Genomic DNA, 56,128 nt, shown 5'->3' with positions numbered 1-56,128 from the left:
CTCGTAGCCCACGAGCACCGTGTCCTCGGCGTGCGGGGAGACCGCCACCGTGGTGGGCGCGTACCCGCTGTTGGGGCCCACCACCTCGAGGTCGGCGTCGGCCCCGCCGGCGCCCGTGGTGAGGATGCGGCCCAGGCCGTTGGCGCTGGAGCCGACCGCCCAGACGTCGTGGTCGCCCAGCGGCGACTGCGTCACGGCGGTGACCTGCCGGCCGATGATGCCCTCGTGGCCGATCGAGCCCCAGTCCTGCGTGCCCTCGTCGAGGTCGGCCAGCGAGCGCTGGTGCAGGCCCTCGTAGTCGACGGCGCGCAGCACCGGCTCACCCTCGGCGTCGACGCCCGCGTGCACGTCCGACACGTCGGAGCCGGAGACGCCCGTCTTGGTCCACTCCTCGCCGTCCTGCGTGGTGTAGTACCCGGCGCCCTCCATCGCGACCACGAGGTGGTCGGCCGGGGTGCCCGGCCAGTGGTCCACGTCGGTGGCCAGCGGCCCGTACACGGGCAGCGGGTGCGTCTCCCAGGTGGTGCCGAGGTCGGTGCTCGTGCTGTAGGTCGTCAGGCCCATGGCGTACACGGTGCCCTCCGTCAGCGTGGTGACCGTGACGTAGGACTGGTCCGTGTCGGCGCCCTTGGTCCAGGTGGCCCCCGAGTCGCGCGAGGTCATCGAGACGCCGTCGCCGAGCACCACCACGGCGGCGGAACCGTCGGCCACGACACCCTGCGGGCGGTCGATGTAGTCGGTGGTGGCGTAGGTCTGGATGACCTCGCTGCCCCCGGACAGCACGTCGGCGACGCGGTAGACGCCGTCCAGCGTGGCGATCAGCAGGTCGTCGCCCGCGAAGGCGGCGCCGTTGACGAAGCCGGTCCAGGCCGGTGCGACGCGGCGCCAGCGCTGCCCGCCGTCCCGGCTGAGGTAGAGACCGTCCGGCGTGACGGCGGCCAGCGCGTCACCCTGGGCGACGAGCTCCTCGATCGCGACGTCCGGGAACGGCAGCACGGTCCAGGTGCGCCCGGCGTCCGCGGTGTGCACGATGCGGCCGGAGTACGAGGGGTCGAGCACGACCCGGCCCGCGGTGCCGTTCAGGGCCACGTAGAAGCCGCCGGGCGTCGCGGTGTCGGCCACGGGGATGCCCCAGCCGTCCGCGACGGGCATGCTGCGCACGCGCTCCCAGGTGGCGCCCTGGTCGGTGGTGACGAACGGGTGCACGCCGCTGCCGATCATGGCCAGGCCGGTGCCCGGGGCCGTGGGGGAGGTGGCCAGCTCGCGGGCCGCGCCCGACAGGCCGACCTGCTCCCAGGCGCCGGCCTGGTCGGAGCCCTCGGCCTGCACGCCGCCCGTGCCGGTCACGGTGCGCCCGGCGATGGTGGCGCGCGCGTCGAGCCCGTAGGTGCCGGGCTCGTCCAGCGGCACGGTGCCGCGGAACCAGCCGGGGTTGCCGCTGACGGTGGTCAGCGCGGTGGTGTACTGCGCTCCGGACGGCGCCGTGGCCCGCACGGTGGGCGGTGCCTCCGGGGCCATCGGGGCGTAGACGAACACCTCGCTGCTGCCGGTGGCCAGCGTCGGCGACGACTGGACCTGCAGCGGCCGTACGTACAGCGCGTACGGGACGCGCACGGTGCCGCCGTCGGAGGCCGTGCCGACGAGCACGCCGGACGTCTCGGCGTCGATCACGCCGCCCGCCTGCGGCGTGACGGTGAGCTCGACCGACGCGCTGCGGCCCGCGGCGATCCGCACGGACCGGGCCGACAGCTTCGCGGTGCCCGTGCTGTCGGCCGACGGCTCGGCGGCCAGGCGCACGGTGACGGCCTTCTTCCCGGAGTTGCGCAGCACGACGGTGCTGGTGCGCGTGGGCGTGCTGCCCATGTCGGCCAGGCCGAGCGAGAGCGCGTCGGGCGACGCGGTGACCCGCTGGTCGACGGCGGCCGCGACGTCGAGCCTGCCGGCGCCCTGGGTGGACGGCGACGCGTCGGCGTCGGCGGAGTCGAGCGGCTGCGCGCTGCCGACGAGGGTCGCGCGGAGCTGCTCGCCCGACAGCTCGGGACGGGCCTGCGCGAGCAGGGCCGCGGCGCCCGCGACGTGCGGGGCGGCCATCGACGTGCCGGACAGCCGGTACTGGTTGCCCTCCACCTCGAGGTCGGCCGGGATGTCGGACATGATCTCGAACCCGGGTGCCACGATCTCGGGCTTGAGCGTCATGGCGTCGCTCGGGCCGCGGGAGCTGAAGTCCGTGACCCGGTCGGTCTGGTCCACCGCGCCGATGGTGCCGCGGGCCGTGCCGGCCGCGACCTCGTCCTTGAAGGTCTGGTACAGGGACGAGTCGATGTTCATCATGACCAGGCTCTCGCGGCGCAGGTCGAACCCGCCGCCCGACAGCACGCTGGCGGTGCCCTGCGGGCCGACGCCGCCGTCGCCCCCCGGGTCGGTCGGGCTCGGCGAGTACAGCAGGGCCGCCACGGCGCCGTGCTCCTCGGCGAGCTGCGCCTGCAGCAGGTGCGGGCCGAGCACCTCGCCCAGGGTGCCCACGGTCAGGCTCTGCATGACGACGATCGCGCCGCGCACGTCGCCGGCCTGCTCGTAGTCCTCCTCCTCGAGGCCGTCCCCGACGTCGACCAGGCGGGCCGTGACGCCCTTGGCCGGCGGGTTGGCTGACATCGGGAACCGCGTCACGTCCAGCGGACGCCTCGTGCCGCGGGGGCCCGTGCCGAGCAGCGTCAGCGTCGGGTCGGACACGCCCGTGACCTGCGCGCCCACGGCGATGACGCCCTCGGCGGCGGCGGGGGAGCCGATGCTCTGGCCGTACGGCCCGGAGTTGCCGGCCGCGGCCACGACGACGACACCCTGGCGGGCGGCGGCGGTCGAGGCCCGGCCCAGCGGGTCGGTGCCGTCGCCCGGCGTGCCGAGGCTCATGTTGACCACGTCGGCCGGGTGCTCGCCCAGCGGGTCGGTGGCGGCCTCCAGCGCGAGCAGCAGGTCGTCCGTGGTGCCGGAGCCGCGGTAGTCGAGCGCCTTCCACGGCGTGAGCGTCACGTCGGGCGCCATGCCGGTGAGGTTGTCGCCGCCCGCGCCGACGATGCCGGCCACGTGCGTGCCGTGCATGTGGTCGTCCATGGGGTCGGCGTCGTCGTTGGCGAAGTCGTAGCCGTCCACGACCCGGTGGCCGGGGCCGAAGCCGCCGCCCAGGTCGGCCAGCGTGTAGTCGATGCCGGTGTCGATGATCGCGACGGTGCGGCCCTCGCCCTTGACGGGCACGCCGTCCGCGTCGTCGCGCTCCCAGACGTGCGGTGCCCCGGTGGCGGGGATGTTCGCCTCGTCGCCGAGGATGCGCACGGCTGCCGCCTCGGTGACCCGGGCGACGCCGGGCGCGGAGCGCAGCGCGGCGAGGTCCGCCGGGTCGACGGTGGCCACGACCGCGGACAGCAGGCCGGTGACCGCCTCGGCGTCCTCGAGCTCGACGCCCGCCCGCTCGATCCGGGTCGTGACGGTCTCCTGCGCGTCGGTGACCTCCTCGACGGCCGCGCGGTAGTCGGCCGCGAACGCGCTGCGGGCGCTCGCCGAGACGGAGCCCGCGGCCCGGGCGGCGGCGAGCTCCTCCTGGCCGACGACGTCGGCGGCCGTGGGTGTGTCGAGCTCGATGACGACCCGCACCGGCGCGTCGCCGGGGGCGGTGTCCGGTGGGGTGCCCGGCGCCGCGACGGCGGCTCCGGAGGACAGGACCAGGGAGGCCGAGACCAGGGTGCTCCCGAGGAGGAGACCCCGGCGCGGGCCGGAGAACAGAGGTTGCATGGGGGCTGTCTAGCCGCCGCCCGGGCCGGTGGGCAATGGGCGTAATGGCCGGAATCGGCCACTGGCCGGTACCGGCCGAAGATGTTTACACGCGCGTCACGCAGGACGGTGCTTTTCACCCGGTGTCACAGCCAGCCCCGGCGCACCGCCTGGACGCCCGCCTGGAACCGGTTGGCCGCTCCGAGCCGCCGCAGGAGGTCCGTGGTCCGCCGCCGCAGCGTACGCTCCGACAGTCCCAGCTCGCGCGCGATCGCCTCGTCCTTCGCCCCCGACGCGAGGAGCGCCAGCAGCGCCCGGTCGTCCTTGCCCGGACCCCGGTCCGGGGCGGCGGCCCCCGCCAGGTCGTCGGCCGCCGGGATCTCCACCGCGTCCGCCCACACCGCCTCGAAGGCGGCGCACAGCAGGTCCACCAGCGGCCCGCCCTCGACCACGACGGCGGCCGGCCGGCGCGGGTCCAGGTCCGAGCTCACCAGCGCCGTCCGCCGGTCCGCGATCGCCAGCTTCGTGGGCAGGCTGCGCGCGACCCGCGCCTGCTCGCCCGCCGCGGCCGCGTGCCGGATCTCCGCCCACGCCCCCGGCCGGTCCAGCACCTCGGCCGCGTACACCGCCCGCCACACCACGCCCCGCTCCAGCACCAGCGGCTCCACGGGGTTCTCGCTCGCCAGCACGTACGGCGGCCGGTCGAACGCCATGAACTCGGCCGTGACCTCGTGCTCCAGCCGCGTGTACCAGGCGCCGATCAGCGCCGGGTCGTCGATGACGTGCACCCCGCCGCCCGGGCCCGCCGTGTCCGCCGTCTGCTCGAACAGGCCCGCCAGGTCCGGGATCGTCGCCCGCACCCGGTCGAGCCGCGCCGCGGTCCGGTCGGTCAGCGCCCGCAGCGCCACGCGCGGGTCCACCGCCGTGTACTCGCCCTCGTTGCCCGCCGTCCGGTTGATCAGCCCCGCGGCCCGCAGCCGCGCCAGCATCGCGCCCGCGTCGGTCCCGGCCAGGGGCACGTCCCTCGCCACGTCCGCGACCCGCACCGTGCCCTGCGCCAGCACGTACCGGTACACCAGGCGGGTGTCGTCGTCGATGCCGACCGCCCGGAAGTCGCTGCCCGGCTCCGGCGTCGGCTCAAGCACCGGGTCGAGCTGTGGTTCTGGCGCCATGCGCGTCAGCGTAGTGCGGGTGAAGTCGCCCGGCCCCGCACCGGGCGCGCACTAGCGTGGGCGGGACTACCTTTCACCTCAGCGACCACCCCACCGGCCGCACCCGCACCACAGGAGACCCGATGGCCAACCTCACCGTGATCGAGCGGTCACCCGACCCCGAGACGCACCGGCCGGGACCCGGCTGGCCGTCGATAGCCACCTGGGTGCGAGCCCTGGGCCAGAGCCGCCTCGGCGCCCTCCTCCTGCTCGTCGGCACCCTCGGCGCCATCCTGTGGGCCAACGTCTCCTACGAGTCGTACAGCGAGTTCTGGGAGACCCACCTCACCGTCGGCGTGGGCGAGCTCCAGCTCGAGTTCACCCTGCACGCCCTCGTCAACGACGCCCTGATGGCGCTGTTCTTCTTCACCGTCGGGCTCGAGGTCCGGCGCGAGTTCGCCATCGGCGAGCTCACGAGCTGGTCCCGCGCCATGGTGCCCGTGATCGCCGCCGTCGCCGGGCTCGTCGTGCCCGCCGTCCTCTACGTGCTCATCGCGCGCGGCACCGGCTGGGAGAGCGCCTGGGGCGTCGTGATCTCGACCGACACCGCGTTCGTCGTCGGCGCGCTCGCGCTCATCGGGCCGCGCGCACCCGGACGGCTGCGCGTGTTCCTGCTGGCGCTCGCGGTGGTCGACGACATCGGCGCCCTGAGCATCATCGCCCTGGTGTACACCGAGCGGTTCGACCCGCTGCCGCTGCTCGTGGCCGCCGTCGGGCTGGTGGGCGTGTACCTGACACGCTACGTGCCCACCGGTCGCGGGCCCATCTATGCCACGCTCTCCATCGTCGTGTGGGGCGCGTTCCTCGCCTCGGGCGTGCACCCGACGCTCGCCGGCGTGGCCATCGCGCTGCTCGTGCCGGTGTACCGGCCCAGCCGGCGGGACGTGGAGCACGCGCTGACCCTCGCGCGCACGTTCCGGCAGTCGCCGAACAGCGACTACGCGCGGGCCGCGGCGAACAGCCTGCGCGAGTCCATCTCCATCAACGAGCGGCTGCAGTCCGCGTACGCGCCGTACGTCGCGTACGTGATCCTGCCGCTGTTCGCGCTGGCCAACGCGGGGGTCCGGATCGACGGCGAGATCCTGGCCGCGGCGGCCGGCTCGGCGGTGACCTGGGGCATCGTCGTGGGTCTGGTGGTCGGCAAGCTGGTGGGCGTGCTGGGGTCCGGCGCGGTCATGCGGGCGCTGGGCGTGGGTGAGCTCGGGCCCGGCCTCTCGCTCGACCGGCTGGCGGGCGGCGGCGCGCTGTGCGGCATCGGGTTCACCATCTCGCTGTTCATCGTGGACCTGGCGATCGACGACCCCGGCGTGCAGAACGAGGCCCGCGTGGGCGTGCTGTCGGCGTCGGTGGTGGCCTTCCTGGTCGCCGCGGTGGTGTTCCGGGTCTCCGACCGGCTGCACCCCGCGAAGGAGGCGGGCTCGGTGCTGCTGCGGCCGGTCGACCCGGCACGGGATCACGTCTACGGCAGGCCGGACGCGCGCTTCACGCTCGTCGAGTACGGCGACTTCCAGTGCGGGTTCTGCTCCAAGGCGTCCGGCGCCATCCAGGAGGTGCACCGCGAGCTGGGCGACGACCTGCGGTACGTGTGGCGGCACGCGCCGCTGGACCGCTACCACCCGAACGCGGTGGCGGCGGCCGAGGCGTCCGAGGCCGCGGCGCTGCAGGGCAAGTTCTTCGAGATGGAGCACAGCCTGCTCACCGACCAGGAGAACCAGCTCCCGTCCGACATCGTGCGGCGGGCGGCGGAGCTCGGGCTCGACGTCGACCGGTTCGAGCGGGACCTGGTCTCGCCCGAGGTCGCCGCGCGCGTGCGCGACGACGTGCTCGACGCCGAGGCGATGGACGTCTCGGCGGTGCCCACGTTCTTCGTCAACGGACGCCGGCACAGCGGCCCCTACGACGCGCAGTCCCTGATCCGGGCACTGCACGAGAGCGCGGGGACGTCCGTGCCGGAGTCGCGCTGAGGTTCAGCCGGCCCGTGCGGCGTCGCGCAGGCGCAGGGCGTCCTGGCTCGGCGGCAGCCCGAACTGGCGGCGGTACTCGCGGCTGAACTGCGACGGGCTCTCGTAGCCGACGCGCTGCCCGACCCCCGTCACGTCCCGCGGACGGGCGGCCAGGAGCAGCCGTGCCTGCTGCAGCCGGATGCGCTTCTGGAACTGGATGGGGCTCATCGCGGTCACCGCCTGGAAGCTGCGGTGGAACGCGGACACGCTCATGCCGGACAGGGCGGCCACGTCCTGCACCCGGAACGGCTCGGCGTAGTGCTCCTTGATCCAGCCGACGGCGCGGGACACGTGCGCCAGCCCGCTGTCGACCAGGCCGAGCTGGCGCACGGTGGCGCCCTGCTCGCCCGTGACCAGGTGCCAGAGGATCTCGCGGCGCAGCAAGGGCGCCAGGACGGCGGCGTCGCGCGGCCGGTCGAGCAGGCGCACGAGCCGCACGGCGGCGTCCACCAGCTCGGCGGGCGCGTCGCTGACCGCCAGGCCCGGCGCGGGCCCGCCCAGCGGCGGCAGCGCGCCGGGCGGCGCCTGCAGCAGCAGCTCGGCGATGAGGGCGGGGCGCAGCACCATGCCGACGCCGAGCGCGGGCCGGTCGGGGGAGACCCGCAGGAACTCGCCCGTGACCGGCAGGTCCACGCTCGCCACGAGGTACTGGCCCGCGCCGTACTCGAGCACGCGGTCGCCGACCGCGAGCCGCTTGGTGCCCTGGGCGATCAGTGCCCAGACCACGCCGGACATGCTCGGCGCCTCCGGCTCGGCCCTGCGCACGGCCGAGACGTGGACGTCCTCCAGCGCGGTCTCGACCGTGCGGGGCCGGGCGTGGCGGTCGATCAGAGTGCGCAGCTCCTGGAGGCTCACGGCGCCATCGTGCCACGACGACCCGGTGGAGGGCACGATCCGGGCGGTGCGGAGAGGATCAGGCAAGCCTCTGCGACGATCGATCTGGTCCGCGGAGGGGCCCCGGCGGTGTGATGGAGGGGTCGGGAGGCGCCGGGCCGTCAGGGGTCCGGACGCCGCACCGACCGGACACCGAGGAGAATCGTATGAACGTCGGACACGGCTTCCACGCCACCATGACCACCCGTCCCGGACAGGGGCGGGCGGTGGTCGACCTGCTGCTCGCGGCGCCGGCCATGACCCACCCGGACTGCGTCGTCTTCCTCGTCGGCCGGTCCGCGTCCGACCCCGACACGGTGCACGTGACCGAGGGCTGGACGACCGAGGAGGCGCACGGCGCGTTCGCCGCGACGCCCGAGGCGCAGGCCGTGATCACGGCCCTGCAGCCGCTGCTCGGCGGGGAGTCGGCCTACGTCGACGAGGTGCCCGTCGGCGGGAAGGCGACGTTCTGATGGCGCTCGTGCGCCCGGCCCGACCGCCGTTCGACCCGGAGCTCGCACCCGTGGTCGAGGCCGTCGGGGCCGTCGACCTGACCGCCGCCACCCTGCCGCAGATCCGCGGGTTCGCGGCGACGCCGCCGGACACCGTCGCCGCCGTCCTCGCAGGCCGGGGCGCCGAGCGGCGCGACGTCGGCACCACCGCGCCGGACGGCGGACCCGTGGCGCTGACGGTGCTGCGCCCGGCCCGGCGGGCGCCGGGCGTCCTCGCGCCCGCCGTCCTGTGGCTGCACGGCGGCGGCATGGTGATGGGGGACCGGTTCTCCCAGATCGACGTACCGCTCGACTGGCTGGAGCGGTTCGGCGCGGTGGTCGTGACGGTGGACTACCGGCTGGCCCCCGAGCACCCCGCGCCCGCCGGGGTCGAGGACGGGTACCGGGCGCTGTGCTGGCTGGCCGAGCACGCGGGCGAGCTCGGCGTCGACCCGGCGCGCCTCGTGGTGGCGGGGGTCAGCGCGGGTGGCGGCGTGGCGGCCGGCGTCACGCTGCTGGCCCGCGACCGCGGCGGCCCGCGGGTCGCCGCGCAGGTGCTGTCGTGCCCCATGCTGGACCACCGCGACGACACGACCTCGAGCCACCAGTACGCGGGTGGGCCCGCCACCTGGACGCGGGAGCAGAACGCGTTCGGCTGGGCGGCGCTGCTGGGCGAGGGGCACGAGGGCGGGCGGGACGGCGTGCTGCCGTACGCGTCGCCCGCCGTGGCCGAGGACCTGTCCGGCCTGCCGCCCACGTTCGTCGACGTGGGGTCGGCCGAGGTGTTCCGCGACGAGGACGTGCGGTACGCGTCGCGGATCTGGGCGGCCGGCGGAGACGCCGAGCTGCACGTGTGGCCCGGGGGCTTCCACGGGTTCGACGTGGCCGTGCCGGCCGCCCGGCTGTCCGTGGCGGCGCGCAGCGCCCGCACGGCATGGCTCGCGCGGGCGCTGGGGGTGGCCTGAACGGGGCCCGAGCGGGCCTCAGCCCTTGACCGACCCCGACATCAGGCCGCCGACGAAGTACTTGCCCAGGATGATGTAGACGATCAGGGTGGGCAGCGACGCGAACAGGGCGCCCGCCATGGAGACGCCGTAGTTCTGCAGCAGCGCGCCGTTGGCGAGGTTGTTCAGGGCCACGGTCACCGGGCCGTTCTGCGACGACGAGAAGAACACCGCGAACAGGAAGTCGTTCCAGGCCGAGGTGAACTGCCAGATGAGCACGACCACGAAGCTCGGGACCGACAGGGGCAGCACGATGGACCAGTAGGTGCGCAGCATGCCCGCGCCGTCGACCCGGCCCGCCTCGATGAGCTCGTGCGGCACCGTGGCGTAGTAGTTGCGGAAGATCAGCGTCGTGATCGGGATGCCGTAGACCACGTGCAGCAGGATCAGGGTGGGCACGCCGGTGGGGATGCCCAGGTCCAGCACGAGCTGGGTGAGCGGGATCATCACCGCCTGGTACGGGATGAACATGCCGAACAGGATCACGGTGAACACGATGTCCGCGCCGCGGAAGCTCCACCGGGCCAGCACGAACCCGTTCAGCGAGCCGAGGAACGCCGCGATGACCGCGCTGGGCACCACCACGGCGACGGTGCGCACGATCGAGGGGGACAGCGCGGTCCACGCGGTGGCCCAGTTCTCCAGCGTCCAGATCTGGGGCAGCGCCCAGGCGCGGCTCGGGTCGGCGTCGCCGGTGCCCTTGAAGCTCGTCACGAGCAGCACGTACACCGGGACCAGCACGACCACGAGGAAGAAGATCAGGGCGGCGTAGCGCAGCGTGCGCGCCAGCGAGTAGCGGCTGCGCGCCACGCGGGGGCCGGGCCCGCCCACGGCCTGGCGCGGCGCCGTGAGCTGTTCGGCGGCGGCGGTCATCGCTTCTCCTCGCGGTTCGTGCGGATCAGGTACGGCACGATGACGAGCGCCACGATGATCAGCAGGATGGAGCCGACGGCGGCGGCGTTCGCGTAGTCGAAGCTCGACTTGAACACGAACATGTCCACGGCCGGCACCTTGGTCTGGTAGTTGGCCGGCTTGGAGATCGACATGATGAGGTCGAACGCCTTGAGCGACATGTGGCCGATGATGATCAGGGCGGACAGTGCGACGGGCGAGAGCTGCGGGAACAGCACGTGCCGGTACAGCTTCCACTCGCTGGCGCCGTCCATCCGGGCGGCCTCGCGCAGCTCGTCGGGGATGCCGCGGAACCCGGCCAGGAACAGCGCCATCACATAGCCCGACAGCTGCCAGATCGCGGGGATCGCGATGGCGACGATGCCGAAGGTGATGTTGTTCCACCAGTTGTTCTGCAGCACGTCGAGGCCGACGATCTGGAACAGCCGGTTCAGGCCGGAGGCCTGCTCGTCCTGGTTGGAGTTCAGGAGCCACCGCCACACCACGCCGGAGGCGACGAACGAGACCGCCATCGGGAAGAGGTACACCGAGCGGAACAGGCCTTCGCCCTTGACGGGCTTCTCCAGCATCCAGGCCCACAGGAAGCCCATGACCATCGTGCCGACGAGGAACACCACCGTGTACAGCAGCAGGTTCATCAGCGAGTGCTGGAAGTCCTCGCTGGCCAGGAGGTCGAGGTAGTTCGTGAACCACACGAAGGCGGTGGGCTTCTGCCTCGTGGCCTGCGCGGCGGTGTGGCTGTCCGTGAAGGACGTGGAGAAGTTGGCGGCGATCAGCCCGTAGACGAAGACGCCGACGAGGATCAGGGACGGGGCGAGCAGCAGGAGGGGTGGTCCGACTCGCCGCAGTTTCTTGAGCATGCGGGGCTACCTCGGTGGTGGCTTCGGTGGTGGCTCAGGTGTGGTGGTGGGCGCGGCCACGCGCCGCCGGGCGGGGGCCCGACGGCGCGCGGCGTGTGCGCGGGTGACGGCGCGGGGCGTCAGCCCTGAGCGGCCGCGGCCAGCTCGGACTGGTACCCGGCGAGGTCGGCCGCGCCGGTGGTGAACTTGCTGGTGGCGTCCGAGATCGCGGTCAACGTCGCGACCGGGGCCGCGGCGCCGTGCGCCAGCGAGGACACGATCGTGTCGTTCGCGAACGACTCGATGGCGGTCTGCTGGTACTCGGAGAACTCGGCCGGGTCGGCGTCGGTGCGCGCCGGGATGGAGCCCTTGGCCTTGTTGAACGCGACCTGGCCCTCCAGCGAGCCGACCGTCTCGAGCCACGCCTTCGAGCCGTCCGGGTTGGGGGCGCCCACCGGCAGCGTGAAGGAGTCGGCCAGGAAGTCGAACGTGCCGTCGGTGCCGGGCACCGGGGCCGCGGTGAAGTCCGTGCCGAGCACCTTGTCCTGCTCCTCGAACGCGGCCACCGCCCAGTCGCCCATGACGTTGAACGCGGCGCTGCCGTCGATCACCATCTGGGTCGCCTCGGGCCAGTCGAGGCCGTCGCGGTCGTCGTTGGTCAGGCCCATGATCGTCTCGAAGTCCTCGAGCGCCGCGGTGACCTCCGCACCCTCCCAGTCGGTGCTGCCGTCCCACAGGCCCGAGTACGCCTCGGGGCCGAGGTCGGCCAGGAGCACGGTCTCCAGCAGGTGCACCTGGGTCCAGGTGGTGCCCACCGAGATCGGCGTGACGCCGGCCTCGTCGAGCTTCTCGAGGTCGGCGATCCAGGCGTCCAGGTCCTCGTACTGCGCCTCGGGGTCGATGTCGTTCTCCTCGAGCACCGTCGGGTTGGCCCAGACGACGTTCGCGCGGTGGATGTTCGACGGGATCGAGTAGATCGCGCCGTCCTCCGAGGAGAGCCGGTCGACCAGGTCGGCCGGGAACGCGTCCGCGAGGCCGAACTCGTCGTACAGGTCGGAGACGTCCTCGATCTGCGCGGCGTCGATGTAGTCCTGCAGCTCGGCGCCCGCGTGCGCCTGGAACGTGTCCGGCGGGTCCTGCGCCTGCAGGCGGGTCTGCAGCAGGTCCTTCGCCGCGGAGCCCGCGCCGCCGGCGACGGCGCCGTTGACGAACTCGATGTCGGGGTGCTGCTCGTCGAACACGCCGACGAGCGCGTCGAGACCCGCCTTCTCGGAGCCGGCCGCCCACCAGGTGAACACCTCGACCTCGTTGCCGCCGCCTTCGCCGCCACCGTCGCCGCTGGTGCCACCGCCGCCGCACGCGGCCAGCGTGAGACCGAGCACGGCGGCTGTCGCCACCGTCGCGGTCGTCCTCCGGTTCACTCGCATCTGGGGTCCCTCAACCTTCCTCGGTCGCTGGAGCACCGGCCAGGGAGCCGCCACCTCCGTGGGACGACGTCGTGCCTGGGGCCGGCCGGGCGCGCCTGTACGCCCGTGAACCCGGGTCCTATCGAACGGCGGGGGCGTCTTGGTGTCAAGAAGTGAACGCAAGCGTCGCCCGATCGTGACCTGAACGTTCAGTTCGTGTATCCAAAGCCCTCGGAGCACCCAGGAAGGCGGTTACCCTGGGCGCTGTGCGCGCGGATCGGGTGACCCCGGGTTCGCAGACCTCACTGCGTGAGGCCAACCGAGCCCGGATCGTGAGCGCCGTCCAGCAGCGTGGCTCCCTCACGCAGATCGAGCTGGCCGGCGTCACAGGGCTGTCCCCGGCCACCATCTCGAACATCGTCAAGGAGCTCTCGGCCGCCGGCGTGCTGCACACCGCGCAGTCCATCCGCAACGGGCGGCGCGCGCTCCAGGTCACGCTCGCGCGGAACCTCGGCCTCGTGGCGGGCATCCGGTTCGGCCAGCGGTCCCTGAGCGTCGCGCTGGCCGACGCCTCCATGCGCGTCCTGGCCGAGCAGCGCATGCCGCTCGCGCCCGACCACCGCGCCGACGCCGGCCTGCAGCGCACGGCGATGCTCGTGCGCGAGATGCTGCTGGACGTGGACGCCGACCCGGACGAGCTGCTCGCCGTCGGCGTCGGCGTGCCCGCGCCCGTCGACATCCGCACCGGCGAGGTCGTCACCGTCGGCATGATGCGGGGCTGGGACGGCGTGCGTGTCGACGACGCGCTGGAGGCCGAGCTCGGCGTGCCCGTGACCACCGACAACGACTCCACGCTCGCCGCCATCGCCGAGGCCCGGTTCGGCGCCGGCGCCGGCCACGACTCGGTCGCCTACGTGCGCGTCTCGCACGGCGTGGGCGGCGGGCTGGTGCTGGGCGGCCGGGCGGTGCACGGGCGGTCCGGCGTGGCCGGCGAGATCGGGCACGTGTCCGTGGACGAGAGCGGCCCCGTGTGCCGCTGCGGCAACCGCGGCTGCCTCGAGATGCTGGTGGGCGCGGGCAGCCTGCTGTCCATGCTGCCGCCCGACGCAGGCCACCTCACGCTCGCCGACCTCGTGACCCGCGCGCGGGACGGCGACGCGGGCTGCCGCCGGGTCGTCTTCGACGCCGGCCGGCACCTCGGGGTCGCGCTGGCCAACCTGTGCAACCTGGTGGACCCGGACGTCGTGGTCATCGGCGGGCAGCTCGCCGAGGCCGGCGACCTGCTGCTCGAGCCCCTGCGCACCGCGCTCGGGCAGCGCGTCGTGGCCACCTCGCGCGGGCCCGTCGACGTCGTGCGCTCGCTGCTGGGCGCCGACGCGGGCGTGCGCGGCGCGCTGGCCGCGGCCCTCGACCAGGCGCGCGCGAACGGCTCCCTGGGGGTGACCACATGACCCGCACCCGTCCTCCGGCCCCGCTGAGTGCGGGGTCCTCGCCCACCCACCGGAGGGTGCGGGGGGTCGTGGCCGGGGTCGTGGGGCTCGGCCTGCTGCTCGCCGGGTGCGGGGCCGGGGGCGGCGGCGGACGTGTCGCGACCGGCACGGTCGAGGGGACCATCGGGCTCCTGCTGCCCGAGGCGCAGACCGCGCGCTACGAGGCCTCCGACCGGCCCACCTTCGTCGCCGTGACCGGCCGCCGCTGCCCGGGCTGCACCGTGCTGTACGCCAACGCCGCGCAGGACGCCGCCGCGCAGCTCCAGCAGGCCGAGTCCATGCTCGCCCAGGGCGCCGACGTGCTGGTGCTCGACGCCGTCGACACCGTCGCGGCCGTCGGCATCGTGGCGCAGGCCAACCGCCTCGGCGCCCAGGTCATCGCCTACGATCGGTTCGTGGACGGCGCGGACTACTACGTGTCGTACGACTACGAGTTCATCGGCTTCCTGCTGGGCTCGGCCCTGGCCGGCACCGTCCTGGACCGGGCGGCCGGACGGGACGACGGCGGGCGGCCCGGGGTGCTGCTCGCGCACGGCTCGGCCACCGACCCCAACGCCCTGGCGATCGCCCAGGGCACCCGCCGCGCCCTCGACGGAGAGGACATCGACGTGCTCGCCGAGCACTACACGCCCGACTGGAGCCCCGACAAGGCCACCGAGTGGACCGAGGCCATGCTCAGCCAGTACCCCGGCCGCGTCGACGGCATCCTCGCCGCCAACGACGCCATCGCCGGAGGTGCCGTCGCGGCCGCCAAGGCCGCGGGCCTCGACCCCGTGCCCGTCACCACCGGGCAGGACGGCGAGCTGTCCGCCGTGCAGCGCATCGTCGCGGGCGACCAGTTCATGACCGTCTACAAGGCCACCGACCAGCAGGCAGCCACCGCCGCCGAGCTCGCCGTGCGCGTGCTGCGCGGGCAGGACCCCCGCACCACCGCCGTCACGCAGGGCGTGCCCACGGTGCTGCTCGCCCCCCGGGCGGTGGCCGCGGCCGACGTCGAGCACGTCATCGTCGACGGTCACGTCTACTCGACCGACGAGATCTGCGTCCCGGCCTACGAGGCCGCCTGCGAGCGCGCCGGGCTCGTGGGCGCGACGGGGGAGGCGGACGGATGAGCGAGCCCCAGGTGCCCCTCCTCTCGGTGCGCGGCGTCTCCAAGCGGTTCGGTGGCGTCCGTGCCCTGGTCGACGTCGACGTCGACGTGCGCGAGCACGAGGTGCTCGCCGTCGTCGGCGACAACGGCGCCGGCAAGTCCACCCTCGCCGGCGTGCTCGCCGGCGCCCACCGCCCCGACGCGGGGGAGGTGCTGCTGGAGGGCCGGTCCGTCGTGCTCGACTCGCCCGCCGCCGCCCGCGCCCTCGGCATCGCCGCCGTCTTCCAGGAGCTCGCCCTCGTGGACGACCTCGACGTCGTCGAGAACCTGTTCCTCGGGCACGAGACCCTGCGCGGCCCGCTGCTCGACGAGGTCGCCATGGAGCGCGAGGCCTGGCGCCTGCTCGACCAGCTCGCCGCCAGCGTGCCCTCCGTGCGCGACCCCGTGCGCACCCTGTCCGGCGGGCAGCGCCAGGTCGTCGCCGTCGCACGCGCCCTGCTCGGCTCCCCGCGCGTCGTCGTGCTCGACGAGCCCACCGCCTCCCTCGGCGTCCGCCAGACCGCGCAGGTGCTCAACCTCATCGTCCGGCTGCGCGAGCGCGGCCACGCCGTCGTCCTGGTCAGCCACCAGGCCGGCGACCTGCAGGCCGTCGCCGACCGCATCGTGGTGCTGCGCCTCGGGCGCGTGCACGACGTGTTCGACGGCGACGCCTCCTACGAGGACCTGCTCGCCGCCATGACCGGAGCGGTACGGCCCGGCGCCCGGCGCGAGACCCGGCCCGACATCAGGGGGGTGCGCCGATGAGCGCCACGGGCCAGCCCGGGGCCGGCCTGCCCGGCGCCGTCTGGCAGCGCGTGCGCGGCGGCAGCAGCCTGCTGCCGATCGTGGCGGCCCTCGCCGCGGTCTGGATCGTGCTCGGCGCCGTCAACCCCGCCTTCCTCGCCCCCGAGAACCTCGTCAACCTCACGCTGCAGAGCGCGCCCGTGGGCGTCATCGCCCTCGGCGTCGTGCTCGTGCTGCTCGTGGGCCAGATCGACCTGTCGGTCGGGTCGCTCAGCGGGCTCGCCGCCGCCGTCGTCGCCGTCGGCTCCGTGACCCTCGGGTGGCCCGTGGCGCTCGCGATCCTCGCGGCGCTCGCGTGCGGGGTCGTGGTGGGCCTGGGCTACGGCCTGCTGTCGACCCGGCTGGGGCTGCCGAGCTTCGTGTTCACGCTGGCCGGCCTGCTGTTCCTGGCGGGGGTGCAGCTGCGGGTGCTCGGCCCGCTCGGGTCGATCAACCTGCCCTTCGAGTCGTGGTTCGTGCGGTCGGTCCAGCAGGGCTTCCTGCCCACCGGCGTGGCCTGGGCGCTCGTGGCGGTGGTCGTCGTCACGTCGGCGGTCGTGCAGGTGACCGCCCGGGCGCGCCGTCGCCGGGCCGACCTGCCCGCGGCGAGCGTGGGCCAGGTGCTGGTGCGCACGGGCGGGCTGGCCGCCGTGCTGTCGGTGATCGTCGCCTACCTCGGCGCGGCGCGCGGCATCGGGTACTCCGTGGTGCTGTTCGCGGGGCTGGTCGTGGTCGCGGACGTGCTGCTGCGGCGCACCCGCTGGGGCCGGTCGGTGCGCGCCGTGGGCGGCGACCGGCGGGCCGCGACGCTCGCCGGCGTGCCGGTCCGGAGCACCGTGGTGCTCTGCTTCGTGGCGTGCTCGACGCTCGCGGCGCTCGGCGGCGTGCTCGCCGCGGGCCGCCTCGGCGCGGCCAACCAGGGCACCGGCGGCGCCGACACGTACCTGGTCGCCATCGCCGCCGCGGTGATCGGCGGCACGAGCCTGTTCGGCGGGCGGGGCAGCGCGTGGTCGGCGGTGCTCGGCGTGCTCGTCATCCAGTCCATCGCCAACGGCCTCACGCTGATGAACGTGGACCAGGCGGCCCGCTACATGGTGACCGGCGCGGTGCTGCTGCTGGCCATCATCATCGACATGCTCGTGCGGAAGCGCAGAGAGGTGTGACATGATCCGTCGTCCGACGCTCGCGGTGGTGGCCGAGGCCGCCGGGGTGAGCCTCAAGACCGCCTCGCGCGTGCTCAACGGGGAGCCCAACGTGGCCCCCGCGACGCGTGAGCGGGTGCGGGACGCCGCCGTCTCGCTGGGCTTCCGGCGCAACGCCGTCGCGGCCGACCTGGCGCGCGGCGGGTTCTCCCGGCTGGTCGGGTTCATCACGGGCGACCTGGCCAACGAGTTCTACTCCGCCCTGGCCAGCGGCATCGAGCGCGAGCTGCGCGAGCACGGGCTGCAGCTCCTGACGGCGTCGTCCGACGAGGACCCGGAGCGGGAGGGCTCGCTGACCGGCGAGCTCCTGGAGCGGCGGGTGGGCGCCCTCATCGTGACGCCCGCGGGCGCCGACCACTCGGCCCTGCGCGGGGAGATCGCCGCCGGCCTCACCGTGGTCGTGGTGGACCGGCCCGCCGCCGGGATGGACGTCGACACCGTCGTCATCGACAACCGGGGCGGGGCGCGCGCCGCGACCCTGCACCTGCTGGAGCACGGTCACCGCCGCATCGGGTTCGTGGGCGACGAGCCGCACCTGTGGACCTACCAGGAGCGCAGCGCCGAGTTCCTGGCCGTGATGGCGGAGGCCGGGGTGCCCGACGCCGGGCGCTGGCTGCGCTCCGGCGCGCACTCCGCGGCCGCCGCCCGGGACCTCGCGGCCGAGCTGCTCGCCTCGCCCGAGCCGCCCACCGCGGTGCTCGCGGCGAACAACCGGGCCACCGTCGGCACGCTCCAGGCCCTGCACGAGGTGCCGGGCGGCGACGAGGTGGCCGTGGTGGGCTTCGACGACTTCGAGCTGGCCGACCTGCTGGGCATCACGGTGGTGGCGTACGACGCCGTCGAGATGGGCCGGCGGGCCGCCGAGCTCGCCGTGGCACGCTCCGCCGAGCCCGACCGCCCGGTCGAGCTCGTGGTGCTGCCCACGAGGGTGCTCCCGCGCGGCAGCGGGGAGCGTCCGCCCCGTTGACACGGGGCCTGACCTGCACCTACGTTCTGCGTTTGACAGCGCTGTCAGCCGACGAGGAGACCCCTATGTCATCAGTCACCGGCCGGGCCAGGTCCCGGCGGGCGGCCGCCGCACTCTCCGGCGCGCTCGCCCTCCTGCTCGCGATCCCGGCCGGCGGGGCGGCCGCCGCACCGGGGGCTCCACCAGGGTCCGGCGGTGCGCCCGCCCGCGGCGACTTCACCACCTCGTTCGAGGAGGGCGACACCGCGCCGCTCGAGTCGACGCCCGCCGAGCGGGGCGGCGCCCCGTGGCAGCAGAACGTCGGCGAGTTCGTGCCGGGCCTGCCCGGCAGCGTGCTCGACCGCGTGGGCGACGTCGCGGCCAGCGGCGAGAACCCGCCGAACGAGACCGCCGCGAACCTGGCCGACTGGTCGTCGGCCACCAAGTGGCTCACGTTCGCCCGGACGGGCTGGATCACCTACGAGACGTCCGAGCCCACCGCGCTGACCGGCTACTCGCTGACCTCGGCCAACGACTTCGCCGACCGCGACCCCCGGTCGTGGACCCTGCAGGGCTCGACGGACGGCGAGACCTGGCAGACGCTCGACGAGCGCACCGACGAGCGGTTCACCGAGCGGTTCCAGCGCCGGGTCTTCGAGCTGGACGCGGCCACCGAGCCCTACACGTGGTTCCGGCTCGACATCACGCGCAACAACGGCTCCGACGGCACGCAGCTCGCCGACTGGGACCTCTCCGAGGACCTCACCGAGCAGCCCGCGCGACAGCCCATGGTCACCGCCGTCGGCTCCGGGCCGCAGACGGTGAGCTGGACCAACAAGACGGAGGTGGGTTTCACCGGCACCCGGTCGCTGCGCTACGAGGGCGGCCACCTGGGCGACGGGGAGGCGTACGCGACCAACGTCCTGTACGACGACGTGGACGTGCGCGTGGGCCGCGACACCCGGCTGAGCTGGAAGATCTTCCCCGAGCTGCTCGCCGACCTGCAGTACCCGTCGACCTACACGAGCGTGGACCTGCGGTTCACCGACGGCACCTACCTGTCGGGCCTGCGGGCGCGCGACGCGCACGGCACGGCCGCGACCCCCGGGGGCCAGGGCGCCGGCAAGATCCTCTACGCCGACCAGTGGAACTCCGTGCGGGTCGACCTCGGGCCGGTGGCCCGCGGCAAGACCGTGGACCAGATCCTGCTCGGCTACGACAACGGCGGCGGTGCCGTCGGCTCGCGGTTCGCGGGCTGGCTCGACGACGTGACGATCGAGGCCCACCCCCAGCGGATCGACGCGAGCAGCCCCACGGGCTACGTGGACACGCGCCGCGGCACGCTGTCCAGCGGGTCGTTCTCGCGCGGCAACAACGTGCCCGCCACGGCCGTGCCCAACGGCTTCAACTTCTGGACGCCGCTGACCAACGCGTCCTCGCAGACCTGGCTGTACGAGTACCAGGCCGCCAACGACGCGCAGAACCGCCCGGTGCTGCAGGGCATCGGCATCTCGCACGAGCCCAGCCCCTGGATGGGCGACCGCAACCAGCTCGCCTTCCAGCCCGCCACCGGCGCGGGCGTGCCCGACGCCGGGCTGCGGGCGCGCGGCCTGGCGTTCGACCACGCCGACGAGACGGCGCGCCCCGACTACTACGGCGTGACGTTCGTGAACGGCGTCCGGGCCGAGGTGACGCCCAGCGACCACGCCGCCGTGCTGCGGTACACGTTCCCGAAGGACGCCGCGGACGGCACCGGGCACGTGCTCGTCGACCGCGTGGCCGGTGCCTCGAAGCTGTCGTTCGACACCGCCACCGGCGAGCTGACCGGCTGGGTCGAGAACGGCAGCGGACTGTCCGTCGGGCGCACCCGGATGTACGTGGCGGGCACGTTCGACCGGGCGCCGTCCGCCGTCGGCCGGGCCGCCGGCGACCGCGACGGCGCGCGCTACGCGACGTTCCCCACGGGCCGCGACCGCACGGTCGAGCTGCGCGTGGCCACCTCGTTCATCGGGCTGGAGCAGGCGCGCGCCAACCTGCGGCTGGAGGTCGCGGACCGCTCGTTCGCCGCGGTGCGGCACGCCGCGCAGGAGCAGTGGGACGACCGCCTCGGCGTGGTCGAGACCCAGGGCGGCACCGAGGACCAGCTCGTGACGCTGTACTCCAACCTGTACCGCCTCAACCTGTACCCGAACTCCCAGTTCGAGAACACCGGCACCGCGCGCAAGCCCGTGTACCGGTACGCGAGCCCCGTGTCCGCGCCGTCGGGCGAGGCCACGGACACCGAGACGAACGCCGAGGTCGTCGACGGCAAGATCTACGTCAACAACGGGTTCTGGGACACCTACCGCACCGCGTGGCCCGCGTACTCGTTCCTGTACCCGGACGTCGCGAAGGAGCTGGTGGACGGGTTCGTGCAGCAGTACCGCGACGGCGGCTGGATCGCCCGCTGGTCCTCGCCGGGCTACGCCGACCTCATGACGGGCACCTCGTCCGACGTCGCGTTCGCGGAGGCCTACCTCAAGGGCGCCCTGCCGACGCGCACGGCGCTCGACGCCTACGACGCCGCGCTGAAGAACGGCACCGTCGCGCCGCCGAACGACGCGGTGGGCCGCAAGGGCCTGGAGACCTCGCCGTTCCTCGGGTTCACGCCCGAGAGCACGCACGAGTCGGTCTCGTGGGGCCTGGAGGGGCTGATCAACGACTTCGGCATCGGCAACATGGCCGCGGCGCTCGCGGCGGACAAGCGCACCCCGCGCGAGCGGCGCGCGCAGCTGCGCGAGGAGTCGGCCTACTTCCTGGAGCGTGCCACGCACTACGGCGAGCTCTTCGACGAGCGGATCGGCTTCTTCCAGCCGCGGCACGCCGACGGCACGTTCCTCAACGCGCCGAACGAGTACGACCCGCGCACGTGGGGCGGCGGCTACACCGAGACCAGCGGCTGGAACTTCTCGTTCCACGCACCGCAGGACCCGCGCGGCCTGGGCAACCTGTACGGCGGCCGGGAGGGGCTGGAGGACAAGCTCGACGAGTTCTTCGCCACGCCCGAGGACGCCACCCACACGGGCGGCTACGGCGGCGTCATCCACGAGATGCGCGAGGCGCGGGACATCCGGCTGGGGCAGTGGGGCATGAGCAACCAGGTGTCCCACCACATCCCGTGGCTGTACGACGCCGCGGGCGCGCCCCACAAGACCCAGGAGATCGTCCGGGAGGTCACGCGCCGCCTGTTCGTGGGCAGCGAGATCGGCCAGGGCTACCCGGGCGACGAGGACAACGGCGAGATGTCGTCGTGGTGGATCTTCGCCGCGCTCGGCTTCTACCCGCTGCAGGTGGGCTCCGACCAGTACGCGGTCGGCTCGCCGCTGTTCGAGAAGGCCACGGTGCACCGGCCCGACGGCGACGTGGTGATCACGGCGCGGGACAACTCCGTCGAGAACGTCTACGTGCAGTCGCTGCGCGTGGACGGGAAGCGGCGCACGTCGACGTCGCTGTCCCGGGACGACCTGACCGGCGGTGCCCGGATCGACTTCGTGATGGGTCCGGAGCCTTCGGCGTGGGGCACCGGGGAGGACGACGCGCCGCCGTCGCTCACCGAGGGCGACGCGTTGCCGACCCCGGCCCGGGACGCCACGCCCGCGGGCCGGGTCACGGTCTCCGACGGCACGGACGCCGCGGCTCTGGTGGACGACACGTCCGACTCGCGCGCCACGTTCGCCACCGGCACGCCGACGGTCACGTGGGACGGCTCCGGCGCGGCGGCCGCGGTGGGCACCTACACGCTCACCTCGGGCGCCGAGGGCACGGCGACGCCGTCGGCCTGGCGGCTGGAGGGCTCGCACGACGGCGAGCGCTGGACCGTGCTCGACGAGCGCACCCGGCAGCAGTTCCGCTGGGCGCTGCAGACGCGCGCGTTCCAGGTGGACGACGATCCCGAGCCGTACGAGCACCTGCGCCTCGTGGTGACGGCGACGGCCGGCGACGGCGACCTGTCGCTGGCCGAGCTGGAGCTGCTCGCCGACCAGGGTGCGGGCGCCGACGAGGTGCCGCTCGGCACCGCGACGCCGGACCCGCGGACCCGCGCCGAGGCTCAGGCCGAGGACGCCGCCGACAGCATCACGGTGTGGGCCACCCCGGTCTGCGCCGACGGGGACGGCGCCCTGCGGGTGCAGGTCGAGGGCTCGTCCGGCGACGCGGCGGCGTCGGTCACGGTGACGTCCGACTTCGGGACGCGGACGCTGGACGGCACCGGCGAGGTGACGTTCGAGGCCGGCTCGGCGCAGATCGGCACGGGTGCGGTCACGGCCGTCGTCACGACGACCGTCGACGGCCAGAAGGCGACGCAGACGGTGACGGCCCCGTACGCGGGCGGCGCCTGCGGCTAGCGGAGGCCGCACCGGCGAGGTCGGTCGGTTGCCTCGAGATCGGTCCATCGATGGACCGATCTCGAGGCAACCGACCGACCTCGTTGGTGGTGGGTGAAAAGGTGGACGCTGAGGGCTGGGCTACGGGTTGTACCGCGTCCGGGTTACGTAGTTTGCACATGGTGACGGCGCAGGCGTTCTGGGTCTGACGGGGCGTCAATACGCTCCCAGGCACACACGAGGTTCCCCAGGCCTGACGAGGAGCACACCATGTCACGAACCCTGAGAACGTCCCGTTCCCTGATAGCGCTGTCAGCCGCCGCACTCGTGGTCGGTACGGCGTTCACCGGCGCGTCCGCGGCGGGGGCAGCGTCGCCCTCGGCCGCCACGACGGGCATCGCCGGCAGCACCAGCAGCACCAGCGGCGCGGCGGGCGTCACCGCCGCCGACCTGCCCGACGGCCAGGTCCGCGCGATGGAGCGCGACCTCGGCCTCACCCGCGCCGAGATCCCCGAGCGCCTGGCGCTCGACGCCGAGGCGGCGATCGTCGAGGCGCACCTGGCCGCGACGCTCGGCGAGGACTACGCCGGCACGTGGCTGCCCCGGGGCGCCGACGCCCCGCGCGTGGCCGTGACCAGCCGGGCGGCCGCCGCCGTCGCCGAGCGCGCGGGGGCGGACGCCGTCGTCGTCGAGCACGGGCTGGACACCCTGACGTCCTGGAAGGAGTCCCTGGACGACGTCGGGGCGCCCGCCTCCGTGCACGCCTGGTACGCCGACCCCACGACCAACGAGGTGGTCGTCGAGGCCGCCGACCTCGCGGCCGCGAAGGCGATGGTCGCCCGGGCGGGCGTGCCGGCCGACGTGGTGCGGGTGGAGAAGTCCGCGGTGGCGCCGCAGACGGCGCGCGACATCCGCGGCGGCGACGAGTTCCACAAGCCGCTCGGCAACGGGTACGTGACCCTCTGCTCGATCGGGTTCGCGGTGTCGGGCGGGTTCGTCACGGCCGGGCACTGCGGCTCGACGGGCGACCCGGTCAACGCCCCGGACGGCACGGCCCTCGGCACCTACCGCGGTTCGACCTTCCCCGGGCGCGACTGGGCGTGGGTCGGCACCACCAGCGCGTGGACGCCCACCCCGGCGGTGAACAACTACGCGGGCGGCACCGTGGCCGTCGCGGGCTCCGCGGAGCAGGGGATCGGCGCGTCGGTGTGCCGGTCGGGCCGCACCACGGGCTGGCGCTGCGGCGTCATCCAGGAGAAGAACGTGACCATCAACTACGGCAACGGCGACATCCCCGGCATGGCGACCGGGTCGGCCTGCGCCGAGGGCGGCGACTCCGGCGGCTCGGTGATCTCGGGCAACCAGGCCCAGGGCGTCACGTCGGGCCGCATCGGTGACTGCTCCACGAACGGCCGGTTCATCTACCAGCCGCTCAACCCGATCCTGAGCAACTACGGCCTGCAGCTCACCACGACGTCGGGTGGCAGCGGTGGGCGGCCGCTCGTGGGCCTGGCGAACAAGTGCATCGACGTGCCGAACTCGGAGTTCACCGACGGCAAACGCCTGCAGCTGTGGACCTGCAACGGCACGGCCGCGCAGCGCTGGACGTTCCACTCCGACGGCACGCTGCGCGCGGGCGGCCTGTGCATGGACGTCGCGTGGGGCAACACCGCCGACGGCACCGCGGTGCAGCTCGCCAACTGCAGCGGCAACGCGGCGCAGCGGTTCACCCTGAGCGGGGCCGGCGACCTGGTCTCGATCCTCGCGAACAAGTGCGTCGACGTGCCGAACAGCAACAGCGCGGACGGCACACCGCTGCAGATCTGGACCTGCAACGGCACCGCGGCCCAGAAGTGGCGCGTCGGCTGACCCCCGATCTGCCGAGGTAGAACTGCAGCGAAGTAGAACTGCAGCGAGGTAGAACCGCAGCGCACCCAGGTGCGCTGCGGTTCTACCTCGCTGCAGTTCTACCTCGCCAGGGTTCTATCTCGGCGAGCCGTGGGGGGTCAGAGGGTGGCGCGGACCGTCCTGGTCGCCGTGACCAGGTTCGCCAACGACTGCCTCGTCTCCGCGTGCGCGCGCGTCTTGAGGCCGCAGTCCGGGTTGACCCACACCAGGGCCGGGTCGATCGCCTTGGCCGCGAGCGTCACCAGCTCGGTGACCTCCTCGACCGACGGCACGCGCGGGCTGTGGATGTCGTACACGCCCGGCCCGATGCCGCGCGCGTAGCCCGCGTCGGCCAGCTCGGGCACGATCTCCATGCGGGAGCGCGCCGCCTCCACGGACGTGACGTCGGCGTCGAGCCCGTCGATCGCGCCGATCACCTGCCCGAACTCCGAGTAGCACAGGTGGGTGTGCACCTGCGTGGCCGGGCCGGCCCCGGCCGTCGCCAGCCGGAACGAGCGCACCGACCAGGCCAGGTAGTCCGCGTGGTCGGCGGCGCGCAGGGGCAGCAGCTCGCGCAGCGCGGGCTCGTCCACCTGCACGACGGCGATGCCCGCCGCCTCCAGGTCGTCCACCTCGTCCCGCAGCGCCAGCGCCACCTGGTCGGCGGTGTCGCCGAGCGGCAGGTCGTCGCGCACGAACGACCAGGCCAGGATCGTGACCGGGCCCGTGAGCATGCCCTTGACCGGCTTGCTCGTGAGCGACGCCGCGTACGCCGTCCACGACACCGTCAGCGGCGCGGGCCGGGACACGTCGCCCCACAGGATCGGCGGTCGTACGCAGCGCGACCCGTAGGACTGCACCCACCCGTTGACCGTCGTCGCGAACCCGTCGAGCTGCTCGGCGAAGTACTGCACCATGTCGTTGCGCTCGGGCTCGCCGTGCACCAGCACGTCCAGGCCCAGCTCCTCCTGGAGCGCGACCGTGCTCGCGATCTCGGCGCGCATCGCCGCGGTGTAGTCGGCGTCGGACAGCTCGCCCCGCACCCACGCCGCCCGCGCGCCGCGGATCTGCGCCGTCTGCGGGAACGACCCGATGGTCGTGGTCGGCAGGGGCGGCAGGTCCAGGCGCGCCCGCTGGGCGGCGGCGCGCTCCGCGTACGGCGCGCGCTCGGCGTCGGCGGCGGTGAGCGCGGCGGTCCGCGCCCGCACCTGCGGGACGACGACGCCGGGCGCCGCCGCGCGGGACCGCGCCGCCGCCGTCGACTCCGCGAGCCGGTCGGCGACCGCTGCCCGGCCCTCGGCCAGGCCCGTGGCCAGCGTGACCACCTCGGCCACCTTCTGGTCGGCGAACGCGAGCCAGGACCGCAGGCCCGCGTCCAGGCGGGGCTCGTCGGCGGTGTCGTGCGGCACGTGCAGCAGCGACGTCGAGGTGCCGACGGACAGCGCCCCCGCGCCGACGCCGGAGCCGGGCGCCGCCAGGGCCTCCAGGGTGGCCAGGCGGGTGTCGAGGTCGGCGCGCCAGACGTTGTGCCCGTCGATCACCCCGGCGACGAGCGTCTTGGTCTCCAGGCCGGGCACGGGGCCCGTCGGGACGGCGCCGCGCACCAGGTCGACCGCGATCGCCTCGACGTCGGTGCCCGCCAGCAGGGCGAGGCCGTCGCCCGCGGCGGAGCGCAGGTCGCCGTAGGGCGCGGCGACCAGGATCGCGGGCCGCTGTGCCGGGAGGGCGGGTTCGGTCGCGGGGGAGAGGTCGGTCGCCAGCGCGGTGTAGGCGCGGCGTACGGCGTCGGCCACCTCGTCGAAGGGCACGCCCAGGAGGTCGGTGACGAGGGCGGGCTCGTCGAGCTGGACCCACGGGGCGCCCGCCGCGGCCAGCGCCCGCAGCAGCTCGGCGTACGCGGCGACCACGTCGTCGAGGCGGTCCAGGGGGCGGAAGTCGTCGGGGGCGCCGTCGGCGGCCTTGCTGAGCAGCAGGAACGTCACCGGGCCGACGAGCACGGGCCGGGTGACGACCGGGCGGCCGCCGTCGTCCGGGTGGGCGAGCTCGGTGAACTCCCGGACCACGCGGTCGTCGGCGAAGCCGACCGGGGTGTCCGGGCCGATCTCCGGGACCAGGTAGTGGTAGTTGGTGTCGAACCACTTGGTCATCTCGAGCGGGGGCCGGTCGCCCTCGCCGCGGGCCACGGTGAAGTAGGCCTCGAGCGGGAGGCGGCCCCCGTCCGTGGTGAGGTCGGCGAAGCGGTCGGGGACCGCGCCGAGCAGGGCGACCACGTCGAGCACCTGGTCGTAGAAGGAGAAGGAGCCGGGTACCGCCCCGGGGGTGTCGAGGCCGAGGCCGGTGAGGTGTCGCGCGGTGCTCCGGCGCAGGTCGCGCGCGGTGGCCTCCAGGTCGTCGAGGGTGGTGCGGCCGGCCCAGAAGGACTCGACGGCGCGCTTGAGCTCCCGCCGGCGGCCGATCCTCGGGTAGCCGAGGATCGTCGCGCCGGGAAGGTGCGGGTGGGTGACTGCCATGCGTATCAGCTCCATCGGACCTGGCGTTAGCACCTTGCCCCGAGCGTGGCGCCTCGGAGGTAGGTTGCTGCGGTGTCGTGGAGCCAGGACTCTCGACCGCTCTGGATGATTGTGCGGATCGTACGGCCCGACCGGCATGTGGCCGGAAAACCGTCCACCCCTCGGGACGGGTCCGGGATCGGCAGTCTCTGGCCGTGCGCTCAGGGGCCGTCGGTGCCGCCCGTGGGCGCCATGCTCGGCCCTGTGCAGCCCGCCCACCTGAGCTCGCTGCGCACCTCGTAGGCGGCCTGGCCGGACCGGGCCGACACCACCGCGGCGCGCGGCAGCCACGTGGTGGTGTCGATCAGGAGGTCGATCCGGGTCACGTCGCCGCCCAGCACGAGCGGGCTCGCGGGGAACAGCCGCACGCGCGCGAGCACGCGGCCGCCGTCGTCGTCGAGCAGGAGCTCGTCGGCCAGCTCCTGGTCCGTGCCGTCGAAGGCCGGCAGGCCGAGCACCGTGCCCACGGTCACCTGCTGGAGCACGGCCAGCGGCTTCTCGTCCAGCGCCACCTTGGGCGCGCCCACCGACGCCGACGCCTGGTCGGTCCGCAGCACCGGGCCCCCGTCCAGGGTCGAGCTCGTGGTCAGCTCGCAGCCGGCGAACGACGTCGCCGTGGCCGCCCGGTCGATCGCCTCGGCGGGCGTGAGCCAGACCGTCGGGCCCGGTGATGGCGACCTGTCGGCCGGGCCGGGCAGGGCCGGGACGGGCGAGCCCGGCAGCACGCCCGGCAGGCCGCCCTGCGTGGTCAGGTATGTCGCCGCGAGGCTCACCACGACCACCACGGCGGCAGCCGCAGCCAGGGCCCAGGCCCGGGGGCGCCGGGTCCGCGCGCCGCGGCGACCGGCCCCGTGCACCAGGACCTCCACGGAGGCGCCGGCGTCCACGGCGGACGGGCGTGCCGGGTCGTCCGCCGCACCCGCGGCGGCTCGGGCGCGGGCCAGCGAGCGTGCGCGCACGCGGTCCAGGTCCAGCTCGGTGTCGACGCCGCGCAGGGCCGCGCGCGCCCGGGCCAGGGCGTCGTCCGTGCCGGTGCCGTTCGTGCTCGGGCTGTCCATGTCAGCACCCCTCCTCGGTCAGCTTCTCGTAGGCGGCGCGCAGGCGGCGGCGCGCGCGGTGCACCCGGGTGGCCGCGGACGCCGTCGTGCAGCCGAGCACCTGCGCGACCTCGGCCGTCGAGAGCTCTGCGGCCGCGAGCAGCGCGATCACCTCGCGGTCGGCCGGGCGCAGCAGGTCCAGGGCACGCCGCAGCTCGTCCAGCTCCCCGACCAGGCGGGCGTCGTCCTGCCCCGGCGGTACCGGGTGGGTGCGCACGCGCTCGGCCAGCGCGGTCCGGCGCTGCTGGGCGCGCACCTGGTTCGCCAGCACGCGGCGGGCCACGCCCAGGAGCCACGCGCGGGGGTTGTCCGGCAGCTCGCCCTTGCGCCACGCGATCGCGAAGACCTCGGCCACCACGTCCTCCGCCTCCGCCGCGGGCAGGCGGGCGCGGGCATAGCGGTACACGCCGCGGGCGTGCGCGGCGAACAGCTCCTCGGTGGCCGCGGGCGTGAGAGGTTCGGGCCCGGGGTCGGGGGGCAGGTCGGTGGGCAGGTGGGTGCGCAGGGTCCGCTCCGGTCGTGAGACGTGCTTCCGACCCCAGTGTGTCCGGCAGCGGGCCGCCCATGACAGGTGCGCGCTGTCGGCCACGTCACACCCGCGGCGCTGCCATCGCGGGCCCCGGGGCGCACACCGATGCAGGCATGACCACCCTGCTGCCCCGCCCCTCCCGCGCGTCCTCGGCCCGTCCCGTCCCACCCGGCCCCGCCTGGCCCGCCGTGGCGCTCGCCGCCGCGGCGGTGATGCTCGTGACCGCCTGTTCCGGCGTCGCCGGGGCCGACGCCGGGACAGGACCCGGCTCACGCCCGCCCGCCGCGTCCGGGGCGCCGGACGGTGCCGTCGCACCCTCGTCGGACGGCGCGGGCACCGCAGCCGATGCCGGTACCCAGCCCGCGGGCCCGGACCTCACGGCGCACTCGACGTCCGACCCCGCCAGCCCCTGGGTGGTGGTGAACAAGCGCTCGCCGCTCGACCCGGTGGACCACGAGCCCGACCTGGTCACGGTGCGCGGCTACCTCGTGCGGCCCGACGCCGCGCCCGACCTCGCCGCGCTGCTCGACGCGGCCGACGCCGACGGCGTGCACCTGACCCTGCGCAGCGCCTACCGCGGGTACGCGAAGCAGGCGGCCGTGTACGACGGCTGGGTGGCGCAGCTCGGCGCGCGGGAGGCGGACGAGGTGTCCGCCCGTCCCGGGTACAGCGAGCACCAGACGGGGCTCGCCGTCGACGTCGGCGGCACCACCACGCCGGGCTGCGACTTCGAGGCGTGCTTCGGCGGCACGCCGGAGGGGCGCTGGGTGGCCGGCCACGCCGCCGAGCACGGGTTCCTCGTGCGGTACACGCCCGGCAACCAGGCGGTCACCGGGTACGCCCCCGAACCGTGGCACCTGCGCTGGGTGGGCCGTGAGCTCGCGGAGCACCTGCGCGCCACCGGCGTGAGCACCCTCGAGGAGGCGTTCGGGGTGCCGGGCGGGGACTACGCGCGCTGAGCCGGGCGAGCCCGGCAGCAGGGATCAGGGAGCAGGATCAGGCAAGGACACGGGAGGAACGTCGTCGCCCCGGCCACCCCTGTCGGCGTTGACTGGTCAGGAGCCGGGGGCACCTCCGGCAGCATCGGACAACACCTGGGGGACAGGACATGGACATGCCGATCACCGTCGTCGTCGGAGCCAGCTCCGGCATCGGGCAGGCCACGGCGGTCCGGGCCGCGGAACGCTCGGGCGTCGTCGTCACGTACAACAGCAACAAGGACGGCGCCCTGGAGACAGTCCGGCGCATCGAGGAGGCCGGCGGCCGGGCCGTGGCGCTCCCGCTCGACGTCGGCGACAGCGCGTCGTTCGGCGGCTTCCGTGCCGACCTGGAGCGGGCGCTCGCGGACACCTGGGGCGAGCGGCAGGTCACGGGCCTGGTGAACAACGCGGGCTTCGGCGGCGGCACGCCGTTCCCGGATCTCACCGAGGAGCAGCTCGACCGCACCTACCGAGTGCTGTTCAAGGGGCCCTACCTGCTGACGCAGACGCTGCTGCCGCTGATCGCCGACGGCGGCTCGGTCGTGAACACCGCCAGCAGCTCGGCGGGCCGCACGAACCTGTCGGAGGGGTACTCGGCCTACGGGTCGATGAAGGGCGCCGTCGTGGTGCTGTCGCGGTACCTCGCCAAGGAGCTGAGCGGGCGCGGCATCCGGGTCAACTCCGTCTCGCCGGGCCCCACCCGCACCCGGCTCGGCGGGGACGCGTTCGAGAGGTACCCGGAGCTGGTCGCGCCGCTGGCGGAGCGCACCGCGCTGGGCCGGATCGGCGAGAGCGACGACGTAGGATCTGTCATCGCCTTCCTGCTGTCGGACGGCGCCCGCTGGATCACGGCGCAGGACATCGAGGTCTCGGGCGGGTTCGACCTCTGACCTGGCCCCCGACGCAGGTGACGGCCGCGTCCGCGCCCCGGGACGCAAGTTCCAAAATGTCCCAGTATGGGTAAAGATGTGCGGAACACCTATCACCAGGGGAATATCGTGACCGCGACCGCCTCCGGGGCCACCGCCGCACTGTCGGGCGAGCCGGGCCGCACGCCCGCGCTCGTCGCCTGCGACGTCACGGGCACGCTGGCCAGACCCGGCCGGCGGCCCGGCGCCGCGGTGCTCGACGCCGTGGCCGCGGTCCGGGCGGCAGGCCACCACGTGGTGATCGCGACCGGGCGCTCGCTGGTCGGCGCCGTCCAGGTGGCCCGGCACCTCGGCGTCCGCGAGGGCTGGGTGGTCGCGGCCAACGGGGCGGTGCGCGCCCAGCTGCACCGGGACGGGTTCACGGTGGCCGAGGTGGTGCCCCTGGACGCCGAGCCCGTGGTCCGGCTGGTCTCCCGCACCCGGCCCGACCTGCGGGTCGCGGCCGAGGTGGTGGGCACGGGCTACCGGGTCTCCGACCGGTTCCCCGCGCAGCAGCTCGCCGGCTACCAGGAGGTCGTCGGCGAGGCGGCCGGGCTGTGGTCCCGGCCCACGCCGCGCCTCGTCGTGCACGGCCAGTGGGCTCAGCGGCTGGCACCCACGCTGCGCGCCGCCGGGGTCACGGCGCACCCCGTGCGCGTCGACTGGGTCGACGTCACGGCCCCCGGCGTGAGCAAGGCGACCGCGCTGGAGCACATCCGCGCCGAGCTCGGCACGGCGCGCTCGGCGACCTACGCGCTCGGCGACGGCGAGAGCGACCTGGAGATGCTGGCCTGGGCGGGCACCGCGATCGCCATGGGGCAGGCGCCGGAGGCCGTGCGCGCCGTGGCCGACCGGGTCACCGGGACGGTCGACGACGACGGCGCCGCCGCCGCGCTCCTCGACCTGCTCCGCCGGCCCGCGGCCTGAGACCCGCCCGCCCCGGCCCGCCCGGTCGACCGGGCTGGTCACGCCCTCGACGATCGCCCTCTACGATCGCCCTCTACGATCACTGGGGCACCCGCCGCCGCGGAGGCCGGACGGGTACGACGAGGGCAGGGAGCACGGTGTGGTGGAGGCGCTCGGCGCGCAGGACCCGCGGGAGGTCGGACCGTACGCGATCGAGGCACACCTCGGGGGCGGCGGCATGGGCAGCGTGTACCTGGGGCGCTCGCGCTCCGGGCGGCCCGTCGCCGTCAAGCTGATCCGGCCCGAGCTGGCCGAGGACCCGGCGTTCCGCGCCCGGTTCCGCCGCGAGGTCGCCGCCGCCCGGCGCGTCGGCGGCTTCTGGGCGGCCCAGGTGGTGGACGCCGACACCGAGGCCGACCAGCCCTGGATGGCTACCGCCTACGTGGCGGGGCCGTCCCTGCAGGAGGCCGTCGCCACCGAGGGTGCCCTGCCGGCCTCGGTGGTCCGCACGCTGGGCGCCACCCTCGCCGAGGGGCTCGCCGCTATCCACGCGCAGGGCCTGGTGCACCGCGACCTCAAGCCGTCCAACGTGCTCCTGGCCGACGACGGCCCGCGCGTGGTCGACTTCGGCATCGCGCTGGAGCACGACGCGACGGCCCTCACCGGCGCCCGGTCGATCGGCACGGCGCCGTACATGTCGCCCGAGCAGGCGCGCGGCCACGACGTGACCGCGGCGTCCGACGTCTTCTCCCTGGGTTCCGTGCTGGTCTTCGCCAGCACGGGGCGCGGCCCGTTCGGCGGCGGGGCGGCCCACGATGTCGCACGCCGCGTGGTCGAGGACGAGCCGGACCTCGCCGGCGTGCCCGCCGGCCTGCGCGACCTGGTCGCCGCGTGCCTGGCCAAGCGACCCGAGGACCGGCCCGCGCCGGCCGACGTCGTGGACCGGCTCGCCGACGCCGCGGGCACCGGCTGGGAGCTGCCCTCCGGGGTGGTCGCCATGATCGCCGCACGCAGCGCCGCCGTCGGGGGCGCCGAGGCGGGCGTCGTGGCCGTGACCCCGCACGACGCGGACGCGACGGAGGTGGTCGACGAGGTCACCCCCGACGCCGGGGGCACGGCCGCGCTGCCCGCCGCCGCGCAGGGGACGTCGCGGCCGTGGTGGCGGACACCGCTCGCCCGCTGGGGTGCCGTGGGCGTCGGTGCGGTGGTCGTGGTCCTGGTCGCGAGCCTGGTGGTGACCGGACTGCGCACGCCGGTGCCCGGTGGCGCGGGCGGCGGCGCGTCGGGCGGCCCGCTGGGCAACATGGCGCTCACCGCACCCGACGAGACGCACGAGATCACGCTCGAGGTCACCGCCACCGGCGCGGACGTCGCCACCACGGAGGTGGGCGTGCGGTACGACGGGCGGCTCGGGCCCACGGCCCTCGGCGACTCGTTCCGCAGCGCCGAGGACATTCTGGAGACCGACCCCGACAAGATGTACACGGCGGTCGAGGTGCCCTGGACCAGGACCCTCACGGCCCGGGGCACCGCGGAGGGCGCCACCATCACGCTGACCGCCGAGGCCGGCTGGCGGGACCGGACCGCGATGATCGTGGACCGGGCGGACGTCGCCGTCTCGTGCCGCATCCTGATCGACGGCGAGGTGGTCGTCGAGGAGGACGGCCAGGTCAACGTCGGCTGCATGCTGCTGCCCGACGAGCTGCAGGAGCAGGTGGACACGATGACGAAGGAGACCGAGGAACGGCTCCGGCGCCAGCAGGAGCAGTTCGAGGAGGACTGGGCGAAGCAGATGGACGAGCTGCCCGAGCCCGGCACCCCCGAGTACCAGGAGTGGCTCGAGGACCTGGCCGGGAGCGCGGGCTCGTGATCGGGTCCCTGCGGGCGGGCGACCCCGCACAGGCCGGGCCCTACGTGCTGCTGGGCCGGCTCGCGGCGGGCGGCATGGGCCAGGTGTTCGTCGGCCGGTCGCGCGGCGGCCGCGTGGTCGCCGTCAAGGTGATCCACCCCGGGCTGGCCGCCGGGGACGAGTTCCGGGTGCGGTTCGCGCGGGAGGTCGACGCCGCGCGCCGCGTCGGCGGCTACCACACCGCCGAGGTGGTCGACGCCGACGCCTACGCCGAGCGGCCCTGGATGGCGACGGCGTACGTGCCCGGCCCCTCGCTGCACGAGGCCGTGACGCGCAACGGCGTGCTCGGCACGCAGGCCGTGCGGGCCCTCGGCGCGGGGCTCACCGAGGCGCTGGACGCCATCCACGCCGCAGGCCTGGTGCACCGGGACCTCAAGCCCGCCAACGTGCTGCTGACGGCCGACGGGCCCCGCGTCATCGACTTCGGCATCGCCCGTGCGGTCGAGGCGACGTCGGTGACCACCTCGGGCGACGTGCTCGGTACGGCCGCCTACATGTCGCCCGAGCAGGTGCGCGGCCAGGAGGCCGGCCCGGCGTCCGACGTGTTCGCCCTCGGGTGCGTGCTGCACTTCGCGGCCACGGGCCGCTCGCCGTTCGGCGGGGGCCCGACCGAGGCCGTCGTCTACCGCGTGGTGCACGAGGAAGCGGACCTCGGGGAGGTCCCCGAGACGCTGCGCGACCTGGTGGCCGACTGCCTGCGCAAGGATCCTGCCGCCCGGCCCGCGGTGGGCGAGGTGCTCGACCGCCTCAGCCCGGCGTCCGGCGGGGTGGTGCCGTGGCAGCTGCCGGCGGGCGTCGGCCCGCTGGTGGCCGAGCGGGCCCGCGAGCTGGCGGAGCTCAGGTCGCGGGACGGCTCGCCGGTCACGGAGGTGCTCGGTGAGGCGGGGGACGGCGGCTCGGGGACCCGCGTGGACGCCGTGCCCGTCACGCGCGTCGGCGACGATGCGCACCGCGCCACGACCGCCCGGCCCGCCCCACGGCGCCGGGTTGGTGTGCGCGGGGCCGGCGTGCGCTGGGCCGCCGCGGCCGGCGCGGTCGCCCTGCTCGTCGCGGGCGCGTCCTGGCTGGTCCCGCTCCTGCGCGACGACGCCGACACGGTCGCGAGCGGTACGTACAGCCTGTCGGGCGAGCCGCTGGAGGCCGCGGACGCGCCGCACACCGTCGAGATCGAGATCGTGACCCCGAGGGCGGGGGAGGTGGTGCAGGTGACGTACGCGGGCGTGGTCAGCACCACCGACGACGGCGGCACCCAGCAGGGTCAGCAGACCAACGGCGAGGGGTTCACCGTGCGCACGCCGTGGACGGGGCGCCTGCCCGTCGAGTCGCAGCTGCTCTCCCTGACGGTCACCGCCCAGGGCGAGGCCGAGGACATCACCTGCCGGATCGCCCTCGACGGCGAGCCGGCCGCCGAGGGGACGGCGTCGTACAGCTCGGCGTGCGGCGTGCCTGTCGACACCTCGACGATCCTCGACGGGCTGTTCTGAGCGCGGCTCGGCTCACCCCTCAGGCCACCGAGTACCGCGCGACCGCGGTGGCCACCGCCTCGTCGACGGCGTGCTCGACCTCGGCGGGCGTGGGGTCCCAGCCCACCACCATGAGGCGGGGCCAGAAGGCGTAGCCGCCGACCATGCCCAGGAAGTTGGACGCGGCCAGGACGGCGTCGTCGACGCGCGCGGTGCCGGCGGCGTGCTCGGCCCGCAGGTAGTCCTCCAGCTCCCGGAAGAACGGCATCTTGCCGGTCTCGAACTGGGTCTGCGCCACCTGCGGGAAGCGCGGCATCTCGGCGATCACCAGGCGGTACAGGCCCACCATCTCGGGCCGGGACATGAGGGCGGCGTACCGCCGGCCGTAGGTGCGCAGGCCCCGGGCCAGGTCGCCGGGTTCCGGGGTGTCGCGGTCGTCCGACGTCGCGGCCCACTGGTGGGTGACCACGGCCTCGAACAGGCTCGCCTTGGTGGGGAACTGCTTGAACAGGGTGGCCCGGGAGACCTCGGCGTCCTGCGCGACCCGGGCGAGCGAGGCGCCCGCGTAGCCGTCGGCCATGAAGAGGCGGGTCGCCGCGTCGAGGATCGCGCCCCGCTTCTGCTCCGCAAGCTGCTGGTGGTAGGTGCCCGTGCCTGTCGCCATGTGCCCATCATGCCGGAGCGTGCCGACCTGTGAGGTGAGTCGCTTGACTCACAACCTAACAGCGCCTACCGTGGGTGGTGAGTCGATCGGCTCGCACCCTGTTGAGAGGACACACTGATGGACGAGGCGGTACGGAGCGCGATCGCGATCACCCCGGCGGCCACGACCCGGCAGCGCATCGTGGACATCACGACCACGGGGCGGCGCACGGGGCTGCCCCGGCGCATCGAGATCTTCTTCTACCACGTGGCGGGGCGGACCTACCTGTGCAGCGGCACGGTGGACCGGCCGAGCTGGTACGTGAACCTGGTGGCGCGGCCCGCGTTCACCTTCCACCTCAAGCACGGCGTCCGGGCCGACCTGCCGGCCACGGCGCGCCCCGTCGTCGACGACCAGGAGCGGCGCGCGGTGCTCACCGAGATCGTGGCCGACCTGAACCAGCCCGCCAACCCGGGGCACCTGGCCCAGCCCGTCGACCTGGAGGACTGGGTGCGGCGCTGCCGCCTCGTCGAGGTGACGTTCGCCGGGTGACCCGCTCGCCGCGCCCAGCGCGCGGTGCTGGGTCAGGATGTCGGCATGGCGCACGCTCCCTCGCACGGCTCGGCGGGCCCCGCCGCGCCCCGGACCACGTTCTTCCTGGTCACGATCCTGGTGTCGGCGCTGCTCGCGACCCTGGCGGGCCTGTGGCTGCTGTGGCCGAGCGCCGCGGACGTGCCCGACCGGGTGCCGGCGCGGGCCGAGGGTACGTCGTTCGTCGACGTCACCGTGACGGGTTCCGCGGACCCGGCCACGGGCAGCATCCCGGTGGAGCTGCCCGGCGGCGCGGAGTCCCGGATGCAGTCGCCCGGCCCGTCGGTGCCGCTCTCCGAGGGGGACCGCATCACCGCCGTCGACATCTCCGCGGTGGCGCAGCCCGGCGTCGACCCGCTCGTCTTCCTGGACTTCCAGCGCGAGCTGCCTGTCGCGCTGCTCGCGGTCGCCTACGCCCTGGTGGTGCTCCTGGTGGCGCGGTGGCGCGGCCTGGCCGCGATGGCCGGCCTCGGGCTCGCGTTCGTGGTGCTCCTGGGCTTCACCCTGCCGGCGCTGCTCGCCGGGCAGCACGCGCTCGGCGTGGCGCTCGTGACGGCCAGCCTCATCATGTTCGCCACGCTGTACCTGGCGCACGGGCTGTCCGCGCGGACGTCGACGGCGCTGCTCGGCACGCTCGTCGGCCTCGCGCTGACGGCAGGCATCGCCGCGTGGGCGTCCGGGGCCGCGCAGATCACCGGCACCACCGACGAGGCGTCCGCGTTCCTGCCCTCCAGCGCGCCCGGCGCGGACCTGCGCGGCATCGCGCTGTGCGGCATCGTGCTGGCCGGCCTGGGCGTGCTCAACGACGTGACGATCACGCAGGCCTCGGCCGTGTGGGAGCTGCGCGCCGTGGCGCCCGCCGCCTCGCGCGCCGAGCTGTTCGCCTCGGCGATGCGGATCGGGCGCGACCACATCGCCTCGACCGTCTACACGATCGCCTTCGCCTACGTGGGCGCCGCGCTGCCGCTGCTGATGATGGTCTGGCTCGTGGACCAGTCGCCCGTCGCGGCCCTGACCTCGGGGGAGATCGCCGAGGAGGTGGTGCGCACCCTCGTGGGGTCGATCGGGCTCGTGCTCGCCATCCCGGTCACCACGGCCATCGCGACGCTCACCGTGCCCGGTCCGGTACCGGGTGCGGGGTTCGCGGCGGACCCCGACCCCGGGTCCGATCCCGAGCTCCTCTCACCGGTGGCACAGTCGTGGGCGCCGTAGAGTGCCGGTGGCACGAGAGGAGAACGGCATGCGAGCGGTGGTCTACGACAGGTTCGGCGGCCCGGAGGTGCTGCACCTGGGCCAGGTCCCGGAGCCCGAGGCCGGGCCCGGCCGGGTCCGGGTGCGGGTCGAGGCGGTGGGCCTGAACCCGTTCGACGGCACGGTCCGGTCCGGGGCGATGGAGTCTGCGTTCCGCACCCGCCTGCCGGGGGTGCCGGGGCTCGAGGTCGCCGGGGTGGTCGACCAGGTGGGCGACGGCGTCACCGGGGTCGCCGTCGGCGACCGGGTCATGGGCTGGACCAGCCGCGGCGCCGCGGAGCTGGCCGTGCTGAAGCGGTGGGCGCGGGTGCCCGACGGCGTCGACCCGGCCCAGGCGGCGGCGCTGCCCGTGGCGGGCGAGGCGGCGCGGCGGGCGCTGCGCATCCTCGCGCCGCGGCCCGCCGAGACCTTGCTGGTGCACGGTGCGAGCGGCGGCGTCGGGGGGATCGCGACCCAGCTCGCCGTCGCGGCGGGCGTGCGCGTGGTGGGCACGGCGTCGGCCGCCCGCCAGGACCGCGTCGCGGGCTTCGGGGCGACGCCCACGACGTACGGGCCGGGGCTGGTGCGGCGCGTTCGGGCGCTGCTGGCGCTCACCGGCACGGCGCCCGCGGTCGACGCGGTGCTCGACGCCGCCGGCGCGGGCGTGCTGCCCGACAGCATCGAGCTGCGCGGCGGCACCGACCGGGTGCTGACCCTGGCCGACCCCGAGGGCCCCGCGCTGGGCGTGGAGCTCTCCGAGCGGGCCGAGCCGTCGTCGGACGACCTTGCCGATCTGGCCGCGCTCGTGGCCCGCGGCGAGGTGAGCGTGCCGGTGGCCGCAGTGCTGCCGCTGGCCGAGGCCGCCCGCGCGGCGGAGCTGGTGGACGGCGGCCACGCGGGCGGCAAGGTCGTGCTCGTGCCCACCGGGCCGGGCGACGCACGGTGAGCCGGGTCTGGTTCGTGACCGGCGCGGGACGGGGCCTCGGGCGCGCGATCGCGACGGCGGCGCTGGAGCGCGGCGACCGCGTGGCCGCCACGGCGCGGGACCCGCGGGCGCTGGACGACCTGGTCGCGGCGCACCCGGACGCCGTCGTGCCGCTGCGCCTGGACGTCACCGACGCCGCCGCGGCCGGTGCCGCCGTCCGGGCCGCCGTCGCGCGGTTCGGACGCATCGACGTGGTGGTCAACAACGCCGGTCACGGCCTGTTCGGGTACGTCGAGGAGATCACCCCGGCCCAGCTGCGCGAGCAGCTCGAGGTGAACCTGCTCGGGGTGCTGCACGTGACCCAGGCCGCGCTGCCGGTGCTGCGGGGGCAGGGCTCCGGGCACCTGGTCCAGGTGTCCAGCTCCAGCGGCGTGGCCGCGTGGCCCGGGCTCGGCGGGTACAGCGCGTCCAAGTGGGCGCTGGAGGGGCTGTCCGAGGCGCTCGCGCAGGAGGTCGCGGGCTTCGGCGTGCACGTGACGATCGTGGAGCCCGGGCCGGTGGACACCCAGTGGCGCGGCGAGTCCGCGGTGCGGGCCGAGCCGCTGCCCGCCTACGGCGCGCTGCGGGCCGCCGCCTGGCACCCGCCCGGCTCGTCGACGCCGGAGGCGGTGGCCCGCGTGGTGCTCGCCGTGACCGACGTCGACGACCCGCCCCTGCGCGTGCTCGTGGGCGACCTCGCCGTCGACGCCGTGCTGCCGATCACGCGCGAACGGATTGCGGGCTGGCTGCGCTGGGAGGACCTGGGACGGTCCGCGGGCTGACGGCGTCTCAGAGGACCGCCCAGCCGAGGAGCCCCGCCGCGACCACCACGGCCCACGGTGGAGCCGACCACGTCGTGAGGGCCACGAAGGCCGCGACGACGAGCGCGAGCGCGACCATCGGGTCGTCCGCGGCGAGCACGCCCCGGGTGAACACCGGGTCGTACAGCGCGGCGCCCAGCAGCCCCACCACGCCCGCGTTGACGCCCGCCAGCACGCGCCGGGCCCGGGGCGCGCGACGCAGCCGCTCCCAGAACGGGAGCGCCCCCACCACCAGCAGGGCCGACGGCAGGAAGACCGCCACCAGCGCCGTCGCGGCGCCCACCAGGCCGGTCGGCCCGGACGTCGTCACGGCGCCCAGGTAGGCCGCGAACGTGAACAGCGGGCCGGGAACCGCCTGCGCGGCGCCGTACCCGGCGAGGAACTGGTCGTGCGGCACCAGGCCCGTGGCCACCGTCTCGGCCTGCAGCAGCGGCAGCACCACGTGCCCGCCGCCGAACACCAGGGAGCCGGCACGGACGAAGAGGTCCGCGAGCCGGGCGAGCCCGTCCCCGGTGGCGGCCACGAGCAGGGGCAGGGCCACGAGCAGCGTGGCGAGCAGGGCCAGGCAGACGACGGCGGCCCGCCGCCCGACCGGCACGGCGAACGGCTCGTCACCGGGCGGGTCACCCGCGGCGCCACCGCCCGGGAGCCACAGCAGACCCGCCACGCCCGCCAGCACGATGACGCCGACCTGAGCCACCGCCACCGGCAGCCCGGGCACCGCGGGCGCGAGCAGCGTCGCGACCATGGCCGCGGCCCCCAGGGTCGCGCGGCGTGCGTCCGGCGCCAGCGTGCGCCGCATGCCGAGCACGGCCTGCGCCACGACCGCCACGGCCGCGGCCTCGAGCCCGCCCAGCCACCCGCTCCCGGCCGCGTCCCCGCCGGCGAGCACGCCGTACGCGAACGCGACCAGCAGCACGGCCGAGGGCAGCGTGAACCCCGCCCACGCCGCCAGCAGCCCCCGGAGCCCGGCACGGCGCAGCCCGATCGCCATCCCCACCTGGCTCGACGCCGGGCCGGGCAGGAACTGGCACAGCGCGACGAGGTCGGCGTACGCACGGTCGCCGAGCCAGCGCCGGCGGACCACGAAGGCCTCGCGGAAGTAGCCCAGGTGGGCCACCGGCCCGCCGAACGACGTCAGGCCCAGCCGCAGGAAGACGGCGAACACCTCGCGGGCCGTGCCGGGGGGAGTGGTCACACCCCGGACCGTACCGGGCCCGGGGTCTCGCGTCCCCCGTGCCGCGGCGCTCATCGTGTCGCGACGCCTTTCGTGTCGCGATGCCTTTCATGTCGCGATGTCTTTCATGTCGCGGTGCGACGCGACCGCATACCCTGCCGCCATGGCACAGGACGCGCACCAGTCCGGATCTCAGCAGCCCGGATCTCAGCAGCCCGGATCACGGCGGCCCGGCCACGAGATCCAGGCCGAGCTCGAGGCGGCCCAGCAGGCGGTCGCCGAGCACCGGCGCCTGAGCGGCCGGCTGGAGTCGGCCCGCGCCGCGCTCGCGACCGCCGAGAAGGGCCTGGCGCGCGCCACGGAGGCGCTCGCGGGCGAGGCCGCCGATGTGCGCCGGCTCGAGGAGCTCAGCCCCACCCTGATCTGGGCGACCCTGCGCGGCGACCGGGACGAGCGCCTGGAGGCCGAGCGCGCCGAGCAGCGTGCCGCCGAGTACCAGGTGGCCGCCGCGCGGCGTGCCGTCGCCGTCGCGGAGCGCGAGAGCGCCGTCGTCGCCGCCGACCTGGCCGGGCTGGGCGACGTCGGGGCACGGCGGGACCGGGCCCTCGCCGCGAAGGAGTCGTGGGTGGTCGGCTCCGGCGCCGACGGTGCGCGCGAGCTGACCGGTCTGGCGGCGGAGGTCGGCGCGGCGCGCGCCGAGCTCACCGAGGTGCGGGAGGTGGTCGCCGCCGCGGACGTCGCCGGCGCGGCCTTGGCGGGCGCCCGGAAGCACCTGGACAGCGCGAGCGGCTGGGCCGCCTACGACACCTTCGGCGGCGGGGGCTTCGTCGCCGACCTGGTGAAGCGCGAGAAGATGGACCAGGCCGTCGCCCTGATGCGCACCGCCGACGAGGCGCTGCACGCCCTGGCACGCGAGCTCGGCGACCTGGGCCGCGACGGTGTCGGCGGCATCGGCGTCGACGGCCTGAGCGCCACGTTCGACGTGTGGCTCGACGACATCTTCAGCGACTGGTCGGTCATGAACCGCATCAACGAGGCCCGTGACCGGGTCCGTGCGGCGCAGGTCGCCGTCGGCGGCGTGCGCCAGGGCGCCGCCGACCGGGCGGCCGCCCTGGAGGCCCGCCTCGGCGAGCTCGGCGCCCGCCGCGAGCACCTCCTGACCGGTGCGTGAGGCCGCCGGGCCGGACCAGCCCGCCGTACCGCGTCGCGCACCGGGTGACGGGCGACAGCTCCAGGCCGAGCTGGACGCCGCCGCCGAGGCGGTGGCGGAGCACCGCGCGCTCGCCGAACGGTTCGGTGTGCTGCGGTCGGCGCTCGACGGGTCCCGCACCGAGCTGACGGACGCCGCGGCCGCGCTGGACCGCGCTACGGCCGGGATCAGGCGGCTCGGGCGACCCGTTCCCTCGACGATCCTGGCCGTCGTCCGTGGCAGGCGCGCGGCGCTGCTCGCGGACCGTCGCACCGAGCAGCGGGCGGCCGAGGCGCGCGCGGCGGCGGCCCGCACCGCGATCGCCGACCGGGAGCGCGAGATAGCGGCCGTGCGCGCGACCCTGCGGGGTCTCGGCGACGTCGACGCCTGGTACGCCGGCGCGCTCGCGGCCGCGGAGGCATGGTCGATCCAGACGGCTTCGCCCGCCGTCCCGGAGCTGCGCCGCCTGGCGGACGCGTCCCAGGTGCTGCGCCGTGAGCTCGCCGAGCTGGACGAGCTGTCCGCCACAGCGGACCGTGCCCGGACGGCGTTGGTCGGCGCGCTGGGGCACCTCGACGACGCGTGGGGACGGGCGCAGGCCGAGCGGCGTGCCCGGACGCGGCGGTTCAGGAGGAGCCCGATCCTCCTCACCGACGGGCGCAAGGCTGACCAGATGGACCAGGCCGCCGGGCTGATGCGCAAGGCCGGGGAGTCACTGCGCGAGCTGGCCAGGAAGATCGACGGGGTGGGCCACGACCGGGCGGACCGGCTCGCGGCCGTTCAGTTCCTCGGTCCGTTCGACTTCCTGTTCGACACCGCGGTCCTCCACCGCTTCTTCGTCGACGGTGCGTACGACGCCGGTGACCGGGTACATGACGCCCTGGACGCCGTGGACCGGGCACAGGCGGCCGTCACGGTACGCAGCGTCGAGGTGGCCGGCCGGCTCGCGGACCTCGACCAGCGCCGTGAGCGCCTCCTGACCGGTCCGTGACCGGTCCTCACCCGGTACGGCTAGCCGTCCTGCCAGCCCGGCAGCAGGCGCTCCAGCGCGTCGGCCAGCGGGACCGACTCGCCGTCCTTGCCGCCCGCCCCGAGCGTGAGGGGCGGGCGGGCCGGCTCGGGGCGCGTGCCGCGTACGCGGTCCAGCAGGTTCAGCGGCGCGGTGAGCACGTAGAAGCCGCCGTCGGTGCTCACCGCGGCGCTGCGGTCCACGCGCAGGTACCAGCCCCGCAGGCCGGTGCGCGCCGTCCCGCGGCCCCCGTACCCCCGCACCACCAGGGGTTCGGGCTCGAGTTTCGCGGCGTGCGCGGCGGCCGTGAACCGCCGCAGCATGTCCTCGGCCCGGGTGTGCTCGGCGTCCTGCCGCGCCCGCAGGCGCTCCGCCTGCACCCGGACCGCCTCCGCCCGCCGTCCTGCCCACTCGTCGTCGCGCATGCCGGAAGTCTCGCACCCGCCGGCGGCTGCGCGTGTCAGTGGTGGTGCCGCCCGCCGGGTGCCACCGCCGCGGCGCCCGGGCGGCCCCACTGGACCGCGGGGCGGCCGCCGTGACCGATCCCGGCGCCGGTCTCGTCGGCCCGCCAGAACCAGCCCGGCGCACGACCCTCGGGCCAGCCCGCGGGGGAGTCCTGCCACGCCTCGCGGCGGCCGCGCGCCGTCATGTCCAGCAGGGACAGGGCGGGCATGGTCGCCTCCGCGCCCCGGCCCGTGACGGTGTTGGTGAGGAACACCCTCTCGCCCTGCCGCAGGAAGCACGTCCACGTGCCGAAGTCGCCGCCGGACAGCACCTCCTCGGCCGTGTCCCGCACCGAGTACCAGTGCTGCGGGTAGCCCATGAACTCGACGAAGGGCGCGAGCTCGGGCCAGGGCGCCCGCGCGACCACCCCGAACGACACGCCGCGGGCCGTCAGGTAAGCCGGGTCCTGGACCGCCCAGTAGGTCATGGTGCAGCCCTCGCACTGGTTCTCGAACGGCTCGCCGGCGTGCCACATGTGCTTGTAGAGCACCAGCTCCTCGCGCCCCGCGAACAGGTCCAGCAGGGTCGTGGGCCCCTGCGGCCCGACGACGACGGCGCCCGCGTCGACCTCGGTCATCGGCAGACGCCGGCGCGCCGCGGCGATCGCGTCCCCCTCGTGCGTGTGCGCCTTCTCCCGCACGAGGAGCTCGTCGCGGGCGGCCTGCCAGGCGGCGCGGTCGACGACGGGCGGGACGGCGGTGGTCTCAGCTGTGGTCATGGTGGTCTCCTCGCTGGGTCGGCTCGACGGGCGGGTCACCCGTACGGACGACGACCCGTGCCGGAGCTCATCGGTCGCCGCACACCTTCGACGAACGAGCCGCGCCGAGATCGACACCCCACGCCTACCGCAGGGCGGCCGCGACGATCTCCAGCGCCTCCGCCCGGCCGATGCCGAGCCCCTGGACGGTCGCCGCGTAGCGGGCCGCCGCCTCCTGGGCCCGGGCCAGCCGCTGGTCGCCGGCCGCGCTGACGAACGTGCCTGCCCGGCCCCGCGTCTCGACCAGGCCCGCGGACTCAAGCTCCCGGTAGGCCCGCGCCACCGTGTTGACCGCGATGCCGAGCTCGGCCGCCAGGGCCCGGACCGTCGGCAGCCGCGTGCCGACGGGCAGCGTCCGGTCCGCCATCTGCTGGGCGAGCGCCGTGCGCACCTGCTCGAACGGCGGGACCGGGGAGTCGGCGTCGATGCTGATCACGTCCGCCACCCTACAAGCGGTGCCACCAGCGGGGGTGGCCGGAAAGTTCACCCGCTGGTAGACATGGGGGCCAGGTCAGACAAGTAGGACATAACTGGAGCATTGGGGGCTGCCATGTCGACGTTCTACGAGATCACGGACGACGAGGGGAACGTGCTGGAGGTGCTCGGCAGCGACGACCAGCCCGCGGGCGAGGCGCCGGGGGAGTACCCGACGGGCGAGCCCGCCGCGGTACCTCAGGCCGCCGTAAGCATCGCCTCCCGCGCCTCCTGGGGTGCGCGCTACCCCGACGGGGACCTGACCCTGACCGGCCCCGCCGTCGAGGTCTTCCTGCACCACTCCGTGACGGCGCAGCTCTCGCCCGACGCGAGCATCGCCGCGGAGGCCGAGCAGATGCGGGCGCTGGAGAGCGTCGGCCAGTCCCGGTTCGGCACCGGCATCTCCTACAACGTGGTCGTCTTCCCCTCCGGGCGGGCCTACCAGGGCGTGAGCTGGAACCGCCGCGGCACCCACACGGGCGGGCGCAACAGCACCGCCCGGTCCATCTGCCTCGCGGGCAACTACGAGACCAGCCAGCCGACGGCGGCGCAGGTCTCCACCGCCGCCGCCATCTACGGCGAGGGCAAGGGCCGCTGGTGGACCAGCGCCGCACCGCTCTACGGTCATCGCGACGTCAAGGCCACCGCGTGCCCCGGCCGGCACGCCTACGCCCGCCTCGACGACATCCGCACCGGCGACGGCTCCACGCCGCCCAGCCCCGGCGAACCCGGTGGCCTCGTGGTCGACGGCGCCTGGGGCTCGGCCACGACCCGGCGCCTCCAGCAGGAGCTGGGCACCACCGTCGACGGCGTCGTCTCCTCCCAGAGCGTCGTCTGGCGCGACCGCAACCCCGGCCTCACCACCGGCTGGCGCTGGGTGGCCGACGCCCAGGGCTCCCGCGTCATCGCCGCCCTCCAGGCCCGGATCGGCATGCCCGGCGGTCAGCGCGACGGCAAGATCGGCCCGCAGACGATCAGCGCCCTGCAGCGCTACCTCGGCACCCCGGTCGACGGTGTGATCTCGCGGGAGTCACGCGCCGTCATGGCCCTGCAGCGACGGCTCAACGCCGGACGGGTCTGACCCGTCGCCCGGCCGGCGGGGCGGTGGGTGTCGGTGCCTCCGGATAGTGTCGCGTCCATGACCGACGCCGCCCAGCACCCCGCCACCGTCACGCCGGCCGACCGCGCAGTGCCCAGCCCTACGACCAGCCCCGTACCCGAAGCGGTGCCGCTGGGCGCCGCGCCCCGCCCGGTCGACGGCGCCGACCTCGCCGCCCGCGTCCGCGAGACGCTCGCCCAGGAGCTGGGCGAGCGCGTCGCCGGGCTGGACCGGGCCACCGTCACGACCGTGCTCGACGGCGCGGACGTGACTTCGGCGCGGATCGACCTGTCGGGCGTCGTGGTGCGGTTCGACGGCACACCGGCGGCGCCCGGTCCGGGGCAGGTGGGCGCGGGAGGGTCGGTGGCCTGGCGGCCCGACGTCGTCCGCCGGGAGCCCGCGACCCTCCGGCACGTCCGGCTGGACGCGCACCGGCTCGTCGTGGTGGACCTGCCGGTCGACGTGACGGCCGAGCTGTCCGGGCTCCGCTTCGACTGGGTCGAGGGCGCCGACGGCCGGGTGGGCGCCGAGCCGGTCGAGCCGTCGGCCGAGCACCCGGTCTCGGGGCACGCCCGGGTCGCCGTCGACAAGGACGGCCTGGTCGCGACCGTGCGGGGCATCCTCGCGGTCGTGCTGCTGCAGCAGGGCATCACGCTGACCGGCCTCGACCTGGACCTGACCTCCACCGGACCGCGCTCGGCCACCCTGCGGGTCGACGCCGCGATCAAGAAGGGCATCTTCCTGTCGGCGCGCGTGCAGGCCACGGCGTCGGTCAGCGTCGACGCCGACATGGTGCTGGCGGTCCGCGACGTGCAGCTCACCAGCGGCAACCCCCTCGTGGCGGCGCTGCTGGGCACCGTCAAGGGCCGGGTGGACGCGGCCACCGCGCGCGACATCGACCTGGGGGCCCGGCTCCCGGAGGGCGTCCGCCTGGCCGACGTCCGGCTGGACGTCGGCCAGGAGCTGACGCTGACGGCCCGCCTGGCCTGACGTGCCCGGTCTGAGGTTCGACCTGAGGTTGAGGGTTGACGACCCTCGACCTCAGGTCGAGGGTCAGAACGGGTACGTCACGTACGCCCGGTCCAGAGGCTCCGGGATGCGGAAATAGCTCGCGACCAACCCCGCCGGGTCGGTCGCCAGAGCACCACGACCCGGCACGTCGTCGCCGTCGTCCCACCCCCAGGGGGCGTTCGCGGAGTTCTGCGTGCACGAGATCCCGCCGTCGCCGCAGCTGCCCGAGGCGTCACCCGCGAACGTACCCGGGCTCGCGAACAGCGCGGCGTCGGCACGGTGCGCCCACAGGCCACCCGGTGCGTGGACGTCCACCAGGCGGTAGGACACGTCCCGGTCGTCCGGGTGCTCCGGCACCTCGGCGCGGTCCCCCGGGTGGTAGACCACGCCGTCGCCCACGATGTCGTAGCCGCCGCGTGCCTTGAGCCCGTGACCCTTGGCCTCCTGCGCGGTGGCCGGGCGCGCCAGGCCGTCGTGCGGGCTCGCCACCATCGGCAGCGTGCCGTCCAACGACTCGCCGCCGGCACCCCACGTGCTGCCCTGTGGCGTCCAGGAGTAGAAGTCGCGGTGCGCCACCGTCACCGCTGCCCGCAGCACCCCGTACGGTGACCCGTCCTTCTGGACCGCCACCATGACGCCCTCGGCGTCGTTCTCGTGCTCCGTGTCGAAGATCGAGTCCGACCAGTCCCGCGGGTGGAAGAACATGTACGTCACGAACCAGTGGGTGCTCGTCTCCAGCACCGAGTAGTACGCGGTCGCGGCCAGCGGCTGGCCGCCGGTGTGCTCCCAGTTGTTGCGGGCGTCCAGGTCGCCGTCGAAGTCATACGCCGCGATGTAGTCCGAGCGGCCGCCGAGGGCGTTGGTCCCGGTCTGGTCCACGTCCTGGTGGTGAACGGGTGCCCACCGCTGCGCCACCGCGGCGGCGCTCGCTGCCGTCGCTGCCGTCCCCGCTGCCGCCCCCGGCGCGGCCGTCCCCGCCGCCGCGATCGCCAGGACCGCGGCCGCCGCTGCCGCGCCGACCGTCCTGCGTACCCCTGTGCTCATGCCGTCCTCCTCGAGTCGGTGTGCCGGACAGCACGCTCCACCGGGGGTATTACCGGCAGACAGCCATCGCATGGCGGTCGGATGACCATCCGGCCATCTGCCCGGTGCATGTCGAGCGCCTGTCCGACCTGGGGGACCTGACGCCGCTCATCGAGACCACGACGAGCGCCGAGCCCGCCGCGGTGTACGAGCGGCTGCGGGCCCGGTGGGGCAACGTGGCACCCGTGCTGCTGGAACCGGGCGTGCCCTGTTCTCGCCGGACTCGCGCACCTGGGCCCTGCTGCGCGACGGTACGGTCACCGCCCGGTAGGCCGGCCGCACCCGGCAGCCGGGTCGCGTTCGGTCGCCACGGGTCAGGCGGCCTGCTCGGCCAGGAAGTCCGTGACGAGCTCCGTGACCTCGTCGGGGCGCTCCAGGCTGGGCAGGTGCCCGGCCCAGCCGAGCTGCACGTGCTTGGCGCCGGGCAGGTGCCCCGCGAGGTGGCCGGCCACGGCGCGGAAGTGGTCGAGGTCCTGGCCGCCCGAGACGATCAGGGTGCGGGCGGTGACGGCGTCGAGGTCGATCTCCGGGCCGGGGTTCTGCCGCACGTCGTCGCCCGCGCCGAGCTGGACCTCGAACGCGTGCCGCTGCATGGTGCGGACCAGTGCGCGCGCCTCGTCGTCGGCCTCGGGCCCCACCCACGTGGCGACGTTGAGCTCGGTGGCGCCCTCGACGTCGCCGGCCTCCAGGAGGGCGTCCTCGCGGCGCACGAAGCGCTGCAGGGAGCGGGTGGCCGGCAGCTCGAAGGCGGCGTTGACCAGCACCAGGTGCGAGACGCTGTCGGGCCAGGCGGAGGCGACCTGGAGGGCGACGTTGCCCCCGAAGGAGGCGCCGACGATCGCCACGCGGCTCTCGCCCAGCGTGTCGAGCAGGGCCCGCACGTCACCCGCGTCGTCGTACGGCTCGTCGGTCAGGGGCGTGGCGCCGTAGCCGCGCAGGTCGCACCGGATCACCCGGTGCGTGCGGGCGAGCGCGGCCACCTGCGGCTCCCACATGCGGGAGTCGGCGACGCCGGCGTGCAGGAGCAGCACGGCGGGGCCGGAGCCGGTGGTGTCGTGGCTGAGGATCATCGGGCGACGGTAGCGGCGACGGCCCCGAGACGGCCAGCGCATAGGTGGACTCCCGAGGGGGCGACGGATAGGATCGAACACATGTACGAAACCTCGGAAGGTCAGGTGCCGGGCGGTCGCGTCGCGTCCCCGGTCGAGGCGGCGTTCGCCGCGCTCGTCGACGAGCTGGTGGCCGGCTCCCGCGTCACGTACGCACCGGCCACGGAGAGGGCGGTGCACTACGCCGGCCACGCCCACGGTGCACCCCGGCGGCACCGGCGCTTCGTGCTGCGCGCCGGTACCGACCTCGACGACCCTCGCTGAGGTCGGCGGTCACGTCACAGGACCACGGCGAGCACGGCGGCCACCACCGCCAGCGCGATCCCGACGAGGGCGAACGTGCTGGCGGTGGCCGCCTTCTTCGCCGCCGCGCCGGCCGCCTGCCGCGCCTCGTCCGCTGCGGTGGCCGCGGCGTCCGCGGCGGCCTGCGCGCTCGACGCCGCAGCGCGCGCGGCGTCGAGGTCGGTCCGCAGGGCGCCCGTGGTCGCGGTGAGCTCGTCGAGCCGCCCGCGCAGCCGGTCCGACTCCTCGCGTGCCGCCGTGACGGCGCGGTCGGCCGCGGCGTCCGCGTGCTCCCGGGCCTGGGCGAGGGCCTGCTCGACGGCCTGTGCGACCGCCTGCTCGAGCGCTTCGGCCTGCTTCGTGCGGACGGACGCGACCTCCCTGGTCACCAGCTCGCGCAGCTCCGTGCCCTGCTCCTTGAGGGAGATGGTCAGCTCGGCACGGACCTCCTCGGGCGTGAGGGGCTTGTCCGGCTTGGCGAGGTAGGCGTCCGCCCACGTGCGCCGCGACCGGCCCCGGCCGGCCGCACCGTCGACGACCGCCTCCTTCTCCTCGTCGGTGAGCCGGTCCAGCGCCTCGGCGGCGGCCTTGACGGCGGGCGGCGTCTCGACGGGAGTCTTGGCACCCTTGCCACCCTTCGGCGTCTGCGCGGTCATCTGGGCACGCTTCCCCTCGGACGTCCCCTCGGGCGGGGTGGCCGCAGCCACGGCGGCGGCGTAGTCGGCGTCGTCGCTGTCGCTCGACGCCGACTCGGGAATCTTGATGGGCTTGGTCAACAGGGCCCGCAGGCGGTCCATGCGCTCGGTCTTCTCGCCGCCCTCGCTCGCCGGGGCGTCGCTGTCGCTGCTCATGGGGGAAACGTACTGCTCTGCCCGTTGTAGGTCGACTACCACGCGTGGAGTGGCGTCTTGACGGGCGTCCTGCGCGAACCTAGCTTCGAGTGAAGGTTCACGTAGATCGGGAGGATCTCATGCCGGACCCGGGTCTCGAGAAGCTGATGCGCGCCAACCTGCTGGAGGTCTTCGGCGAGCGCGACGCCGCTCGCCGGGCGGAGGCGATCCGCCGGACGTACACCCCGGACGTGGTCTTCGCCGACGTGGAGGGCCGGGTCGAGGGGCACGAGGCGCTCGACCTGAAGGTGCGGGAGATCCTCGACGGAGCGCCGGGTCTCGTGTTCCGGCCGGACGGCGACTTCTACCAGGTCCAGGACATGGGCTACCTGGCGTGGGCACTCGGACCCGAGGGGGCGCCCCCGGTCGTCCGCGGGACGGACATGGGCTTTGTCCGCGACGGACTGCTCGCGAAGGTCTACACCGTCCTGTTCCGCTGAACCGCTGGGGCCCCGGCGACGACCGAGGTGGTCCCGAGCGCTGACCGACGGCTCAGTTGAGCCGGACGCCGTGGTCCTTCAGCGCCTCCAGCAGCGGCTGGTGGAACGAGACGCCGCCCGAGGCGCAGTCGCCGCTGCCGCCCGAGGTGATGCCCAGCCCGGTGGTGCCCGAGTACAGCGGCCCGCCGGAGTCGCCCGGCTCGGTGCAGATGTCGGTCTGGATCATGCCGTACATCGTGTCGCCGCCCTCGTACTTCACCGTGACGTCGAGCGCGGTGACCTTGCCCCAGTGCTTCCCGGTGGTCGAGCCGTTCCGGGTGGCCTCCTGGCCCACGTGGGCCTTGCCCGCGCTGAAGCCGCCGGGCCGCTGCATCGAGTCGTTCTCGTACCGCACGAGCGCGTAGTCGTTGCCGGGGTACTTCGCGTCGACGGTGGGTCCGACCAGCACGGTCAGGCCCTCGTCGGCGTACCAGGTGCCGACCTCGTCGCCGCAGTGGCCCGCCGTGAGCAGGTAGTCCTTGCGGGCGGTGTGCACGTTGAACCCGACGGAGCAGCGGTAGTCCGGGCCGTGGATGGCGTCACCGCTGCCGAGTGCGGGCCGCAGCGGGCCCGGCGCCTCCCGGATCGTGACCGCGTCGGGCGTGCCCCCGGCGGCGTCGCGCAGGCGGTCGCGGTCGGCCGCGGACACCGGGGAGCCCACCGTCACGACGACCGTGCCGCGCTCGTCGTCGGTGTACCAGGCGATGTTGTCGACGCCCGTCGCGTCGACGGCCGCGCTCACCTGCCCGAGCTCGGCCGCCGTCGGGCCGTCCGGCCGTGCCGAGGACGGCGGTCCGGCCAGGGTGGACACGGCGGACACGCTCAACGCGAGCCCGGCGACGACCGCGGTCAGGCGTGCCCGGCGGGCGGGGCGGTTCTCGGGGCGGGGTGTGTGCCTCATGGCTACCTCCTGGGGAGAGAGGCGTGCGTCCAAGTGGTCCTTCGAACGTAGCCCCGGCCCCGAGGACTCGCGGCGTGCGGCGCAGACCGCGCATTCCGCGCGGGTGAACCGACCCGGTGCCAGACTGGGCGAAACCGGCCCGACACGCCCCGCCTACGCCCCGGAGACCCCATGCGCCCCACCGCCGTCGCGCACGGCCCCGTGCCCGGCGACCTGGTGCGGGCCGCCACCGCGGTCAGCGTCGTCGTCGCCGTGCCGGTGATCGGCGGGGTCGCGGGCGCCCTGCTGTTCCTCGTGCTCGGCGGCACCGTGGTGCCGCGGGCGCTCGGCCTGCCGACGGGGCTCGACCTCGCCTTCGGCGGCAGCCTCCTGTTCGCCGCCTGGGCGGCGCTGCTCGGGTGGTACGACGCCGTCCCGTGGCTCGACCTCCTCGTCCACGCCGTGTGCACGGGCCTGGTGGCCGCCGTCGGCACGGTCGCGCTGGTGCGCGGGCGCGTCACGGGCGCCGCGCTGGTCGCGCTGACCACCGCGGTCGGCGCGCTCGGCGCGGTGCTGTGGGAGCTGGGGGAGTGGGCCGGGCACACCTTCCTCGACGACGACATCTTCGTCGGGTACCAGGACACGGTCGGCGACCTCGCGTTCGGCCTGCTCGGCGCCCTGACCGCGGGGATCGTGCTCGCCGCCCGGCCCACGGAGGCCGGCCGTGGCTGACACGGCGCCCGGGTCACGGCCCGGGACAGCGCCGCCGGCGCTGACCGTCTCCGTCGTCGTCCCCGTGCGCGACGACGCCGCGGCCCTGGACGTCTGCCTGTCCCTGCTCGCGCGCCAGAGCATCGCGCCGCTGGAGGTCGTCGTGGTCGACAACGCGTCGTCCGACGGCTCGGCCGCGGTCGCGCACCGGTGGGGCGCCGTCGTCGTCGCCGAACCGCGCGTCGGCATCCCGGCCGCCGCCGCGGCCGGGTACGACGCCGCCAAGGGCGACGTCATCGCGCGGCTCGACGCCGACTCGCGGCCCGGCCCGGACTGGGTGCGCACCGTGGTGGAGCGGATGTCCGAAGACCCCCGGCTGGATGCCCTCACAGGCACCGGCCTGTTCCACGACGCGCCGCGCGGCCTGCGCACGGTCCTGTCCGTCGGGTACCTGGGCGCGTACTACGTGCTCGCCCACCTGGCGCTCGGGCACACCGCCCTGTGGGGGTCGTGCATGGCGGTGCGCGCGGACGCGTGGCGGGCGGCGCGCGCCGACGTCGTCCGCGACGACCCCGAGGTGCACGACGACCTCGACCTGGCGTTCCGGCTCGGCCCGGACCGGCGCATCCGCCTGTGCCGCACCTGGCGGGTGGGGGTCTCGGCCCGCAGCCTGCGCGGACGGCGCCAGCGCCGCCGGCGGCTCGACCGCGCCTGGCGCACCCTCCACCTCAACTGGCGGGTGGCGCCCCCGTGGGCGCGGTGGTGGCGCGCGGTCGCGGGCTGACCATCACCGACATCTCACCGGACCAGGAACCCAGGCTCCGAGCAGCCGGATCCGGGGAGCGGAGGCTCACGCCAGGCGTGGGATGCCCTCGTACGCCCGCAGGTCGTGCGCCGGCACCACCCGGGTGCCCGGACCCAGGGCACGCACGCGGTCCAGGTCCCGGCGTACCTGCCCCGGGTCGCTGTCCGCGAGCAGCCGCATGAGCAGCGGGCGCTGCGCCCCACGGGTCACGCCCTCGAGCTGCCACGCCAGGTCGCCCACGAACGCGTACCGCACGCCCGCCCCCGTCGTCACGAGCACGACGACCGACCCGGACGTGTGCCCGGGCGCCGGCACCACGACGATCGCGCCGTCACCGTACAGGTCGTGCGCGGCGGGGAAGCCGAGGTGGGCGGGGCCCCCGAACTCGTAGGTGCGCACCTCGCGGTCCGCGACGACCTGCCGGAACACGGCGTCGCCGCGGCTGTGCTCCGCGTACCGCAGCTCCTGCGCGGTCACCAGCACCGGCACGTCCAGCGAGTCGAGCCCGCTCACGTGGTCCCAGTGCGAGTGGGTCAGCAGCACCCCGGCCAGCCGCGCCCGGTCGTACCCCGCGGCGTCCAGCTGCTCGCTCACGGTCGCCCCGAGCGTGTGGGGCGAGCGGCGGTAGGGCGGCAGCGACCGGATGTGCTCCTCGGCGCGCGCCCCGAAGCCGGCGTCCACGAGCACGTCCCCGCGCGGGTGCCGCACGAGCACCGCCGTCGCCGCGAACTGCCGGCGCTCGCGGAAGGAGCCGCCGCGGAAGGCCAGGGCGGCTGGGGTCTCGTACGTGCCGGTGGGCAGCTGGTGCACGGTGACGGTCGTGTCGACCGCGGCATTGATGGTCATGGCGGCCAGTATTGAACTAGCCGTCTGAAAGTGTCAACGGCGTCCAGCAGGTCGTAGGATCGCGCCCATGGCGAGCGAGACCGAGGAGGCGCTGGACCCGCGCGTGGTCCGGACCCGGCGCGACGTCGTCCGCGCGACCGGCGAGCTGCTGGTCGAGGACGGCTGGGACGCCGTCACCCACGCGGCCGTGGCCCGGCGGGCCGGGTACGCGAAGGCCACCGTCTACGCCCACTGGCCCACGCGGCTGGACCTGGTCGAGGCCGCCGTCGAGCTGATCTGCGACGAGGCGGACCACCCCGCCGCCACCGGGGACCTGCGCGCCGACCTGCGCGCCGCGCTCGCGGACTTCGCGGACGACCTCACGCACGGGCACCTGGACCGGCTGCTCGCGGGCGTCGTCGAGCACGCGAACGAGGGCGACGTGGTCGCGCGCCTGCGCACGCGCCTCTACGAGACCGGGACCGCCGGGATGCGCGCGGTCCTGGCCGCCCACGTCGCCCGGCGCGACGTGGAGCCCGCGCTCGCGCTGCTGACGGGGTCGGTGCTCGTGCTGGTGACGTTCGAGGGCAGGCGGGTCGACGCGGCGGTGCTCGACGACCTCGTCGAGCGGGTGCTCGCGTCCACGACGCCGGCGGGCTCAGCCGACGGCTGACCGGCGCAGGCCCGCGACCAGCAGGTCGACGAGCCGGCCGGCGTCGTACCCCGGGTCCTTGTCGGCGCCGATGCACAGGTTGCCGATGCCGTGCATGAGGTTCAGGGCGCTGACGTCCGTCTCGATCTCCCCGGCGGCCGCGGCGGCGTCGAGCAGGCTCGCGCACACCGGCACCAGCCGGTCGAGGAAGTAGCCGTGCAGGGCGGCGAAGCCGGCGTCGTCGTCGCGCATCGCGCCCGCGAGCCCGTGCTTGGTGACGAGGAACTCGACGAAGAGCCGGACCCACCGGCCCAGCGCGGCGTGCGGCGTGGGCGCGGACTCGAGCAGGGCCGGCCCCGCGGCGGCGCACGCCTCGACCTGGTGCCGGTACACCGCGATCACCAGGTCGGCGCGCTGCGGGAAGTGGCGGTAGATGGTGCCCATCCCCACGCCTGCCTCGGCCGCGATCTCGCGCACGGGCGCCTGCACGCCGGACCGGACGAAGACGGCCGCGGCGGCCTCCAGCAGCGCCTGCTCGTTGCGCCGGGCGTCGGCACGCTTGCGCGGGGGAGCAGCCTGCTCGCCGGTGTCCTCCATCACAGGTCCTCTCTCGGGCACGCGTTGACAAGCGGAACAGCGCTCCGTATGTTGATCGGAGCGGCGTTCCGCTTAACAGTCTGGCACGGTTCGAAGGGAACTTCCATGAGCACAACGACACATGCGGCCACGTCCGCACCGATCGTCTCGGTCCGCCCGGTGGTGCTGCCCACGGCGGCGGACCGCGGCGAGGACCTCCGGGTGCGCGTCACCGCGCCGGCCGCGGGCACGAGCCTGCCGGTGATCGTCTTCTCGCACGGGTTCGGCGAGTCCCTGGACGGCTACGCGCCGCTGGTGGACCACTGGGCCGCGCAGGGCTTCGCCGTGGTCCAGCCGACGCACCTCGACTCGCGCACCCTCGGCCTCACGCCCGACGACGCGCGGTACCCGCGCATCTGGCGCCTCCGCGTCGACGACCTGCGAGCCGTCCTGGACCACCTCGACGCCGTGGAGGCCGCCGTGCCGGGGCTCGCCGGGCGCCTCGACCGCGACCGGATCGCCGTCGCGGGCCACTCCTGGGGCGGTCAGACGGCGAGCACCCTGCTCGGCGCGCGGGTCCTCGACGCCGACGGGCAGCCGGGCGAGGACCTGTCGGACGCGCGCGTCACGGCCGGCGTGCTGCTGGCGACGCCGGGTACGGGCGGCGACGACCTCACGCCCTTCGCGGCCGAGAACTTCTCGTTCATGAACCCGGACTTCGACGGCATGACGACGCCGACGCTCGTCGTGGCCGGCGACCAGGACAAGTCCGCGCTGTCCACGCGCGGCCCCGACTGGTTCGCCGACCCGTACCACCTGAGCCCGGGCAGCAAGGCCCTGCTCACCGTGTTCGGGGCGGAGCACTCGCTCGGCGGCATCCCCGGCTACCAGGTGACCGAGACGACGGACGAGAGCCCGGAGCGGGTGGCCCTGATCCAGCGGCTGTCCACCGCCTACCTGCGCACCGCGCTGCGCGTGGCGGACGACGCCTGGGCCGAGGCGGTCTCCGAGCTCGCCGACGCCGCCGACCCGGCGGGCCGCGTCGAGGTCCGCTGAGCCGACGGGTGCGGCTCGCCACGGGTGCCCGTGGCGAGCCGCGTCCGCTCGTCCGACGATGGTTCCGACGATGGCGCGGAGCGCGAGCCGGCGAAGGGGGAGCGGATGACGTTCTGGATCTGCAGCAGGTGCGGGGTGGAGCACGAGACGCGGCGGCCCGTGTGCGCCGTGTGCGCCGACGAGCGGGAGCTGGTCCCGCCGGACGGGCAGCACTGGACGACGTTGGAGGAGCTGGCCGCGGCCGGGCAGAGCATCGCCGTCGAAGAGCTCGAGCCCGACCTGTACGGCCTGACCACCGTGCCCGACGTCGGCATCGGCCCCACCGCCAAGCTCGTACGCACCCCCGCCGGCAACCTCCTGTTCGACGTACCCGGCTACCTCGACGACACCGCCGTGGCCGCCGTCCAGGACCTCGGCGGCCTGGCCTGCATCGTGGCCAGCCACCCCCACATGTACGGCGTCCAGGTCGAATGGAGCCGCCGCCTGGGCGGCGTGCCGATCCTGGTCGCCCAGGACGACGCCGACTGGCTGGCCCGCACCGACCCCGCCGTCCAGACCTGGAAGACCGACCTCCAGATCCTGCCCGGCATCACCCTGACCCAGCCCGGCGGACACTTCCCCGGCTCCACCGTGGCCCACTGGGCCGCCGGCGCCCAAGGCCGCGGCGTCCT

General features: G+C 75.0%; 50 protein-coding genes and 1 riboswitch (1 of these 51 cut by a window edge). Of the genes, 30 read left to right on the top strand and 20 right to left on the bottom strand.

Going from position 1 to position 56,128, the window contains the following annotated elements:
- A protein-coding gene (locus APR03_RS21855) for a S8 family serine peptidase (protein ID WP_253839267.1) crosses the window boundary here: on the bottom strand, positions 1 to 3,783 show its 5' portion. It extends 912 nt beyond the left edge of the window; the window shows 3,783 of its 4,695 coding nt (coding positions 1-3,783); its start codon is at positions 3,781 to 3,783; its stop codon lies off the left edge, out of view.
- Positions 3,784 to 3,908: 125 nt separating this feature from the next.
- On the bottom strand, positions 3,909 to 4,934 hold the full coding sequence (locus tag APR03_RS21850; RefSeq protein ID WP_253839265.1) for a TrmB family transcriptional regulator: 1,026 nt from the start codon (positions 4,932 to 4,934) through the stop codon (positions 3,909 to 3,911).
- A gap of 122 nt (positions 4,935 to 5,056) precedes the next feature.
- On the opposite strand from APR03_RS21850, the gene nhaA reads away from it, so the two are divergent.
- Positions 5,057 to 6,937, top strand: coding sequence for a Na+/H+ antiporter NhaA (nhaA, locus tag APR03_RS21845; RefSeq protein ID WP_253839263.1), 1,881 nt, complete (start codon positions 5,057 to 5,059; stop codon positions 6,935 to 6,937).
- A 3-nt stretch (positions 6,938 to 6,940) separates the two neighbouring features.
- Here the strand turns inward: nhaA and APR03_RS21840 are convergent, their stop codons facing one another.
- The gene (locus APR03_RS21840) at positions 6,941 to 7,831 is read right to left on the bottom strand and encodes an AraC family transcriptional regulator (protein ID WP_253839261.1); all 891 of its coding nucleotides are present in this window, start codon (positions 7,829 to 7,831) and stop codon (positions 6,941 to 6,943) included.
- A 185-nt stretch (positions 7,832 to 8,016) separates the two neighbouring features.
- Between APR03_RS21840 and APR03_RS21835 the strand changes: the two genes are divergently transcribed.
- Both APR03_RS21835 and APR03_RS21830 read left to right on the top strand, forming a co-directional pair.
- On the top strand, positions 8,017 to 8,322 hold the full coding sequence (locus APR03_RS21835) for a putative quinol monooxygenase (RefSeq protein ID WP_253839259.1): 306 nt from the start codon (positions 8,017 to 8,019) through the stop codon (positions 8,320 to 8,322).
- A complete protein-coding gene (locus APR03_RS21830) occupies positions 8,322 to 9,305 on the top strand; it encodes an alpha/beta hydrolase (RefSeq protein WP_253839258.1) in 984 nt (327 codons plus the stop codon). The genes APR03_RS21835 and APR03_RS21830 overlap by 1 nt, the downstream gene beginning before the upstream one ends.
- 18 nt (positions 9,306 to 9,323) lie before the next feature.
- On the opposite strand, the gene APR03_RS21825 is transcribed toward APR03_RS21830, so the two are convergent.
- The 3 genes from APR03_RS21825 to APR03_RS21815 form a co-directional block, all read right to left on the bottom strand.
- The gene (locus APR03_RS21825; protein ID WP_253839256.1) at positions 9,324 to 10,217 is read right to left on the bottom strand and encodes a carbohydrate ABC transporter permease; all 894 of its coding nucleotides are present in this window, start codon (positions 10,215 to 10,217) and stop codon (positions 9,324 to 9,326) included.
- The gene (locus APR03_RS21820; RefSeq protein WP_253839254.1) at positions 10,214 to 11,116 is read right to left on the bottom strand and encodes a carbohydrate ABC transporter permease; all 903 of its coding nucleotides are present in this window, start codon (positions 11,114 to 11,116) and stop codon (positions 10,214 to 10,216) included. Before APR03_RS21820 ends, APR03_RS21825 begins: the two co-directional genes overlap by 4 nt.
- Positions 11,117 to 11,235: 119 nt before the next feature.
- A complete protein-coding gene (locus APR03_RS21815; protein WP_253839252.1) occupies positions 11,236 to 12,522 on the bottom strand; it encodes an ABC transporter substrate-binding protein in 1,287 nt (428 codons plus the stop codon).
- Positions 12,523 to 12,767: 245 nt separating this feature from the next.
- On the opposite strand from APR03_RS21815, the gene APR03_RS21810 reads away from it, so the two are divergent.
- The 7 genes from APR03_RS21810 (at position 12,768) to APR03_RS21780 (ending at position 24,281) form a co-directional block, all read left to right on the top strand.
- Complete coding sequence (locus APR03_RS21810; protein ID WP_253839250.1) at positions 12,768 to 13,952, top strand: ROK family transcriptional regulator; 1,185 nt, start codon at positions 12,768 to 12,770, stop codon at positions 13,950 to 13,952.
- Between the two features lie 68 nt (positions 13,953 to 14,020).
- Entirely contained in the window at positions 14,021 to 15,103 is a 1,083-nt protein-coding gene (locus APR03_RS21805; RefSeq protein WP_253839248.1) for a substrate-binding domain-containing protein, read from the top strand.
- Positions 15,100 to 15,885, top strand: a complete 786-nt coding sequence (locus APR03_RS21800; RefSeq protein ID WP_253839246.1) for an ATP-binding cassette domain-containing protein — start codon at positions 15,100 to 15,102, stop codon at positions 15,883 to 15,885. Before APR03_RS21805 ends, APR03_RS21800 begins: the two co-directional genes overlap by 4 nt.
- A complete protein-coding gene (locus APR03_RS21795; protein ID WP_253839244.1) occupies positions 15,882 to 17,066 on the top strand; it encodes a sugar ABC transporter permease in 1,185 nt (394 codons plus the stop codon). Before APR03_RS21800 ends, APR03_RS21795 begins: the two co-directional genes overlap by 4 nt.
- A gap of 1 nt (position 17,067) precedes the next feature.
- Positions 17,068 to 18,072 (top strand): LacI family DNA-binding transcriptional regulator, encoded by a 1,005-nt coding sequence (locus APR03_RS21790; protein WP_253839243.1) that lies wholly within the window; start codon positions 17,068 to 17,070, stop codon positions 18,070 to 18,072.
- A gap of 65 nt (positions 18,073 to 18,137) precedes the next feature.
- Positions 18,138 to 22,433, top strand: coding sequence for a GH92 family glycosyl hydrolase (locus tag APR03_RS21785; RefSeq protein ID WP_253839241.1), 4,296 nt, complete (start codon positions 18,138 to 18,140; stop codon positions 22,431 to 22,433).
- Positions 22,434 to 22,682: 249 nt separating this feature from the next.
- Positions 22,683 to 24,281: a ricin-type beta-trefoil lectin domain protein gene (locus tag APR03_RS21780; protein ID WP_253839239.1), complete on the top strand. Its 1,599-nt coding sequence runs from the start codon at positions 22,683 to 22,685 to the stop codon at positions 24,279 to 24,281.
- 137 nt (positions 24,282 to 24,418) lie between these two features.
- Here APR03_RS21780 and metE read toward each other — a convergent pair whose 3' ends face one another.
- From metE to APR03_RS21765, 3 genes are all read right to left on the bottom strand, one after another.
- Complete coding sequence (gene metE, locus APR03_RS21775; protein WP_253839238.1) at positions 24,419 to 26,809, bottom strand: 5-methyltetrahydropteroyltriglutamate--homocysteine S-methyltransferase; 2,391 nt, start codon at positions 26,807 to 26,809, stop codon at positions 24,419 to 24,421.
- Between the two features lie 8 nt (positions 26,810 to 26,817).
- Positions 26,818 to 26,921, bottom strand: a riboswitch (SAM riboswitch).
- An 88-nt stretch (positions 26,922 to 27,009) separates the two neighbouring features.
- Entirely contained in the window at positions 27,010 to 27,906 is an 897-nt protein-coding gene (locus tag APR03_RS21770; protein WP_253839237.1) for a hypothetical protein, read from the bottom strand.
- 1 nt (position 27,907) lies between these two features.
- The gene (locus tag APR03_RS21765; protein ID WP_253839236.1) at positions 27,908 to 28,534 is read right to left on the bottom strand and encodes an RNA polymerase sigma factor; all 627 of its coding nucleotides are present in this window, start codon (positions 28,532 to 28,534) and stop codon (positions 27,908 to 27,910) included.
- Positions 28,535 to 28,587: 53 nt separating this feature from the next.
- Between APR03_RS21765 and APR03_RS21760 the strand changes: the two genes are divergently transcribed.
- The 5 genes from APR03_RS21760 to APR03_RS21740 all read left to right on the top strand — a co-directional run bounded on the left by APR03_RS21760 (position 28,588) and on the right by APR03_RS21740 (position 34,661).
- A complete protein-coding gene (locus APR03_RS21760; RefSeq protein WP_253839235.1) occupies positions 28,588 to 29,433 on the top strand; it encodes a M15 family metallopeptidase in 846 nt (281 codons plus the stop codon).
- 155 nt (positions 29,434 to 29,588) lie between these two features.
- The gene (locus APR03_RS21755; RefSeq protein WP_253839234.1) at positions 29,589 to 30,344 is read left to right on the top strand and encodes an SDR family NAD(P)-dependent oxidoreductase; all 756 of its coding nucleotides are present in this window, start codon (positions 29,589 to 29,591) and stop codon (positions 30,342 to 30,344) included.
- A 108-nt stretch (positions 30,345 to 30,452) separates the two neighbouring features.
- The gene (locus APR03_RS21750) at positions 30,453 to 31,289 is read left to right on the top strand and encodes an HAD family hydrolase (protein ID WP_253839233.1); all 837 of its coding nucleotides are present in this window, start codon (positions 30,453 to 30,455) and stop codon (positions 31,287 to 31,289) included.
- A 139-nt stretch (positions 31,290 to 31,428) separates the two neighbouring features.
- Positions 31,429 to 33,138, top strand: coding sequence for a serine/threonine-protein kinase (locus APR03_RS21745; protein WP_253839232.1), 1,710 nt, complete (start codon positions 31,429 to 31,431; stop codon positions 33,136 to 33,138).
- The gene (locus APR03_RS21740) at positions 33,102 to 34,661 is read left to right on the top strand and encodes a serine/threonine-protein kinase (protein WP_253839230.1); all 1,560 of its coding nucleotides are present in this window, start codon (positions 33,102 to 33,104) and stop codon (positions 34,659 to 34,661) included. Before APR03_RS21745 ends, APR03_RS21740 begins: the two co-directional genes overlap by 37 nt.
- A gap of 19 nt (positions 34,662 to 34,680) precedes the next feature.
- Here the strand turns inward: APR03_RS21740 and APR03_RS21735 are convergent, their stop codons facing one another.
- Positions 34,681 to 35,304: a TetR/AcrR family transcriptional regulator gene (locus APR03_RS21735; protein WP_253839227.1), complete on the bottom strand. Its 624-nt coding sequence runs from the start codon at positions 35,302 to 35,304 to the stop codon at positions 34,681 to 34,683.
- A gap of 117 nt (positions 35,305 to 35,421) precedes the next feature.
- Here APR03_RS21735 and APR03_RS21730 point away from each other — a divergent pair, with 117 nt between their 5' ends.
- Genes APR03_RS21730 through APR03_RS21715 form a run of 4 tightly spaced genes read left to right on the top strand, consistent with a single transcriptional unit; the run spans position 35,422 to position 38,850 of the window.
- Positions 35,422 to 35,835 (top strand): nitroreductase/quinone reductase family protein, encoded by a 414-nt coding sequence (locus APR03_RS21730; RefSeq protein ID WP_253839225.1) that lies wholly within the window; start codon positions 35,422 to 35,424, stop codon positions 35,833 to 35,835.
- Between the two features lie 45 nt (positions 35,836 to 35,880).
- Complete coding sequence (locus APR03_RS21725) at positions 35,881 to 37,086, top strand: YibE/F family protein (protein ID WP_253839223.1); 1,206 nt, start codon at positions 35,881 to 35,883, stop codon at positions 37,084 to 37,086.
- A gap of 28 nt (positions 37,087 to 37,114) precedes the next feature.
- Complete coding sequence (locus APR03_RS21720) at positions 37,115 to 38,050, top strand: NADP-dependent oxidoreductase (RefSeq protein ID WP_253839221.1); 936 nt, start codon at positions 37,115 to 37,117, stop codon at positions 38,048 to 38,050.
- Positions 38,047 to 38,850, top strand: a complete 804-nt coding sequence (locus APR03_RS21715; RefSeq protein WP_253839219.1) for an SDR family NAD(P)-dependent oxidoreductase — start codon at positions 38,047 to 38,049, stop codon at positions 38,848 to 38,850. Before APR03_RS21720 ends, APR03_RS21715 begins: the two co-directional genes overlap by 4 nt.
- Positions 38,851 to 38,857: 7 nt before the next feature.
- On the opposite strand, the gene chrA is transcribed toward APR03_RS21715, so the two are convergent.
- Positions 38,858 to 40,087, bottom strand: coding sequence for a chromate efflux transporter (chrA, locus tag APR03_RS21710; RefSeq protein WP_253839218.1), 1,230 nt, complete (start codon positions 40,085 to 40,087; stop codon positions 38,858 to 38,860).
- A 142-nt stretch (positions 40,088 to 40,229) separates the two neighbouring features.
- Here chrA and APR03_RS21705 point away from each other — a divergent pair, with 142 nt between their 5' ends.
- Entirely contained in the window at positions 40,230 to 41,237 is a 1,008-nt protein-coding gene (locus tag APR03_RS21705) for a hypothetical protein (RefSeq protein WP_253839217.1), read from the top strand.
- Positions 41,230 to 42,246, top strand: a complete 1,017-nt coding sequence (locus APR03_RS21700) for a hypothetical protein (protein WP_253839216.1) — start codon at positions 41,230 to 41,232, stop codon at positions 42,244 to 42,246. Before APR03_RS21705 ends, APR03_RS21700 begins: the two co-directional genes overlap by 8 nt.
- Before the next feature lie 20 nt (positions 42,247 to 42,266).
- Here the strand turns inward: APR03_RS21700 and APR03_RS21695 are convergent, their stop codons facing one another.
- From APR03_RS21695 to APR03_RS21685, 3 genes are all read right to left on the bottom strand, one after another.
- Entirely contained in the window at positions 42,267 to 42,689 is a 423-nt protein-coding gene (locus tag APR03_RS21695; protein ID WP_253839215.1) for a hypothetical protein, read from the bottom strand.
- A 35-nt stretch (positions 42,690 to 42,724) separates the two neighbouring features.
- The gene (locus APR03_RS21690) at positions 42,725 to 43,486 is read right to left on the bottom strand and encodes a DUF899 family protein (RefSeq protein ID WP_253839214.1); all 762 of its coding nucleotides are present in this window, start codon (positions 43,484 to 43,486) and stop codon (positions 42,725 to 42,727) included.
- A gap of 124 nt (positions 43,487 to 43,610) precedes the next feature.
- Entirely contained in the window at positions 43,611 to 43,970 is a 360-nt protein-coding gene (locus APR03_RS21685) for a GntR family transcriptional regulator (RefSeq protein WP_253839213.1), read from the bottom strand.
- Between the two features lie 105 nt (positions 43,971 to 44,075).
- Here APR03_RS21685 and APR03_RS21680 point away from each other — a divergent pair, with 105 nt between their 5' ends.
- Positions 44,076 to 45,080 carry an N-acetylmuramoyl-L-alanine amidase gene (locus APR03_RS21680; protein ID WP_253839212.1) on the top strand — a complete coding sequence of 335 codons (1,005 nt, stop codon included), beginning with the start codon at positions 44,076 to 44,078 and terminating at the stop codon, positions 45,078 to 45,080.
- 57 nt (positions 45,081 to 45,137) lie between these two features.
- Entirely contained in the window at positions 45,138 to 46,088 is a 951-nt protein-coding gene (locus tag APR03_RS21675) for a hypothetical protein (protein ID WP_253839210.1), read from the top strand.
- A 63-nt stretch (positions 46,089 to 46,151) separates the two neighbouring features.
- Here APR03_RS21675 and APR03_RS21670 read toward each other — a convergent pair whose 3' ends face one another.
- Entirely contained in the window at positions 46,152 to 47,153 is a 1,002-nt protein-coding gene (locus APR03_RS21670; protein WP_253839209.1) for a hypothetical protein, read from the bottom strand.
- A gap of 353 nt (positions 47,154 to 47,506) precedes the next feature.
- A complete protein-coding gene (locus APR03_RS21665; RefSeq protein WP_253839208.1) occupies positions 47,507 to 48,262 on the bottom strand; it encodes an alpha/beta fold hydrolase in 756 nt (251 codons plus the stop codon).
- An 81-nt stretch (positions 48,263 to 48,343) separates the two neighbouring features.
- Here APR03_RS21665 and APR03_RS21660 point away from each other — a divergent pair, with 81 nt between their 5' ends.
- Positions 48,344 to 48,565 carry a hypothetical protein gene (locus APR03_RS21660; protein WP_253839207.1) on the top strand — a complete coding sequence of 74 codons (222 nt, stop codon included), beginning with the start codon at positions 48,344 to 48,346 and terminating at the stop codon, positions 48,563 to 48,565.
- A gap of 14 nt (positions 48,566 to 48,579) precedes the next feature.
- Here APR03_RS21660 and APR03_RS21655 read toward each other — a convergent pair whose 3' ends face one another.
- Positions 48,580 to 49,434 (bottom strand): hypothetical protein, encoded by an 855-nt coding sequence (locus APR03_RS21655; protein ID WP_253839206.1) that lies wholly within the window; start codon positions 49,432 to 49,434, stop codon positions 48,580 to 48,582.
- Positions 49,435 to 49,553: 119 nt separating this feature from the next.
- Between APR03_RS21655 and APR03_RS21650 the strand changes: the two genes are divergently transcribed.
- Positions 49,554 to 49,913 (top strand): nuclear transport factor 2 family protein, encoded by a 360-nt coding sequence (locus tag APR03_RS21650; protein ID WP_253839205.1) that lies wholly within the window; start codon positions 49,554 to 49,556, stop codon positions 49,911 to 49,913.
- Between the two features lie 52 nt (positions 49,914 to 49,965).
- Here the strand turns inward: APR03_RS21650 and APR03_RS21645 are convergent, their stop codons facing one another.
- A complete protein-coding gene (locus tag APR03_RS21645) occupies positions 49,966 to 50,853 on the bottom strand; it encodes a S1 family peptidase (RefSeq protein ID WP_253839204.1) in 888 nt (295 codons plus the stop codon).
- A gap of 171 nt (positions 50,854 to 51,024) precedes the next feature.
- On the opposite strand from APR03_RS21645, the gene APR03_RS21640 reads away from it, so the two are divergent.
- On the top strand, positions 51,025 to 51,564 hold the full coding sequence (locus APR03_RS21640) for a DUF2238 domain-containing protein (protein ID WP_253839203.1): 540 nt from the start codon (positions 51,025 to 51,027) through the stop codon (positions 51,562 to 51,564).
- Positions 51,557 to 52,327: a glycosyltransferase family A protein gene (locus APR03_RS21635; protein ID WP_253839202.1), complete on the top strand. Its 771-nt coding sequence runs from the start codon at positions 51,557 to 51,559 to the stop codon at positions 52,325 to 52,327. Before APR03_RS21640 ends, APR03_RS21635 begins: the two co-directional genes overlap by 8 nt.
- A gap of 66 nt (positions 52,328 to 52,393) precedes the next feature.
- Here the strand turns inward: APR03_RS21635 and APR03_RS21630 are convergent, their stop codons facing one another.
- Positions 52,394 to 53,194: an MBL fold metallo-hydrolase gene (locus APR03_RS21630; protein ID WP_253839200.1), complete on the bottom strand. Its 801-nt coding sequence runs from the start codon at positions 53,192 to 53,194 to the stop codon at positions 52,394 to 52,396.
- 67 nt (positions 53,195 to 53,261) lie between these two features.
- Here APR03_RS21630 and APR03_RS21625 point away from each other — a divergent pair, with 67 nt between their 5' ends.
- Positions 53,262 to 53,846, top strand: coding sequence for a TetR/AcrR family transcriptional regulator (locus APR03_RS21625; RefSeq protein ID WP_253839198.1), 585 nt, complete (start codon positions 53,262 to 53,264; stop codon positions 53,844 to 53,846).
- On the opposite strand, the gene APR03_RS21620 is transcribed toward APR03_RS21625, so the two are convergent.
- Positions 53,832 to 54,422 (bottom strand): TetR/AcrR family transcriptional regulator, encoded by a 591-nt coding sequence (locus tag APR03_RS21620; protein WP_253839197.1) that lies wholly within the window; start codon positions 54,420 to 54,422, stop codon positions 53,832 to 53,834. The two genes, APR03_RS21625 and APR03_RS21620, sit on opposite strands and share 15 nt — an antisense overlap.
- Before the next feature lie 105 nt (positions 54,423 to 54,527).
- Here APR03_RS21620 and APR03_RS21615 point away from each other — a divergent pair, with 105 nt between their 5' ends.
- Together APR03_RS21615 and APR03_RS21610 are read left to right on the top strand one after the other, a co-directional pair.
- Positions 54,528 to 55,457 carry an alpha/beta hydrolase family protein gene (locus tag APR03_RS21615; RefSeq protein WP_253839196.1) on the top strand — a complete coding sequence of 310 codons (930 nt, stop codon included), beginning with the start codon at positions 54,528 to 54,530 and terminating at the stop codon, positions 55,455 to 55,457.
- Between the two features lie 105 nt (positions 55,458 to 55,562).
- The coding region (locus APR03_RS21610) for an MBL fold metallo-hydrolase (RefSeq protein ID WP_253839195.1) at positions 55,563 to 56,128 on the top strand (566 nt) is incomplete at its 3' end.

Origin of the sequence: Promicromonospora thailandica (assembly GCF_024171955.1) — a bacterium.
Lineage (GTDB): Bacteria > Actinomycetota > Actinomycetes > Actinomycetales > Cellulomonadaceae > Promicromonospora > Promicromonospora thailandica.
Note: the sequence above shows the minus strand (reverse complement) of the source record. Positions and strands in the feature narration are given on the sequence as shown.

Excerpts from the sequence above, each read along its gene's own strand:
- APR03_RS21850 (WP_253839265.1), bottom strand. The coding sequence starts at position 4,934 with ATGGCGCCAGAACCACAGCTCGACCCGGTGCTTGAGCCGACGCCGGAG.
- nhaA (WP_253839263.1), top strand. The coding sequence starts at position 5,057 with ATGGCCAACCTCACCGTGATCGAGCGGTCACCCGACCCCGAGACGCAC.
- APR03_RS21835 (WP_253839259.1), top strand. The coding sequence starts at position 8,017 with ATGAACGTCGGACACGGCTTCCACGCCACCATGACCACCCGTCCCGGA.
- APR03_RS21830 (WP_253839258.1), top strand. The coding sequence starts at position 8,322 with ATGGCGCTCGTGCGCCCGGCCCGACCGCCGTTCGACCCGGAGCTCGCA.
- APR03_RS21825 (WP_253839256.1), bottom strand. The coding sequence starts at position 10,217 with ATGACCGCCGCCGCCGAACAGCTCACGGCGCCGCGCCAGGCCGTGGGC.
- APR03_RS21820 (WP_253839254.1), bottom strand. The coding sequence starts at position 11,116 with ATGCTCAAGAAACTGCGGCGAGTCGGACCACCCCTCCTGCTGCTCGCC.
- APR03_RS21815 (WP_253839252.1), bottom strand. The coding sequence starts at position 12,522 with ATGCGAGTGAACCGGAGGACGACCGCGACGGTGGCGACAGCCGCCGTG.
- APR03_RS21800 (WP_253839246.1), top strand. The coding sequence starts at position 15,100 with ATGAGCGAGCCCCAGGTGCCCCTCCTCTCGGTGCGCGGCGTCTCCAAG.
- APR03_RS21795 (WP_253839244.1), top strand. The coding sequence starts at position 15,882 with ATGAGCGCCACGGGCCAGCCCGGGGCCGGCCTGCCCGGCGCCGTCTGG.
- APR03_RS21790 (WP_253839243.1), top strand. The coding sequence starts at position 17,068 with ATGATCCGTCGTCCGACGCTCGCGGTGGTGGCCGAGGCCGCCGGGGTG.
- APR03_RS21785 (WP_253839241.1), top strand. The coding sequence starts at position 18,138 with ATGTCATCAGTCACCGGCCGGGCCAGGTCCCGGCGGGCGGCCGCCGCA.
- APR03_RS21780 (WP_253839239.1), top strand. The coding sequence starts at position 22,683 with ATGTCACGAACCCTGAGAACGTCCCGTTCCCTGATAGCGCTGTCAGCC.
- metE (WP_253839238.1), bottom strand. The coding sequence starts at position 26,809 with ATGGCAGTCACCCACCCGCACCTTCCCGGCGCGACGATCCTCGGCTAC.
- APR03_RS21770 (WP_253839237.1), bottom strand. The coding sequence starts at position 27,906 with ATGGACAGCCCGAGCACGAACGGCACCGGCACGGACGACGCCCTGGCC.
- APR03_RS21760 (WP_253839235.1), top strand. The coding sequence starts at position 28,588 with ATGACCACCCTGCTGCCCCGCCCCTCCCGCGCGTCCTCGGCCCGTCCC.
- APR03_RS21755 (WP_253839234.1), top strand. The coding sequence starts at position 29,589 with ATGCCGATCACCGTCGTCGTCGGAGCCAGCTCCGGCATCGGGCAGGCC.
- APR03_RS21735 (WP_253839227.1), bottom strand. The coding sequence starts at position 35,304 with ATGGCGACAGGCACGGGCACCTACCACCAGCAGCTTGCGGAGCAGAAG.
- APR03_RS21730 (WP_253839225.1), top strand. The coding sequence starts at position 35,422 with ATGGACGAGGCGGTACGGAGCGCGATCGCGATCACCCCGGCGGCCACG.
- APR03_RS21725 (WP_253839223.1), top strand. The coding sequence starts at position 35,881 with ATGGCGCACGCTCCCTCGCACGGCTCGGCGGGCCCCGCCGCGCCCCGG.
- APR03_RS21720 (WP_253839221.1), top strand. The coding sequence starts at position 37,115 with ATGCGAGCGGTGGTCTACGACAGGTTCGGCGGCCCGGAGGTGCTGCAC.
- APR03_RS21705 (WP_253839217.1), top strand. The coding sequence starts at position 40,230 with ATGGCACAGGACGCGCACCAGTCCGGATCTCAGCAGCCCGGATCTCAG.
- APR03_RS21695 (WP_253839215.1), bottom strand. The coding sequence starts at position 42,689 with ATGCGCGACGACGAGTGGGCAGGACGGCGGGCGGAGGCGGTCCGGGTG.
- APR03_RS21690 (WP_253839214.1), bottom strand. The coding sequence starts at position 43,486 with ATGACCACAGCTGAGACCACCGCCGTCCCGCCCGTCGTCGACCGCGCC.
- APR03_RS21680 (WP_253839212.1), top strand. The coding sequence starts at position 44,076 with ATGTCGACGTTCTACGAGATCACGGACGACGAGGGGAACGTGCTGGAG.
- APR03_RS21675 (WP_253839210.1), top strand. The coding sequence starts at position 45,138 with ATGACCGACGCCGCCCAGCACCCCGCCACCGTCACGCCGGCCGACCGC.
- APR03_RS21670 (WP_253839209.1), bottom strand. The coding sequence starts at position 47,153 with ATGAGCACAGGGGTACGCAGGACGGTCGGCGCGGCAGCGGCGGCCGCG.
- APR03_RS21665 (WP_253839208.1), bottom strand. The coding sequence starts at position 48,262 with ATGATCCTCAGCCACGACACCACCGGCTCCGGCCCCGCCGTGCTGCTC.
- APR03_RS21660 (WP_253839207.1), top strand. The coding sequence starts at position 48,344 with ATGTACGAAACCTCGGAAGGTCAGGTGCCGGGCGGTCGCGTCGCGTCC.
- APR03_RS21655 (WP_253839206.1), bottom strand. The coding sequence starts at position 49,434 with ATGAGCAGCGACAGCGACGCCCCGGCGAGCGAGGGCGGCGAGAAGACC.
- APR03_RS21650 (WP_253839205.1), top strand. The coding sequence starts at position 49,554 with ATGCCGGACCCGGGTCTCGAGAAGCTGATGCGCGCCAACCTGCTGGAG.
- APR03_RS21645 (WP_253839204.1), bottom strand. The coding sequence starts at position 50,853 with ATGAGGCACACACCCCGCCCCGAGAACCGCCCCGCCCGCCGGGCACGC.
- APR03_RS21640 (WP_253839203.1), top strand. The coding sequence starts at position 51,025 with ATGCGCCCCACCGCCGTCGCGCACGGCCCCGTGCCCGGCGACCTGGTG.
- APR03_RS21630 (WP_253839200.1), bottom strand. The coding sequence starts at position 53,194 with ATGACCATCAATGCCGCGGTCGACACGACCGTCACCGTGCACCAGCTG.
- APR03_RS21625 (WP_253839198.1), top strand. The coding sequence starts at position 53,262 with ATGGCGAGCGAGACCGAGGAGGCGCTGGACCCGCGCGTGGTCCGGACC.
- APR03_RS21620 (WP_253839197.1), bottom strand. The coding sequence starts at position 54,422 with ATGGAGGACACCGGCGAGCAGGCTGCTCCCCCGCGCAAGCGTGCCGAC.
- APR03_RS21615 (WP_253839196.1), top strand. The coding sequence starts at position 54,528 with ATGAGCACAACGACACATGCGGCCACGTCCGCACCGATCGTCTCGGTC.